The organism is Aeromonas sp. HMWF017 (assembly GCF_003061465.1).
Lineage (GTDB): Bacteria > Pseudomonadota > Gammaproteobacteria > Enterobacterales > Aeromonadaceae > Aeromonas > Aeromonas veronii.
The window spans coordinates 57,964-107,376 of the sequence record NZ_QAJD01000039.1; the positions used below are offsets into that span (position 1 = coordinate 57,964).

At 57.7% G+C, this 49,413-nt stretch carries 47 protein-coding genes and 2 tRNA genes; 21 read left to right on the forward strand and 28 right to left on the reverse strand.

The window, feature by feature from the left end:
* Positions 1-48 precede the first annotated feature (48 nt).
* Positions 49-1,527: a carboxypeptidase M32 gene (locus DBR30_RS03295; RefSeq protein WP_108542200.1), complete on the forward strand. Its 1,479-nt coding sequence runs from the start codon at positions 49-51 to the stop codon at positions 1,525-1,527.
* A gap of 135 nt (positions 1,528-1,662) precedes the next feature.
* Here DBR30_RS03295 and DBR30_RS03300 read toward each other — a convergent pair whose 3' ends face one another.
* The 6 genes from DBR30_RS03300 to DBR30_RS03325 form a co-directional block, all read right to left on the reverse strand.
* Positions 1,663-2,064, reverse strand: a complete 402-nt coding sequence (locus DBR30_RS03300) for a VOC family protein (RefSeq protein WP_108542201.1) — start codon at positions 2,062-2,064, stop codon at positions 1,663-1,665.
* A 94-nt stretch (positions 2,065-2,158) separates the two neighbouring features.
* The gene (locus DBR30_RS03305) at positions 2,159-3,778 is read right to left on the reverse strand and encodes a DUF7305 domain-containing protein (RefSeq protein WP_108542202.1); all 1,620 of its coding nucleotides are present in this window, start codon (positions 3,776-3,778) and stop codon (positions 2,159-2,161) included.
* Positions 3,775-4,335: a PilW family protein gene (locus DBR30_RS03310; protein ID WP_064337178.1), complete on the reverse strand. Its 561-nt coding sequence runs from the start codon at positions 4,333-4,335 to the stop codon at positions 3,775-3,777. Before DBR30_RS03310 ends, DBR30_RS03305 begins: the two co-directional genes overlap by 4 nt.
* Entirely contained in the window at positions 4,329-4,721 is a 393-nt protein-coding gene (locus DBR30_RS03315) for a type IV pilus modification PilV family protein (protein WP_108542203.1), read from the reverse strand. Before DBR30_RS03315 ends, DBR30_RS03310 begins: the two co-directional genes overlap by 7 nt.
* Positions 4,718-5,137, reverse strand: coding sequence for a GspH/FimT family pseudopilin (locus DBR30_RS03320; protein ID WP_005349592.1), 420 nt, complete (start codon positions 5,135-5,137; stop codon positions 4,718-4,720). Before DBR30_RS03320 ends, DBR30_RS03315 begins: the two co-directional genes overlap by 4 nt.
* A gap of 1 nt (position 5,138) precedes the next feature.
* Positions 5,139-5,528, reverse strand: coding sequence for a type IV pilin protein (locus tag DBR30_RS03325; protein ID WP_108542204.1), 390 nt, complete (start codon positions 5,526-5,528; stop codon positions 5,139-5,141).
* 401 nt (positions 5,529-5,929) lie between these two features.
* Between DBR30_RS03325 and DBR30_RS03330 the strand changes: the two genes are divergently transcribed.
* Both DBR30_RS03330 and DBR30_RS03335 read left to right on the forward strand, forming a co-directional pair.
* Complete coding sequence (locus DBR30_RS03330; protein WP_108542215.1) at positions 5,930-7,474, forward strand: AlkA N-terminal domain-containing protein; 1,545 nt, start codon at positions 5,930-5,932, stop codon at positions 7,472-7,474.
* Positions 7,471-7,944 carry a methylated-DNA--[protein]-cysteine S-methyltransferase gene (locus tag DBR30_RS03335; protein ID WP_108542205.1) on the forward strand — a complete coding sequence of 158 codons (474 nt, stop codon included), beginning with the start codon at positions 7,471-7,473 and terminating at the stop codon, positions 7,942-7,944. Before DBR30_RS03330 ends, DBR30_RS03335 begins: the two co-directional genes overlap by 4 nt.
* A gap of 66 nt (positions 7,945-8,010) precedes the next feature.
* Here DBR30_RS03335 and DBR30_RS03340 read toward each other — a convergent pair whose 3' ends face one another.
* From DBR30_RS03340 to DBR30_RS03350, 3 genes are all read right to left on the reverse strand, one after another.
* Positions 8,011-9,870 (reverse strand): peptidase U32 family protein, encoded by a 1,860-nt coding sequence (locus DBR30_RS03340; protein ID WP_108588182.1) that lies wholly within the window; start codon positions 9,868-9,870, stop codon positions 8,011-8,013.
* Positions 9,871-9,967: 97 nt separating this feature from the next.
* Entirely contained in the window at positions 9,968-10,576 is a 609-nt protein-coding gene (locus DBR30_RS03345; protein WP_108542206.1) for a LysE family translocator, read from the reverse strand.
* Between the two features lie 126 nt (positions 10,577-10,702).
* Positions 10,703-11,644 carry a LysR family transcriptional regulator gene (locus DBR30_RS03350; protein WP_108588183.1) on the reverse strand — a complete coding sequence of 314 codons (942 nt, stop codon included), beginning with the start codon at positions 11,642-11,644 and terminating at the stop codon, positions 10,703-10,705.
* A gap of 226 nt (positions 11,645-11,870) precedes the next feature.
* Here DBR30_RS03350 and DBR30_RS03355 point away from each other — a divergent pair, with 226 nt between their 5' ends.
* The 11 genes from DBR30_RS03355 (at position 11,871) to DBR30_RS03405 (ending at position 24,105) form a co-directional block, all read left to right on the forward strand.
* Positions 11,871-12,959 (forward strand): ketoacyl-ACP synthase III, encoded by a 1,089-nt coding sequence (locus DBR30_RS03355; protein WP_021230362.1) that lies wholly within the window; start codon positions 11,871-11,873, stop codon positions 12,957-12,959.
* Between the two features lie 253 nt (positions 12,960-13,212).
* Positions 13,213-14,427, forward strand: a complete 1,215-nt coding sequence (locus DBR30_RS22795) for a methyl-accepting chemotaxis protein (RefSeq protein WP_021230363.1) — start codon at positions 13,213-13,215, stop codon at positions 14,425-14,427.
* Positions 14,428-14,436: 9 nt separating this feature from the next.
* Positions 14,437-14,805: a response regulator gene (locus DBR30_RS03365; RefSeq protein ID WP_005338778.1), complete on the forward strand. Its 369-nt coding sequence runs from the start codon at positions 14,437-14,439 to the stop codon at positions 14,803-14,805.
* A 13-nt stretch (positions 14,806-14,818) separates the two neighbouring features.
* On the forward strand, positions 14,819-15,145 hold the full coding sequence (locus DBR30_RS03370) for an STAS domain-containing protein (RefSeq protein ID WP_005358513.1): 327 nt from the start codon (positions 14,819-14,821) through the stop codon (positions 15,143-15,145).
* A gap of 22 nt (positions 15,146-15,167) precedes the next feature.
* A complete protein-coding gene (locus tag DBR30_RS03375; protein WP_108542207.1) occupies positions 15,168-17,378 on the forward strand; it encodes a chemotaxis protein CheA in 2,211 nt (736 codons plus the stop codon).
* Between the two features lie 10 nt (positions 17,379-17,388).
* Positions 17,389-19,314: a HAMP domain-containing methyl-accepting chemotaxis protein gene (locus tag DBR30_RS03380; RefSeq protein ID WP_108542208.1), complete on the forward strand. Its 1,926-nt coding sequence runs from the start codon at positions 17,389-17,391 to the stop codon at positions 19,312-19,314.
* A gap of 12 nt (positions 19,315-19,326) precedes the next feature.
* Positions 19,327-19,896, forward strand: a complete 570-nt coding sequence (locus DBR30_RS03385) for a chemotaxis protein CheW (protein WP_042080654.1) — start codon at positions 19,327-19,329, stop codon at positions 19,894-19,896.
* 43 nt (positions 19,897-19,939) lie between these two features.
* A complete protein-coding gene (locus DBR30_RS03390) occupies positions 19,940-21,694 on the forward strand; it encodes a methyl-accepting chemotaxis protein (protein ID WP_108542209.1) in 1,755 nt (584 codons plus the stop codon).
* 57 nt (positions 21,695-21,751) lie between these two features.
* Positions 21,752-22,555, forward strand: a complete 804-nt coding sequence (locus tag DBR30_RS03395) for a CheR family methyltransferase (RefSeq protein WP_040068586.1) — start codon at positions 21,752-21,754, stop codon at positions 22,553-22,555.
* 3 nt (positions 22,556-22,558) lie between these two features.
* Positions 22,559-23,050, forward strand: coding sequence for a chemoreceptor glutamine deamidase CheD (cheD, locus tag DBR30_RS03400; protein ID WP_005349556.1), 492 nt, complete (start codon positions 22,559-22,561; stop codon positions 23,048-23,050).
* Positions 23,047-24,105, forward strand: coding sequence for a protein-glutamate methylesterase/protein-glutamine glutaminase (locus DBR30_RS03405; protein WP_005338795.1), 1,059 nt, complete (start codon positions 23,047-23,049; stop codon positions 24,103-24,105). Before cheD ends, DBR30_RS03405 begins: the two co-directional genes overlap by 4 nt.
* A gap of 98 nt (positions 24,106-24,203) precedes the next feature.
* Here DBR30_RS03405 and pnp read toward each other — a convergent pair whose 3' ends face one another.
* From pnp to rlmE, 15 genes are all read right to left on the reverse strand, one after another.
* Complete coding sequence (pnp, locus tag DBR30_RS03410; RefSeq protein WP_108542210.1) at positions 24,204-26,351, reverse strand: polyribonucleotide nucleotidyltransferase; 2,148 nt, start codon at positions 26,349-26,351, stop codon at positions 24,204-24,206.
* Positions 26,352-26,518: 167 nt separating this feature from the next.
* Positions 26,519-26,788, reverse strand: coding sequence for a 30S ribosomal protein S15 (gene rpsO, locus DBR30_RS03415; protein WP_005338797.1), 270 nt, complete (start codon positions 26,786-26,788; stop codon positions 26,519-26,521).
* A 144-nt stretch (positions 26,789-26,932) separates the two neighbouring features.
* Complete coding sequence (gene truB, locus DBR30_RS03420) at positions 26,933-27,883, reverse strand: tRNA pseudouridine(55) synthase TruB (protein ID WP_005338798.1); 951 nt, start codon at positions 27,881-27,883, stop codon at positions 26,933-26,935.
* A 1-nt stretch (position 27,884) separates the two neighbouring features.
* The gene (gene rbfA, locus DBR30_RS03425) at positions 27,885-28,322 is read right to left on the reverse strand and encodes a 30S ribosome-binding factor RbfA (protein WP_042060105.1); all 438 of its coding nucleotides are present in this window, start codon (positions 28,320-28,322) and stop codon (positions 27,885-27,887) included.
* Between the two features lie 55 nt (positions 28,323-28,377).
* Entirely contained in the window at positions 28,378-31,071 is a 2,694-nt protein-coding gene (gene infB, locus DBR30_RS03430; RefSeq protein WP_005338806.1) for a translation initiation factor IF-2, read from the reverse strand.
* Between the two features lie 20 nt (positions 31,072-31,091).
* Positions 31,092-32,594: a transcription termination factor NusA gene (gene nusA / locus DBR30_RS03435; protein WP_005338808.1), complete on the reverse strand. Its 1,503-nt coding sequence runs from the start codon at positions 32,592-32,594 to the stop codon at positions 31,092-31,094.
* A 14-nt stretch (positions 32,595-32,608) separates the two neighbouring features.
* Entirely contained in the window at positions 32,609-33,067 is a 459-nt protein-coding gene (gene rimP / locus DBR30_RS03440) for a ribosome maturation factor RimP (protein WP_005338809.1), read from the reverse strand.
* A 166-nt stretch (positions 33,068-33,233) separates the two neighbouring features.
* Positions 33,234-33,310 (reverse strand) — tRNA-Met (locus DBR30_RS03445).
* A 92-nt stretch (positions 33,311-33,402) separates the two neighbouring features.
* A tRNA-Leu gene (locus DBR30_RS03450) sits at positions 33,403-33,487 on the reverse strand.
* Positions 33,488-33,494: 7 nt separating this feature from the next.
* Positions 33,495-33,821: a preprotein translocase subunit SecG gene (gene secG, locus DBR30_RS03455; RefSeq protein ID WP_108542211.1), complete on the reverse strand. Its 327-nt coding sequence runs from the start codon at positions 33,819-33,821 to the stop codon at positions 33,495-33,497.
* Positions 33,822-34,586, reverse strand: a complete 765-nt coding sequence (tpiA, locus tag DBR30_RS03460; RefSeq protein ID WP_108542212.1) for a triose-phosphate isomerase — start codon at positions 34,584-34,586, stop codon at positions 33,822-33,824. It lies immediately after the preceding gene.
* Positions 34,587-34,717: 131 nt separating this feature from the next.
* Entirely contained in the window at positions 34,718-36,052 is a 1,335-nt protein-coding gene (gene glmM / locus DBR30_RS03465) for a phosphoglucosamine mutase (protein ID WP_005338823.1), read from the reverse strand.
* A gap of 15 nt (positions 36,053-36,067) precedes the next feature.
* Positions 36,068-36,913 carry a dihydropteroate synthase gene (folP, locus tag DBR30_RS03470; RefSeq protein ID WP_103250972.1) on the reverse strand — a complete coding sequence of 282 codons (846 nt, stop codon included), beginning with the start codon at positions 36,911-36,913 and terminating at the stop codon, positions 36,068-36,070.
* 59 nt (positions 36,914-36,972) lie between these two features.
* The gene (gene ftsH / locus DBR30_RS03475) at positions 36,973-38,919 is read right to left on the reverse strand and encodes an ATP-dependent zinc metalloprotease FtsH (protein ID WP_005343537.1); all 1,947 of its coding nucleotides are present in this window, start codon (positions 38,917-38,919) and stop codon (positions 36,973-36,975) included.
* Between the two features lie 45 nt (positions 38,920-38,964).
* Entirely contained in the window at positions 38,965-39,594 is a 630-nt protein-coding gene (gene rlmE / locus DBR30_RS03480) for a 23S rRNA (uridine(2552)-2'-O)-methyltransferase RlmE (protein ID WP_005338828.1), read from the reverse strand.
* A 97-nt stretch (positions 39,595-39,691) separates the two neighbouring features.
* Here rlmE and yhbY point away from each other — a divergent pair, with 97 nt between their 5' ends.
* Positions 39,692-39,988 (forward strand): ribosome assembly RNA-binding protein YhbY, encoded by a 297-nt coding sequence (gene yhbY, locus DBR30_RS03485; RefSeq protein WP_005338829.1) that lies wholly within the window; start codon positions 39,692-39,694, stop codon positions 39,986-39,988.
* 103 nt (positions 39,989-40,091) lie between these two features.
* Positions 40,092-40,673, forward strand: coding sequence for a hypothetical protein (locus DBR30_RS03490; RefSeq protein WP_005338831.1), 582 nt, complete (start codon positions 40,092-40,094; stop codon positions 40,671-40,673).
* A 76-nt stretch (positions 40,674-40,749) separates the two neighbouring features.
* Here the strand turns inward: DBR30_RS03490 and greA are convergent, their stop codons facing one another.
* From greA to pomA, 3 genes are all read right to left on the reverse strand, one after another.
* Positions 40,750-41,226, reverse strand: coding sequence for a transcription elongation factor GreA (greA, locus tag DBR30_RS03495; RefSeq protein WP_005338833.1), 477 nt, complete (start codon positions 41,224-41,226; stop codon positions 40,750-40,752).
* Between the two features lie 156 nt (positions 41,227-41,382).
* Positions 41,383-42,276, reverse strand: coding sequence for a flagellar motor protein MotB (locus tag DBR30_RS03500; protein WP_108542213.1), 894 nt, complete (start codon positions 42,274-42,276; stop codon positions 41,383-41,385).
* A 9-nt stretch (positions 42,277-42,285) separates the two neighbouring features.
* A complete protein-coding gene (pomA, locus tag DBR30_RS03505; RefSeq protein ID WP_108542214.1) occupies positions 42,286-43,044 on the reverse strand; it encodes a flagellar motor protein PomA in 759 nt (252 codons plus the stop codon).
* 211 nt (positions 43,045-43,255) lie between these two features.
* On the opposite strand from pomA, the gene xseB reads away from it, so the two are divergent.
* From xseB to dxs, 3 genes are read left to right on the forward strand one after another with little or no spacing between them, the layout of a single operon-like run.
* Entirely contained in the window at positions 43,256-43,507 is a 252-nt protein-coding gene (xseB, locus tag DBR30_RS03510) for an exodeoxyribonuclease VII small subunit (RefSeq protein WP_005338838.1), read from the forward strand.
* Complete coding sequence (ispA, locus tag DBR30_RS03515) at positions 43,508-44,398, forward strand: (2E,6E)-farnesyl diphosphate synthase (RefSeq protein WP_108588184.1); 891 nt, start codon at positions 43,508-43,510, stop codon at positions 44,396-44,398. It abuts the gene before it with no gap.
* A gap of 21 nt (positions 44,399-44,419) precedes the next feature.
* A complete protein-coding gene (gene dxs, locus DBR30_RS03520) occupies positions 44,420-46,288 on the forward strand; it encodes a 1-deoxy-D-xylulose-5-phosphate synthase (protein ID WP_108542610.1) in 1,869 nt (622 codons plus the stop codon).
* Between the two features lie 133 nt (positions 46,289-46,421).
* Here dxs and ushA read toward each other — a convergent pair whose 3' ends face one another.
* Complete coding sequence (gene ushA / locus DBR30_RS03525; RefSeq protein ID WP_108542609.1) at positions 46,422-48,146, reverse strand: bifunctional UDP-sugar hydrolase/5'-nucleotidase UshA; 1,725 nt, start codon at positions 48,144-48,146, stop codon at positions 46,422-46,424.
* 268 nt (positions 48,147-48,414) lie between these two features.
* Here ushA and DBR30_RS03530 point away from each other — a divergent pair, with 268 nt between their 5' ends.
* Together DBR30_RS03530 and DBR30_RS03535 are read left to right on the forward strand one after the other, a co-directional pair.
* Positions 48,415-48,759 carry a DUF2956 domain-containing protein gene (locus DBR30_RS03530; RefSeq protein ID WP_108542608.1) on the forward strand — a complete coding sequence of 115 codons (345 nt, stop codon included), beginning with the start codon at positions 48,415-48,417 and terminating at the stop codon, positions 48,757-48,759.
* A 143-nt stretch (positions 48,760-48,902) separates the two neighbouring features.
* On the forward strand, positions 48,903-49,238 hold the full coding sequence (locus DBR30_RS03535) for a hypothetical protein (RefSeq protein WP_108542607.1): 336 nt from the start codon (positions 48,903-48,905) through the stop codon (positions 49,236-49,238).
* Positions 49,239-49,413 lie beyond the last annotated feature (175 nt).

Genomic DNA, 49,413 nt, shown 5'->3' on the forward strand with positions numbered 1-49,413 from the left:
CCAGGTACGGGGCGGCATACCATCAGGGACGATAACAAGGACAATCCCATGTCATATCAAAAGCTTGAACAACATCAGCAACAGATCCACCGCTTTAGCCACCTCGCCGCCATCTGTGGCTGGGATCAGGCGGCCATGATGCCGGAAGGGGGCAACGATGCCCGCGCCGAAGCGATGGCCGAACTCGGTCTGCTGATCCACCAGAAGCGCACAGCTCCCGAGCTGGGCGACTGGATTGCCAAGGCCGAGAGCGAACCGCTCGATGAAGTACAACGGGCCAACCTCGGCGAGATCAAGCGCCAGTGGCAAGATGCCAGCCTGCTGCCCGGTGAGCTGGTCGAAGCACTGTCGCTCGCTGGCAGCAAGTGCGAGCACGCCTGGCGCAGCCAGCGCAAGAACAACGACTGGGCCGGTTTTGCCCCCAATCTCGAGGAGGTGGTGAAACTCTCCCGTGAAGTAGCGCAGCTGCGGGCCGATGCGCTTGGCGTGCGCCCCTACGACGCCATGCTGGCGCTCTATGAGCCGGGCATGACCAGCGCACGGCTCGATCAAATCTTCGGCGATCTCGCCAGCTGGCTGCCGGCTCTTATCCAGACCGTGAGTGAACAGCAGAAGGGCGATGCCCTGCTGCTGCCGCAAGGCCCCTTCCCCATCCAGACCCAACAGGCACTCGGCCAGGAGGTAATGGGGCTGCTCGGCTTTGATTTCACACACGGCCGCCTCGATGTGAGCAGTCACCCCTTCTGTGGCGGCGTGCCGACCGACGTGCGGATCACCACCCGCTATAACGAGCAGGAGTTTGTCTCCAGCCTGATGGGCATAGTGCACGAGACAGGTCACGCCCGTTACGAGCAGGGGCTGCCGCGCCATCTGCTGGGTCAGCCGGTGGCCGAGGCCCGCTCCATGGCGATCCACGAGAGTCAGAGCCTGTTTTGCGAGATGCAGCTGGGGCATCATCCGGCCTTCCTCGCGCTGCTGGCACCACGCATTCGTCACCACTTCGGCGAACAGGCGGCGTTTGCGCCGGACAATCTGGCCAAGCTCTACAGCCGGGTCGAGCCGGGCTTTATCCGGGTCGATGCGGACGAGGTGACCTATCCGGCCCACGTTATTCTGCGCTACGAGCTGGAGCGCGATCTGGTGGAAGGGAAGATCGAGGTGGCCGACATCCCCGAGCTGTGGGATGCCAAGATGCAGCAGTGGCTGGGGCTCTCCACCAAGGGCAACTACCGCAATGGCTGCATGCAGGATATTCACTGGACAGACGGCTCGTTTGGCTACTTCCCGAGCTACACCCTGGGCGCCATGTATGCCGCCCAGCTGCGCTTTGCCCTCGAAAAAGAGCTGGGCAGCATGGGGGAGGTGATCGCGGCGGGCCGCCTGCCGGAGATCTTCGGTTGGCTCGGACGCCACATCTGGTCACAGGGGAGCTTGCACAGCACCGACGAGCTGGTGCGCCGCGCCACCGGTGAAGCGCTCAACCCACACTGGCTGCGCCAACATCTGGAACAGCGCTACCTGAAGTAATGAGCGCAGTAAGCTAACAGCAGAACGGGGCCCTTTTTAGTTGACCACTACAGGGCCCCGTTTTTATGGCGGTTCATTTTTATGGCGGTGCATGGCACAGCACGCCGTCACGACAATGCTGTAAAAAGAGAGAGTTCAGAGGGGATCCGGGGTACCCAGCAACTCGCGCAGCTGCAGGATATTGCCCTCAGGGTCGAAGGCGTTGCGCACCACAAAGCCGGGCCCCGTCCACTGCTGTGGCAGCAGGCCGCCGCCGAGATCCGCCGCCTTCGCTTCCGCCCAGGCGAGGCTGGAGACGGTGAAGAACAGCTTGATGGCCCCCTCTTCCCGCAGTGCTGGCGGGCGGTTGATAACGACTTGCCCGGCATAAGGCTCGGGAATGGCATGGATCAGCAGCTGGATATCGCTGTTTTCCAGCACTACCAGCTGCTCATCCTGATTGCAGACCACCATCTGCAGCAGGGTACGGTAAAAGTGGGTCAACAAGCCCGGATCCTTGGCATAGATCAGGGCACCGGCGCGAGCGGGGCCTGGCATGGAGCACTCCTCAACAGTGAACGGCTAGGTGGACAGATCTCCACCTTCTCACAGTTGCTCGCCCCATTCGATCCTTTTTAGCGGCTCACCAGCCTCATTGCACAAAGTGCCACTGCCGCAGTGCCAGTGTCGGAGGCGGCCCCTGATCATCCCCCAAATCTGCCATGCCCAGCGCCTCGTCGTAGTGCACCCCGCCTGCACCGCTCTCGGTCAAGTGTTTTGCCCGCACCGCCCCGTACAGACCGCCACTTCCGCTGATCTTCATCTCGGTCAGCGGGGCATAGAGGGCGGCATAGAGCGGGGTATTCCCCGACAGCGTGATCCCATCCTTGCCGCTATACGCGGAATAGATGGAGATAGCGGGCGTACCGCCAGCAGTCAGCCCCTGCTTGGCTGCCGTCACCTCGGCACCGGCCCCGAGATCAACCTTGCCGCTGACGATCAGGGTCAGACTGCTCCCCTCGCTCACCGTCAACTGGTTGCTGCCAGTCATGGTGAAATCATTGTCGATCAGCAGCACCACATCCCCCTTGATGGTGAGACTGGCATCGGCCCCCATATTGAGACTGTCGAGCTGATAAATGGTCTGATCCTTGCCAAACAGCTCCCCCTTGCCGGGGAGCGGCAGCCCGGGCTTGTGCTGGTTGCTGCTGGTAACCGAGCCGGTGGAGGGATCCGTGGTCAGCACCATCTGCTGGGTGGCCCCAAGCGTCAGGGGGCCATTGATGGGCAGCGTTGCAGGGGGGAACGATTTGGGCAGCGCGGCCACATTGAGCGGGTCACACACCTGCCCGGCCACAGGCGGTAGCTTGGGATGAGTTCGGTATTGGGGATCCAGATACTTCTGGTTCGCCTGATCGTTAAAACTGCCCGCACCGCCATAACTGAGTTTGCCGCTGTCGATGCTGGTACCCCAATCCATGGAGACATTGCCATTGACCGCCACCTGACCACCGATGCGCCCCCCTTTCAGGGTCAAACTACCGCCACCTTTCACATTGCCGGAGACCCGGACAATCTTGTCAGAAGAGGGGGAGATAATGACGTCGCTCCCGGCATTCACGTTGCCGGAGATGGGAGAAGATCCGTTCAGGGTCACGGAGCCGGTCGCCCGTACATCGCCCCAAATTGGCGAATTGCCGTCGAGCACTACATTGGCCTTGTCACTGACGGTCGCCACCTTGGCATTCTGGTTAATGTTGGTGCCGCCATATTTGCCCTTGCGCGAGTCGTAGCTGTCGATAAAACCGCTACCGGAAAGGCTCAACCCTTCACACGCCACCACCGAATCCTGAAAGATGAGATTGCCGGGCTCGCGCTTAAGGGCAAACAGCGCGTTGAGGCTGGCATTGCCCTCCAAATAGCGGCCATGGCTCTGCAACGCCAGCTTGCTGCCGGCGGAGGCATCCAGCTGATCGATGCTGAAGCGGCTGCCCGCCATAGCCCCTTCTCCCTTGCCAGGCACCTTCTGCACCAGTTGCTCCCACTCTATCCGCGGTTCGGCGCCAAGTGCCTGATGCAGGGCACGATAACTCTCGTTCATCCCCTGCTCGGCACTGAGCTGCGCATTGATCTTCTTGTGAAAATTGCCGCTCAGGCGAGTCTGCAACTGGTTCTCCTGAATGCTGGTAAACACCAGCAGACTCGACAGCAGGCTCACCACCAGCACCACCAGCAGTACGGCTCCCCGCTGCCCGCTCAATCCCTTGTTCATCCCGCTCCCCCTGCTGTGGCGTTGGCACCGGATGTGGCTAACGCTGCCGCCCAGACCGCCTTGCGGCGGGCCACCTGCACCTCTACTCCCGGTGCCAGATAGCTGGGCAGCCCTTCGGGCAAGATGCGGATATTGACCAGTGCACCCTGCTGGCCGAATTCAAGATCCTGAAGATGGGCCAGCAACAGGCGCGGGCCATCTCCGTCATCGCAACTGAGTACCGGCGGCGTGAAGCGGTACTGCTCGGTAAAATCGGCGGTTTTCTGATTGCCAAGGCAGGAGAGCACCTGATTGCCCCCCTCTACCTTGAAGGCCAGCGTCAGGCGATCAGGGGTCACGGCTATCAGCTGATCCGCCTGCTTGATGCTGTTGGTAAAGGTGAGAGTGGCAAAGCGCAGCACTTCGTTCGCCTGCTCCAGCGCCTTGCTCTGCTCGACCGTGCTCTTGATCGGGGCGTAACCGGCAAAAATCGCCAGCATCAGCATCAGACCGAGCACCATGGAGATCATCAGCTCGACGAGACTGACGCCTCGTTGCCGTGAGGGGACGCTCAGCATAAGGGCGGGAATCCTGCGTTCAACTCCACCCGCTTGGCGCCGGAGACCCGCTCATCCTGCCACTCGATAGCAACCACAAAGTTGTCGCTATAACGGTTCGGCAGCACCAGCCGGTGGCCATCCTGCAGGGTGAAACGGGCAAGAAAATCGGCCTGGGTGAACCGCTCGGGCTTGCGCTGCACTTCACACAGCGAGCTCCAGATCTGCTCCACGCTGTTGCTCGCCTCGATCGTGGCCAGCGTGCTCTGCAAGCTGTAATGCGCCTGCTGCAACGAGACTACCTGCCCCTTGGCGAGACCGAGAAACACCATCACCGCCAACACCATGGAGACCATGATCTCCACCAGATTGAAGCCCTGCTGGCGGGCAAGTGTGGCGTGTCTCATGAGCAGCTCCCTTGCAGCAGCTGGCCGCTCGGGGCCACGCAGAGCACCCGCTGCTCACCGAGGCGATTGGCCAGAATGATCTCGGCGTGGCTGCTGCTGCCGGTTGGCGCGATCTGGATGGGGTCAAACGGCTTGATCACCACGCCGCCACCGGGAGCTGATGCCTGACGCAACCGCTGGCTGTCGGCCATCACCTCCCAGCCACCGTTCTCGGTGCCCTGCAGAACCACCGGCAGGGTCAGCTTGACCGCTTCGCTGCGGGCAAAGCGGTAGGCTGAAGCGAGTTCGGTCGCACTGCGATCGAGCCGTTCGGCCGCGAGGCGCTGACTCATGGAGGGCAACCCGACCAATAGCAAGATGGCGGCGATGCCGACCGTGATCATCAACTCAATCAGAGTAAATCCGCGCACATTCATCTTATGATCCCCAGCAGTCATGGCGATTGGCCGCGCGATAACCGGTCTGATCGAGGGTCAGTGTGCCGCACTCATCCTGTTGACGCGTCGTTGGAATGGCTTTGAGCAGGTAATCGCCAGCATCTTGCTGGCTATAGCTGAACTGGTAGAAATCCGTGTTGGAAGGGGTGGCAAACGTGTCGGGATAACGGCCCTGTTGGGTATAGATACGTTCGAGGGCGAGCGCCTGCTCCAGCAATTGCTGTTGCGCTTCGTAACGACGTCCCTGTTGCAGATAACCCTGATACGCTGGCAACACGATGGCCGCGAGAATGCTGACAACCGTCATGGCGATCAACAACTCGATCAGACTAAACCCCCGGCAATGGGGCCATGCCTTACAGTCGTTCACTTATCATCCTTGGCAAGTGTTGTTGTTATTGGTCGGCCCTGGGCCGCAAATGCGATGACTTAATAATCATAAAAAATTAACTGACTCGATTGAACAACACTAAATCGCCACACTCAATGTAAAAAAGATAATTATGTGATCTATTATTAATTTTTAAGCAGTTTTCACCGCCACTAATCTCGCTAAGCAAATAAAGCTAGGCCAATCGACATCCGTTATGCCCCCTTCTGTCGAGCCGCGATACATGGACAACAACGGAGCGAAGAGTGAAACCCAACCGTGCAACGAAAGAGTAAAAAAACCTTTCGCCAATTTTTGCTATCCCTGTCCGTTTCTGGCTAGTCATGGCCCCCGAGCCCCCTTACTCTCTTGCCATCTATTCCAGCAAAGCCGCCAACACCATGAATGCAAAGCCAAGCCCTGAGTCGTCACCGGATGAGGTAATCAACACCCTCAGCCGCGAACAGTGTCACGCCGCACGGCTCGCCCGCGACGCGCGCTTCGATGGCCGCTTCTATACTGGCGTGCTCTCGACCGGCATCTACTGCAGGCCAGTCTGTCCGGCACGTCCGCCGCACGAGCACAATGTGCGTTACTTCCCAAGCGCCGCTGCCGCCGAGCAGTATGGGCTGCGACCCTGCCTGCGCTGCCGCCCTGAGCTGGCCCCCGCCGCCCGTGGCGATCTGCCGGTTGAACTGGCTCGTCTGCTGGCACGTATCGATCGCGGCGAGCTGGCAGACAGCACGCTCGCCGAACTGGCGGCGGAGAGCGGTATCAGTGAGCGCACGCTACGCCGCCAGTTCGAGGCATACCTTGGCGCCTCACCAAAGCAGGTGGAGCAAACACGCCGCCTGCTGCTCGCGAAACGACTGCTGACTGAAACCGGGCTGCCCATCACCGACATCGCTTTTGCCGCCGGCTTTGCCAGCATCCGTCGCTTCAACGACGCCTGGCTCAACGCCTATGGACTAACCCCGCGTACCCTGCGTCAACAGGAAGGCTGCAACGATATGGCCGACCACTGTACTTCAGGCCGGCGTGGGGCTACGTTGACGCTGCAACTGCCCTACCGCCCTCCGTATGACGTGGCGGCCATGCTGGCGTTCTATCGGCTACGGGCGATCCCCGGGCTGGAGCGGGTGGATGGCGAAGTGTATGAGCGACGCTATCTGGTTGGCGATCAGGTTGCACTGGTGCGCATCGCACAGGGCAAGGGGCACAACCTGCAGCTCACCGTCCATGATCTGCCGCTCGCCGCGCTGCCGGATCTGCTCTATCGGGTGCGCCGGATGTGGGATCTCGATGCCGACATGCAGCGGATCGGTAATCTCCTCGGTCAGGATCCGCTACTGGCCCGTTTGCAGACACGCTGGCCCGGCGTGCGCCTGCCGGGGGGCTGGGACGAATACGAGGTGATGCTGCGCGCCATCGTCGGCCAGCAGGTCTCGGTCAAGGGGGCCATCACCATACTCGGGCGACTGGTGGCACGCACCGAGGCCCAATTCGGGGTGGCGCAACTACCGACCCCCGCCCAGCTGTGTGAACTCGATCTCGACGGCATCGGCATGCCCGGCAGCCGCATTCGCACCCTGCGGGGCGTGGCGCAGGCACTGGCCAGCGGCGAGCTGACCCTCACTACAGCCAGTGATGAGCAGTTGCTGGCGCTGCCGGGCATAGGTCCTTGGACGGTCGCTTACTGGCGGCTGCGCTGCGGGCTCGATACAGATGCCTTCCCCGCTTCCGATCTGGTGCTGCAAAAGGCACTCGGAGGCGGCACCAAACTACCGGTGAAAGAGGTGTTAACCCAAAGTGCAACGTGGCAGCCGTGGCGCAGCTATGCCGCAAGCTGGCTGTGGCATGCCATGAGCGAAGCGCCCGATTTGCTGCTCCGTGCCACTGGCAACGAAAACCAGCCGGATAACCAACAACAGGAGATAACCCCATGATCCGCTACGATATCCTGCCGACCCGCTGCGGCGATCTGCTGGTTGCCATCAACGAGCATGGTCTGGTGCATGTGGACTTTGTCGCGGGCCTGCGGGCGCTGCCCGATATGAGCAGCTGGCAGCAAGACGCCGCAGCGCTGGCACCCTTCCTCGCCGAGTTTGACGCCTATTTTGCTGGTCGCTTGCAGCGTTTCTCCCTGCCCCTTGCGGCTCGTGGCACCGCCTTCCAGCAGGCGGTGTGGCAAGCGCTGTGCGACATCCCCTATGGCGAGACCCGCAGCTACAGCGATATTGCCCGTGCCATCGGCAAACCCGAGGCGGTTCGGGCTGTGGGCGCAGCAAATGGCCGCAATCCGCTCTCGATCATCGTCCCCTGCCATCGGGTGATCGGCCAAAACGGCAGCCTGACCGGCTATGCGGGGGGATTGGAGATTAAAAAAACGCTGCTGGCGCTGGAGAGGGGCAATTAAAGGAGGGTAGGCAGAGAACCTGCGATAAAAATTGCCCCTTTCCAGATGTAGAAAGGGGCTCATTGATCAGCGTTTCAGGCTGCCCATCACATGCATCTCACATCGGTTGCAGTCAAAACGCAGGCGGAAGGTGTCTTTACCCATCTTGAGTTCCAGCGGCTCGGCCTTGAGACCGGGCACCTCGTTCGGGCAGAGGTTCTGGCTATAGCGGATGCAATGCTTGGTGATCATCAGCACCACTTCCCGCTCCTCCTTGTTCGCCTCATAGGCGGGGGCAATGCGCTCCACCCCGTGCTCATGGAAGAACTTTTCAGCCGCGCTGTTCAGCACATTGCCAAGGTAGGAGAGACGGTGCTGGGGATAGTGGATATCCCGCAGGGCGATGCGTCGCTCGGGGCGCTGATAACTGGCCACGCGTGCGGCCTCCAGCGCAGCGATGCCATCCCGGCGCAAGCCGTTGAGCTGTGATGCGGCGATAAATAGCGGGTGAGTGAATGCCAACTCAATCTTGCGCGCCACAAAAAGGGTATTGCCAAGTTTGCCAAGTTGATCCCGCGCCTGCTGCAGCGCCCGCTCCGGATTGTCGGCAGGCTGTTTGTCACAGGGAAGCGTCACCGCGGCGCTGATGCCTTGCTCGTCGGTGAGCGTGAGGATCACGCCCTCATCGCACTCTGCCAGCACCATATCGACCCGGATGCGGCGATCTGCGCTGGCCTTCTCCAGCATCTTGCTGAAAGCCTGATCGTGGTTGCGGTAGATTTCGGTCCCCACCTTTAGCCCCGGCATGCGTTCTGACAGGAGTAACTGCTTACCTTCGACCTTGTTGAGACGCATCCCCACCAGCTCGTTGTTCGGCTTGAAGAAGCCCAAACCGTCGCCGTTGTTGAGGGTGACCTGTTTGCCGTCAATCTCGATACCGTCACGGGTCACCTTGGTGACACGCCCCAGCGGTTCGCCCACATATTTCGGGCTTTTGGTGGAGTCGATCCCCTGCTGGCGACCATGGAGGAAATAGTCGGTGCAGCCGCGGTTGAAGCTCTTCTTGGGGTCAGGCGTGAAGCTGTAGCTGCAACGACCCGCCGAGGCTGCGACCAGATCGGAGCGGCTATCCAGAATGGCGTCCAGCTTCTGGCGATACCAGGCGGTAACGTTCTTGACGTAGTCGAGCCCCTTGAGGCGCCCTTCAATCTTGAAGGAGCGGATCCCCGCCTCGATCAAAGCCTCCAGGTTGTCAGTCTGATCCATATCCTTGAGTGACAGCAGGTGGCTGTCGGCCACCAGCACTTCACCGTCCGGCTTTTGCAGCGAGCAGGGCAAGCGACAGAGCTGGGCACACTCACCGCGATTGGCACTGCGGCCGGTACGGGCATGGCTGATGTTGCACTGGCCGCTGTAGGAGACACAGAGCGCGCCGTGGATAAAGAACTCCAGTTGCACATTGGTCGCCGCGCTGATCTCGCGGATCTGCGCAAGGGACAGTTCGCGCGCCAGCACCACCTGAGAGAAACCCACATCCTGCAGAAACTTCACCTTCTCCGGCGTGCGGTTGTCGGTCTGGGTACTGGCATGGAGCGCGATGGGTGGCAGATCCAGCGCCAGCAGTCCCATATCCTGCACGATGAGCGCATCGGCACCGGCTTCGTAAATTTGGTGGGTCAGGCGCCAGGCCTGCTCCAGCTCGTGATCGTGCAGCAGGGTGTTGAAGGCGACAAAGACCTGGGCGCCGAAACGGTGGGCGTGACGTGCCAGCGCTTCGATATCCTCGATGGAGTTGCCCGCCGCACTGCGGGCGCCAAAGGCCGGCCCCCCCATGTAGACGGCATCGGCACCATGGTTGATGGCTTCGATGCCGTAGGCGAGGTTCTTGGCCGGAGCCAGCAGCTCCAACCGGTTGTTGTGGCTTAACGGATGCTTGTTCTGGTGCATGGTCTCGGGATCAGGGCGGACAGCAAATGGGCGCTACTCTAGCCCATTCACCACCCGCGTGCCTTGATCCCGCTTAAGGTATCCGCAAAATGCAGGATTAGATAACCACCTTGAGTGCCAGTCCCAGCAGCACCAAGCCGCTCACCTTATCGATCACAATGGATTTGGCTTTAAGCCAAGCCAGCACCGGCCCGCGTGAGAGCACCAGCGCCACCAGCACGTACCAGACTGCATCGATCCCGCCAGCGGTGAGCATCATGATGCCCCCTTCGCTCCAGCCGGTATCGGCCCGCACAAACTGGCTGAACAGGGCGATGAAGAAGACCGCCAGCTGGGGATTGAGGAAGGCCACCATAAAACCTTCAAAGGCTCCCTGCCGACCACGCAGCTGGTGCACCTCTTCACTCGCTTCACCACTGGCTGGTTTTGCCAGCAGGGCTTTCACCCCAAGCCAGGCAAGAAACGCAGCACCGCCGTAGCGGATCAGATCAAACAGGATTGGGGTCTGGGTGATCAAAATGGAGAGGCCGAGCGCGGTGACCAGCGCATAGATACCAACCCCGAGGCCGTGGCCGAGCGCAGTGGCGACACCATGCCCCTGCCCGCCCTGCACCGTGTTGCGGATGATCAGTGCCAGACTCGGCCCCGGGCTGATGGCCCCCATCACGCAGATTGCGGCCAGTGCCAGCCAACTCGTCAGTTCCATGCTTTTCCTCTTTTGTGCTCGATATGATGACCTGTACTCAGGGTACGGGCTGACTCATTATGCCAGTAGTGAAAGTTATGAATAGATTCCATAACCCATGGCTATAACGCCACACAACTGACTGGGCTAACCGCCGAGATCGAGCAGCTTGTGACTCTCGCCAACGGTGCGTTGCAGATGATCCCGCAGGAATGGGTAGGCCAGCTCGCGAAACCAGCGGTGGGCCGGATCCTGATGGTGGCGCTGATGCCACAGCAGATGATACTGCTGGTCGCTGGTAGCAAAGGGCAGGTCGACAAAGGTGAGCTCATGGCCGCAGGAGAGCTGCCAGGCGATATGAGCCGGGGTGGTCATCAGGCAATCGGTGCGCAGCAACACCTCCACTGCCGCCTGAAAGAAGGGAACTCTGGCAAACCAGCGCCGACTCAGTCCCTGCGGCGCCAACACCTGCTCAACCGGACTGTCCTTGTCGCCACCGCCACTCACCTGCAGGTGAGGCCAGGCGAGATAGTCATCGAGATTAAGCGCCTTGCCCGCCAGCGGATGGTGACGTCCCATCAGCACCGCTAGCCGATCTTCCCCCTGATGCAGACCTCGGATCTGCTCCGGTACCTGCTCGGTGATGGTAGAGACCAGATCCAGCTCGGACTGCCACAGCTGCGGCAGCTGACGTTTGTCCCACAGGCTGTACTCCAGCGCCGCCAACGGCGCCTCTTTGGCGAGCGCGGCACAGATATCGGGCAGGATATGCTGGGCCACATAATCGGAGGAGGCGAGCCGAAATACCCGCTCGCAGCGGCTCGGGTCAAACCCGGGGGCCTCGTAGAGCCGCTCCAGCGCACCGAGAGAATCCGCCAGCTGGGCGGCCAGCGCTTCGGCTCGCGGTGTCAGCAGCCAGCGTTGCCCCTCCCGCACCAGCAACTCGTCATCAAACTCGCTGCGCAACTGGGCAAGCTGCTTGCTGATGGAGGGCTGACTCAGGTGCAACAGCTCGGCGGCGCGGCTGATATTGCGGGTCTCCAGCAGCACCTTGAGGGTCGGCAACAAGTTGAGATTGGCTCTGAGCAAGGAGATACCCTCATCGGTGGCGAAATGCCTATCTTAGGGCAGAGGAGTCCCGCGCTTTAAGCAAAATTTCCTGCCATGTTCAGCGCGTTGCAGCCCTTTGCGACCAGATGGCACAGCTGCTCCCCCCGCACATAACCATGACCACAAGATGACAGTGGTTGTCTCGTACGGCATAATTGCACGATTTTCCGCCCGCGGGCGATCCACTTTGAGAAGCGGTAACAAGATGAAATACGCCAATATCACCGGCTGGGGCAAATGCCTGCCTCCCTCCGTGCTGACCAACGATGACCTCAGCACCATCATGGATACGTCAGACGAGTGGATCTATCCGCGCACCGGCATCAAGGCCCGCCGGATCTCCCATGTCAGCACCTCGGATCTCGCCACCCTGGCCGGTCGCCGCGCGCTGGCTTGTGCCGGTCTGGAAGCCAGCGATCTCGATGGCATCATCCTGGCCACCGCCACCCCGGACAACCTGCTGCCAAGCGCCGCCTCTGCGGTGCAGAAGAAGCTCGGGGCCGTCAACGCCGCCGTGTTTGACCTCAATGCGGCCTGCACCGGTTTCGTCTACTCCCTCTCCGTCGCCACCTCGCTGGTGCAGACCGGCATGATGAAGAAGGTGCTGGTGATCGGCGCCGAGCGCCTCACCTACCTGCTGGACTGGGCGCGCCGCGATACCGCGGTACTGTTTGGCGATGGTGCCGGTGCCGTGGTGATAGAGGCGAGCGAGCAGGAGTGTGGCCTAATCGCCAACAAGCTGGGCTGTGACAGCGAAGCGCGCGAGATCCTGCACGTACCGAACTTCGGTACCGATCGGGTGCGTTTTGCCGATATCGATGGGCTGTTCACCTTCAACTTCGAAGGGCCGGAGATCTTCAAACGCGCCGTTCGCGGCATGGGTGAAGCCACCAGCACTGTGCTGGCGCAGGCCGGTATTGCACCGGAGCAGGTCGACCTGATCGTGCCGCACCAGGCCAATATCCGCATCATCGAGACCCTCGCCAAACGGATGAATGCGCCGATGGAGAAGGTGATGGTCAACATCGAAAACTACGGCAACACCTCCGCAGCTACTGTGCCCATCGCCCTGTGCGAAGCGCTGGAGCAGGGCCGCGTCAAGCCGAACTCCTATCTGCTGACCGCAGCTTTCGGTGCCGGCCTGACCTGGGGGGCAGCCATCATCAAGTGGGGCGATCGCGTCACCCCTATCAAGGCGTGCGATGCCGAACTCCCCCCATGTGACAAGAGCGCGCTGGAACTGATTGCCCACGCCGTGGAAGGTTGCCAGAAGGCTCACGCCAACGAGGCTTGATCCTCATCAGGAGCCTGAATCCTCAGGCTCCTTCTCTCCTTTTCATCCCCACCTGGCTCTTCCCCCCACTTCGCAAGCCACTTGATACGGCAATCGCTGATACAAACAACTCCGATTTGCAGCCAATTAATTTTTTTCCGCTAACCTTATTGTGCCAACTATAAATAAAGAAAAGAGCGTCAAGGGGCACCATGACTGTTTCGGTCCTGCGCCTTTACCTCTTACCAAATAATTGCACAGGGATAAGCTACGTATGGCACAACACAAAAGTGGCGTGAACACACCGCTTTGGGAACCGGTTTGCTGGATTTGCTGCATCGGGCTTGCTCTGCTGAGCTGCCTGTTGCTGCAGCTCGCCGATGCGCTGTCACCTCTCTACCTGCTGCTCAATGTGCTGGTTGGTATTGCCGCCGCGCTCTGGACATCGAGTCACTTCCACCAGCACACACTCCGACATCGTGCCGGAGAGGAACAAACCGTCGCGACCGATCCTCTCGCCCACTCCATCATCGGGCTCGAACAGGTGTGTGAGAAGGCTCTACCTATCTGGTCCCAGCAAATTGAAAGCTCTCGTCAACAAACCGAAGCCGCGATGATTGACCTGACTCAACGCTTCAGCGGCTTGGCCAACAAGCTGGAAGAAGCTGTCAATGCTTCTCATCTGGCAGCGGGAGAACTGGGTGATGCCAATTCCCGTGGCATGGCTGGAGTCTTGAGCGAAAGCCAGCAGCAACTCAATGAGGTAGTGGCCATCCTGCACTCCGCCCAAGCCAATCGGGACGCCATGCTGGGTGAGATAAAAAGCCTGACCACCTACACCATAGAGCTCAACACCATGGCCATGGATGTGGCCAAAATAGCCTCCCAGACCAACCTGCTAGCCCTCAACGCCGCCATTGAAGCGGCTCGGGCAGGGGAAGCAGGCCGTGGCTTTGCTGTGGTCGCGGATGAAGTGCGCAACCTCTCCCGCCTCTCTAGCGAAACCGCCCAGAAGATGACCGACAAGGTAGACACCATCAATACTGCTATCGGCCGCGCATTCCAGATTGCCGAAAATGCTGCCGCACGGGATCACGCCTCAGCGCTCAATTCGGAGCAGACAATCGAACAGGTGCTGGCCCGTTTTCGCCATGCCACTGACAGCCTGGCGGAATCCGCCTCCCTGCTGCAAAACGAGAGCACCGATATCCATCGCGAAATTTCCAGCGTCATTGTCTCGCTGCAATTTCAAGACAGGGTCAGCCAGATCCTCAGCCACGTCAGACAAAACATGGAGAGCCTCTCCAGCCATCTGGTTGCTTCGGAGCAGAGCAGCAATGCGACAGGGCCAATCCAGATCGATGCCAATCGCTGGCTGGCAGAGATGGAACTCTCATACGCCACCGACGAACAGCGCAATATTCACCATGGTCGCACCACCCGTTCTGTCAACGCGCAACCAAGCAGCGCCGACATCACATTTTTCTAGGAGAGAGATATGGGCAAAACGATCCTGATCGTGGATGACTCGGCAACTATTCGCCAAGTCGTGGGCATGACCCTCAAGGGCGCCGGTTATGAGGTCATGGAAGCCTCTGACGGCAAAGATGCGCTCAACAAACTAGATGGCAAGAAGATCAACCTGATCATCAGTGACGTCAACATGCCGAACATGGATGGCATCACCTTCGTCAAAGAGGCCAAAAAGCTGGCCAACTACAAATTCACCCCCGTCATCATGCTGACCACCGAGTCTCAGGACAGCAAGAAGCAGGAGGGACAAGCCGCGGGAGCCAAAGCCTGGGTGGTCAAACCCTTCCAGCCCGAACAGATGCTGGCCGCAGTCGCCAAGCTCATCATGCCGTGATCCGGAGCGCATCATGCAACTACAGAGTGAGCTACTCGACAACAAGGTAGTGGTGACCATGCCGGACGAGATAACCATTTATACAGTCAGCGAGCTGAAAGATGCCCTCTCGCCCTTATTGCATCAGGGGAACGAACTGGAGCTGAATCTGGCGGCGGTATCCGAGATAGACAGCGCTGGGCTGCAATTGCTGCTGGCCGCGAAGAAAACCGCTCTGCAGCAAGGCTCCTCCCTGGCGCTGGTCTGGCACAGCCATGTTGTGCTTGAACTGCTGGAGCTCTGCCAGCTCTCGGCCTTTTTTGGCGACCCCACCCTCATCACCCATGGCGAACGGCCCTGAGCCACCATGACAAGGAGTCACCGTGAGCATCGATCTTGATCAGGCTTTACAAACCTATATCGCCGAGGCACGCGAGTTGCTTGAAGAGATGGAGTCAGCCCTTCTATCACTGGAATCTGACCCTGACAATAGCGAGCTGATTGGAGCCATCTTCCGTGCTGCTCATACCATCAAGGGGTCGGCTGGCCTGTTTGGTCTGCAACCAATCGTCGGGTTTACCCATATCGTCGAGGATCTATTAGACCAGATCCGCAATCAGCAGCTCACCGTCACCTCTCCTCTAATCAAGGATCTGCTGGAGAGCTGTGACCACATCCAGACGCTCATCAGTGTCGTTGCAGAACAGGGTCGCACCTTAAGCGATGGCGATGCCAACCAGGATGAACGGCTGAGGCTCACCCTCACCCGTCATCAGTGCGTCCCCCATGCCACGCTGCCAGATACTGTACATACGCCGGAACCCAAGATCGAAAAAGAGGGAGGGATTACCAGCTCCGCCTCCCTGTGGCATATCTCCCTGCGTTTTGGCCCCGATGTGCTGCGCAATGGCATGGATCCGGCCGCATTTCTGCGCTATCTCGGCACCCTCGGAACCATATGTTCAGTGGAGACCATCCATCAGGCACTACCGGATTGGGAACAGTTCGATCCGGAGAATTGCTACCTCGGCTACGAGATAGACTTCGACTCGCAGGCAGACAAGACGGCCATCAGCGATGTCTTTGAATTTGTCAGAGATGACTGTCAGATCACCATCTTGCCGCCCCACAGCAAGATCGCCGAGTTCATCAACCTGATCGAGTCGCTGCCGGAAGATAGCACCATGCTGGGGCAGTTGCTGGTCAACACCGGCGCCCTGACTGCAGAGGAGTTAGCAAGCGGTCTGCAGGCACAACAAGCGACCCCGGCAGAACAAGCGCCCAAACTCGGGGAGATCCTAATTGCGCAGGGTGCCGTCAACGAAGCCGTCGTCGATGCCGCCCTGAAAAAACAGAACCAGACCAAGGAGAGCAAGAGCAAAGAGGGCCGTTACGTCAGGGTGCATGCCGACAAGCTGGACGATCTAATCAATCTGGTCGGGGAGCTGGTAGTCGCCAGTTCAGGAGCCAATCTGCTGGCCCAACGTACCCGCGAAAGCCAACTGCAAGAAGCCACCTCGGTCATTGCCATGCTGGTGGAAGAGATCCGCGACAGTGCACTGCGCCTGCGAATGGTGCCTATCGGCGATACCTTCAACCGCTTCCAGCGGGTAGTGCGCGATGTCAGTCAGGAACTGAACAAGGATATCACTCTGGTGATCTCCGGAGCCGAGACTGAACTGGACAAGTCGGTGGTAGAGAAGATCGGCGATCCGCTGATGCATCTGGTCAGAAACTCGATGGATCACGGCATCGAATCGGCAGAGCAACGGCTACTGGCAGGCAAACCCCCTCGTGGCACCCTGAATCTCAATGCCTATCACGACTCCAACAGTATCGTCATCGAAATTCGGGATGACGGCGCTGGTCTCAACAAAGCCAAGATCCAGCAAAAAGCCATCGAGCGCGGTCTGATCAGCCCAACCACCACGCTGACAGATCAGGAGATATACAACCTGATCTTCGAGCCGGGATTCTCTACCGCCGAGGCGATAACCAACCTCTCTGGTCGCGGGGTGGGCATGGATGTCGTCAAACGCAACATAACTGCCCTGCGCGGCACAGTCGATCTGGACAGCATCCCGGGAAAAGGAACCCGTGTGCAGATCCGCCTGCCGCTCACCCTTGCCATCATCGACGGCTTCCTGGTGCGAGTCTGCGACACCCACTACGTCATTCCCCTCGATATGGTGATCGAGTGCGTTGAATTGACCCAGAGTGCACTGTCCGACACCCAGGGTCGCAATTACATCAATTTGCGTGGCGAGGTGCTGCCCTTTATCCGCCTGCAACACTACTTCGATACCAATGGCAGCAAGGGGCGGCGCGAGAACATTGTCGTGGTCAGCCATGCAGGCAAAAAATCCGGACTGGTAGTGGATGAACTGCTGGGAGAATTCCAGACCGTCATCAAACCGTTGGGGAAATTGTTCCAGCGCCTGCAGGGCATTAGTGGTTCAACCATTCTGGGGGGGGGAGAGGTCGCCCTGATTCTCGACATTCCTTCACTGATCCAACACGCAATCACTCAGGAATCCTGTCAGCTCAACAGGTTGACAGTGTCGCGCAACCTGCCTCAATCCAGCATCAACTGAGGGGACCATCATGTTAAAAAATTCCACCATCAAATTGCGTCTTATCGTACTGCTCTGCATGCTCTGCCTGCTGCTGCTGGCCGTTGGCAGCCTCGGGTTATACAACATGCAGAGCAGCAATACCGGGTTGCAGCGCGTTTACAACGACAGGGTGGTTCCCCTCAAGCAGCTGAAGACTATCTCCGACAGCTATGCCGTCTCGATCATCGACAACCTCAACAAGGCCAATGCGGGGCTGATCCCGGCAGAAGAGGCTTTGAAGCAGATACAACAGGCCCAGCAGACCATCAAAAACGAGTGGCATCACTACCAGTCCACCACCCTCACACCGGAAGAACAGCGCTTGTCTGCAGAGGCTAACACCCTGTTCAACGCGGCTGATACCGATATTGGCAAGCTGGAGAAATACCTCGCCACCCAGCACGGCATGATTACTGGCATGCTGAACACTTTTGACGGTGCCCTCTATGGCTCCATCGACCCGATAGGCAACAAAATCACCGAGCTGGTCAACCTGCAGCTCAATGTGGCCAAGTCGGAATATACCGCAGCACAATCCTGGTATGACGTGATGCTGATAACCATGGCGGTGGTTATCGCAGTCGGCATCGCACTCGCAGCCTGGTTTGGCACCATGCTGATCAAAAGCATCATCACCCCTATCGAACAGGCTCTGCGCGTGGCCAATAGTCTGGCCGATGGCAATCTGGATGTATCGATCCAGATAGAGTCCAACGATGAAGCGGGTCAGCTCTTGATGGCGATGGATAACATGGTCAAGAAACTGGGGGCCTTGATCACGGATATCGAGACCTTGGTCACTGCCGCAGTCGAACAGGGCGACTTCAGCCACAAGATTGCGCTGGAGGATCGTCAAGGCTATATCAAGCGGGTATCCGAGCTGCTGAATCGCCTCTCCCATGTGACAGATACCAGCCTGGAAGATGTGATGCGCATTGCCACCGCGCTCTCCAAGGGTGACCTGACCCAACGGATCGATGAGCCCTATCCAGGAATTTTTGGCCAGACCAAAGACGGCCTAAACCGGACCATCACTGCGCTGACCAATATCATCGAAGAGGTACGCAACGCCGCCGACAACCTGACCAATGCCTCCAATCAGGTGAGCAACACGGCGCAGGCATTGAGCCAGGCCACCAGCGAGCAAGCAGCCAGCGTTGAAGAGACCAGCGCCTCTATCGAGCAGATGAGCGCCAGCATCAATCAGAACACCGAGAACGCCAAGATCACCGACAGCATGGCCAGCAACTCGGTACTGGAGGCCACCGAAGGGGGCCAATCCGTTCAACAGACGGTGACCGCCATGCAGCAAATCGCCAAGAAAGTCAGCATCATCGACGACATTGCCTACCAAACCAACCTGCTTGCCCTCAACGCCGCCATTGAGGCGGCTCGCGCCGGAGAGCATGGCAAAGGCTTCGCGGTGGTTGCTGCCGAGGTGAGAAAGCTGGCAGAGCGCAGCCAGATCGCTGCGCAGGAGATTGGCGAGCTCTCCTCCGACAGCGTCAGCAAGGCAGAGCGGGCTGGCAACCTGCTGGAGAGGATCGTCCCCTCCATTCGCAAGACCTCTGACCTGGTACAAGAGATCAATGCCGCCTCAGGCGAACAGGCCAGTGCAGCCAACCAGATCAGTCTGGCCATGAACCAGCTTAATCAGGTGACACAGCAGAATGCAGCCAGCAGCGAGGAGCTGGCTGCCACGGCCGAAGAGATGAGTTCACAAGCCAGCGAACTGCAGAAAACCATGGCCTTTTTTGCTCTGGAGAAAAGTGCGCAGCTCAACACCAGGCCCCATGAAACCGGCCACAAGGGCATGCCTCCCAGAGGCAGTTTCATCGCCCCCCCACAACGGGCCAGCCAGCCCAATCAACCATCATCCCATTCTATTGATGACGCGGATTTTGTCCGCTTTTAACCGGAGGCGACCATGCATACATCCACCGACATCACGGTGCCATCAGCGGCCGCTGACGAGAGCAGTGGCGATGCCCAGTACCTGACATTTCTGATCAACAACGAGATGTTCGCCATCAATATTCTGGGGGTCAAAGAGATCATCGAATACGGCAATATCACTCCGGTTCCGATGATGCCGGGTTTTATTCGCGGCGTAATCAACCTCAGAGGAGCGGTAGTGTCGGTCGTAGACTTGAATGCCCGCTTTGGCAATGCACCTTCGGTCATTACTCGCCGCAGTTGCATCGTCATTATTGAGGGGGTGGCCCCGCAGGGCGATGAACCTGTAGGTCAGGATATTGGCGTTGTGGTGGATTCCGTATCGGAAGTACTGGGTATCCCACAAGCAGATATCGAGCCCCCACCCAGTTTTGGTGCCCGCATCCGGGCCGATTTCATCAGCGGCATGGGCAAGGTCAACGGCAAATTCGTCATCCTCATCGATACCGGGAAAGTGTTGTCACTCGATGAGATGGCTCAACTCAACGAACTGGCCCAGCCACAGGCAAGGTTGCCACAAGGCAACCTGCAACCCTCCTGAAAAGGCCTCCATACTCCACGACATGCAGCATAAGGAAACGCTCATGACCCAATCACTCTTAGGAAAACTCTTCGGAGACAATACCACCGAAGTGAGGCAGCGAACCCAGTTACTCGACGCAATCGGCCAGCTGCAACACGCAGTCCTGGCAGAGCAGGTTCCAGCACCACTCGATCTTTCCGGTATGGACAGTCCCTTTCGTGAAGTAGGACATGCCATCAACGAGGTGGTCACCTTGCTCAGTGACAAGCTGGAACAGAGCCGCAACGACATTAAAAAGAACCAGATGTTGCTCCATGAGAACCAGCTGGTTCGCAAAGCCCTCGATTGCGCCAGCACCAACGTGATGATTGCCGATACCAACCTCGACATTATCTATATGAACGAGGCTGTGACCGGCATGCTCAATCAGGCTGAGACCGACATCAAGAAAGAGCTATACAGCTTCAACGCCAATCAGCTGATGGGCGCCAACATCGACAGCTTTCATAAAAATCCCGGCCATCAGCGCGCCATGCTGGCCAAACTCAACAGCACCTACCGCACCCAGATACAGCTGGGGGGGCGCACCTTCTCCCTGATCGCCAATCCGGTCTTCAACGATACCGGAGAACGGTTGGGATCCGTGGTCGAATGGGCCGACAGAACCAAGGAGGTAATGATAGAGAAAGAGATGTCCGACATTGTGCAGGCCGTGATCAATGGCGAGCTGCACCGCAGGATGGAACTTGCTGGCAAGAGCGGCTTCTTTCAGGCGATGGGAGAAGGGATCAACCAGATTGCCGAAGTGATCGACAGCACCCTCAACGACGTCATCCGGGTCGTTCAATGTCTGGCAAAGGGTGACCTGACCCAACAGATCGAGGCGGACTACCCCGGCGTGTTTGGCACCACCAAGGATGCGCTCAACAAGACCATCGCTTCGCTCACCAACATCGTCACCGAAGTGCGCGGCGCCTCTGACAACCTCTCCAGTGCCGCCGAGCAGGTAAGCGCGACCGCCCAGTCGATCAGCCAATCCAGCAGTGAACAGGCCTCCAGCATGGAGGAGACCAGCGCTTCCATCGAGCAGATGAGCGCCAGCATCAACCAGAATACCGACAATGCCCAGGTCACCGATGGCATGGCCAGCAAGGCAGCCAAAGAGGCCGTAGAGGGAGGAGAAGCAGTCAAACTGACTGTGGATGCCATGAAGCAGATCGCCAGACGGATTGGCATCATCGATGACATCGCCTACCAGACCAATCTATTGGCTCTCAACGCAGCTATCGAAGCGGCGCGGGCAGGCGATCACGGCAAAGGCTTTGCCGTAGTGGCGGCGGAGGTGCGCAAACTGGCCGAACGCAGCCAGGTTGCAGCACAGGAGATTGGCGAGCTGGCCTCCAGCAGTGTCGAGATGGCGGAAAAAGCAGGTCGTTTGTTGGATCAGATGGTTCCTTCAATCAACAAGACCTCGGATCTGGTGCAGGAGATCAGTGCCGCTTCGGTTGAGCAATCCACCGGTGTCAGCCAGATCAACCAGGCCATGAACCAGCTGAGTCAGGTTACCCAGCAAAATGCCTCTTGCAGCGAAGAGCTGGCTGCCACAGCAGAAGAGATGAGCAGCCAGGCTGAACAGCTGCAACTGGCCATGGAGTTCTTTACCCTGGAGGCCCACGCCAAAGAAGGTAAAGCAGCCACCTCGCATCTTCACCCCAATACCCGAGGTCGCTTTATGAACGAGAGCACTGCCAACAGTCGGGAACGAGCCGCCACCGTCCAACGCCCCATCGGCGATGGCGATTTTGTCCGGTTCTAGCCACGGGAGAGGCGTTGCCTCTCCCATCTCCGACAACACAGGTAGAGGGACAGTTTTTTGTATCAAACCCAGCTGCATGATGATGAGTTCTCCCGTTTCCAGCGCTGGCTTCATCAAACGGCGGGGATAGAGCTGTCTCCTGCCAAGAAGGCGCTGGTGGCCAGCCGCCTGGCGAAACGCCTCTGCCACTATGAGCTGGATAGTTATGACGATTATTTCCAGCTCATCATGAACGATCGCAGCAGCGAACTGCAGCTGGCGCTTGATCTCCTTACCACCAACGAAACCTACTTTTTCAGGGAGCCCAAACACTTCGAGTTTCTGACGCGGGAGATAGTCTCAGCGCTCCCGCCCGAGCAACCATTGCGGGTCTGGAGCGCTGCCAGCTCATCCGGCGAGGAGCCCTACAGTCTGGCCATGACCCTTGCGGAAAAACGCAGTACCTTCAACTGGGAGATCCTGGCCTCCGATATCTCGTCCCGGGTGCTGGAACAGGCGATGAGCGGTCGCTACCCCATCGAGCGGGCGCAAAATATTCCACTGCCCTTTTTGATGAAATATTGCCTCAAGGGTGTGGGCCTGCAGGAGGGCATCTTCATCATCGATCGCAAATTGCGGGACAAGGTGCAGTTCATGCAGATCAACCTCAATCAGGATCTGCCGGACATCGGCATGTTTGACGTCATCTTCATCAGAAACGTGATGATCTACTTCAACAAGGAGACCAAAGGGCAAGTATTGCAGCGGCTGGTACCCAGACTCAAACCCGGTGGCTACCTGCTGGTGAGCCACGCCGAGAGCCTGCATGGCCTGCACCACGGCCTGCAGCTTGTCTCGCCTTCCATCTATCAGAAGAGATAAGTCATGACTCGGGAGGTGATCCTGCAACCGGGAGAGCTCTTTTTTGGCAAGGAGGATGTGGTGGTCAGAACCGTACTGGGCTCCTGTATTGCCATCACCTTGTGGCATCCGGAGCAGAAACAGGGAGGAATGTGTCACTACATGCTGCCAAGTCGGCGCAATCCCTCTACCAAGCTGGATGGGCGCTATGCCGATGAGGCCCTCGCCTTGCTGCTGCAAGCGGCCAGTCACTATCCCGCCCCTATCCATGAATATGAGGCCAAGTTGTTCGGGGGTGGCAACATGTTTACCGAGCCTCAATACGCACAGAGCGACAACAATGTCGCCGCCAAAAATATTCAGGCAGCCTGGCAGCTGACCCGACACCTTGGCCTTGATATCAAGGCTCATCATCTTGGCCATAGCGGCCACCGAAGCTTGCTCTTTGAGCTCAGCAACGGCAGTGTCTGGCTCCGCCATCATCGTCTGCCACATCAACGGGAGTCGCGAGAATGAAGCAGATCCGGGTCATGCTGGTGGATGATTCCGCCGTGGTCAGACAGGTATTGCAAGCGGTGCTGGAGCAGGAGCCTGATATCCGGGTGATAGCCACGGCATCGGATCCCCTGTTTGCCCAGGAAAAACTGAAGAAAGAGTGGCCTGACGTCATCGTGCTCGATGTGGAGATGCCCCGTATGGATGGCATCACCTTTCTCACCAAGATCATGGCAGAGCATCCAACCCCGGTGGTGATCTGCTCCTCCCTCACCGAAAAGGGGGCCGAGACCACCTTGCAGGCAATGGCTGCCGGTGCGGTGGACATCATCACCAAACCGACCATGGGGATAAAAAGCTTTCTGCAAGAATCTGCCCACGACCTGGCCATGGCGGTACGTGCCGCGGCCCAAGCCAACCTCAAGCGCGTGGGCAAGCCCTCCTCTGTACCAGTCAGCACCAAGCTCAACGCGGATGCCATGCTGGCGCCCAACCAACACGCCATGGCACAAACCACCGAGCGCCTCATCGCCATCGGCACCTCGACTGGCGGCACCCAGGCGCTGGAAGCCGTGCTGACTGCTTTGCCCCGGGTCAGCCCCGGCATTGTCATCGTGCAGCACATGCCGGAAAAATTTACCGCCATGTTTGCCGAGCGGTTGAACGGGGTCTGCCAGATAGAAGTGCGGGAGGCGAGGAACAATGACAGGGTGATCCCGGGGCTGGCACTGATTGCCCCCGGAGGCAAGCATATGCTGCTCAAACGCAGCGGTGCCTACTATCATGTCGAGGTAGTCGACGGGCCGCTTATCAACCGCCATCGCCCCTCGGTGGATGTGCTGTTTCGCTCCGTCGCCAAATATGCAGGCAAGAATGCCACCGGCATCATCATGACCGGCATGGGGGATGATGGTGCCCGGGGATTGCGCGAGATGCTGGATGCGGGTGCCAACACCTATGCCCAGGATGAGGCCTCCTGCGTGGTCTTCGGCATGCCCAAAGAGGCGATCAAGCTGGGAGCAGCCCGCCATGTGCTCCCCTTGCAAGAGATGCAGTACGCCATCCTCGGCAAATAACCCCTTATCGCGCGTTTTGATCATAAAAAAGTCCGGCTCCCATTGGGGAGCCGGACTTTTTACATCAACCGGAACCAATCCGGTATCAGGCGAGCAGATTACTCTGCAGCAGGCGCTTCTTCAGTGGCCGGAGCGGCGTCAGCAGCAGGTGCAGCTGCTTCGGTCGGGGCGTTCGCTTCCTTGATGGAGAGACGTACGCGGCCCTGACGGTCCACTTCCAGTACCTTCACCTTGACTACGTCACCGATGGTCAGGTGGTCAGCCACGTTCTGCACGCGAGCGTCGGTGATCTGGGAGATGTGTACCAGACCATCTTTGCCCGGCAGAATGTTGACGAATGCACCGAAATCGGCCAGACGGACAACTTTACCTTCATAGATGCGGTTCACTTCGATCTCGGCGGTGATGGCCTCGATGCGACGGATCGCTTCCATGGCGGCTTCGTTGGCCACGGCGGAGATACGTACAGTACCGTCATCGTCCAGCTCGATGTTGGTGCCGGTCTCTTCGGTCAGCGCACGGATCACGGAACCACCCTTACCGATCACGTCTTTGATCTTCTCAGGATTGATCTTGATGGTGTGGATACGCGGTGCGAAATCGGAGATCTGGGCACGCGGAGCCTGGATAGCTTCATCCATCACTTTCAGGATGTGCAGACGAGCGCCACGAGCTTGCTTCAGCGCAATCTCCATGATCTCTTTGGTGATGCCTTCGATCTTGATGTCCATCTGCAGCGCGGTCACACCTTCGGTGGTACCGGCTACTTTGAAGTCCATGTCGCCCAGGTGATCTTCGTCACCCAAGATGTCGGACAGCACGACGAAACCTTCTTCTTCCTTCACCAGACCCATGGCGATACCGGCAACGGAGGCCTTGATCGGCACACCGGCATCCATCAGCGCCAGAGAGGAACCACAGACAGAGGCCATGGAGGAGGAACCGTTGGATTCGGTAATTTCAGACACCACGCGCACCACGTACGGGAACTCGGCGGCGCTCGGCATCACGGCAGCAACGCCGCGTTTGGCCAGACGGCCGTGACCGATTTCACGACGCTTCGGGCTACCCATCATGCCGGTCTCACCGACACAGTATGGCGGGAAGTTGTAGTGCAGCATGAAGCGATCGGCACGGTTGCCGGTCAGCTCGTCGATGTTCTGGGCGTCACGCTCGGTACCCAGAGTGGCGACCACGATAGCCTGAGTTTCACCACGGGTGAACAGGGCAGAGCCGTGGGCACGGGGCAGAATACCGGTACCTACGCTCAGGGCGCGGATCATTTCCGGATCGCGACCATCGATACGCGGCTCACCACGTACTACGCGACCACGAACGATGCGGCTTTCCAGGCTGTGGAACTCTTCGCCGATCTTCTTGGCATCTTCTTCCACACCGGAAGCGATAACTTGCTCAACCACACGACCCTTGATGGCTGCGATGGTTTCGTAACGGACAGCCTTCTCGGTGATGCGGTAGGCTTCACCCAGTTCGGCGCTCGCCAGCTCGGCAACCTTGGCTTTCAGCGCTTCGTTGACGGCAGGCGGAGTCCAGTCCCACGGCTTGGTGCCGACGGCAGCGGCAAACTCGTTGATCGCATTGATCACGGTCTGCATCTGCTCGTGACCGTATACCACGGCGCCCAGCATCACTTCTTCGGAAAGGATGGCCGCTTCGGACTCAACCATCAGCACGGCATTGGCAGTACCGGCAACTACCAGATCCAGATCGCTCTGCGGCAGTTCGGTGGTGGTCGGGTTCAGCACATACTGACCGTTCATGTAACCCACGCGAGCAGCACCGATCGGGCCGCCAAACGGGATACCGGAGATGGCCAGTGCAGCAGAGGCACCGATCATGGCAACGATGTCGGGGGATACGGCCGGATTCACGGACATTACGGTCGCAACGACCTGAACCTCATTGAGGAAGCCTTCCGGGAACAGCGGACGAATAGGACGGTCGATCAGACGGGAGATGAGGGTCTCGCCTTCGCTCGGACGGCCTTCACGACGGAAGAAACCACCCGGGATACGACCAGCAGCATAGGTACGCTCCTGATAGTTGACGGTCAGCGGGAAGAAATCACGGCCGTGATCGGCCTCTTTCTTGCCGACTACGGTCACAAATACGCAGGTATCGTCCATGCTGACCATAACGGCCGCAGTGGCTTGACGGGCCATCACACCGGTTTCCAGAGTGACGGTGTGTTGACCGTACTGGAATGACTTTACAATAGGATTCACGTGAATTTCCTTTTTACAATTTGGCTCTTTAAATTCGCGCACAAGTATACTTGATTCGATGCAAAAGGTAAGCGGCGACGCGAATTCTGTGAGGCAGGCAACGGCTTGAAGAGCAATAAAAAAGGGGAACCTGACGGTTCCCCTTTTTCGCGAAATCTGATGGTCGATTAACGACGCAGACCCAGCTTGGCGATCAGAGCAGCATAACGCTCGGAATCTTTACGCTTCAGGTAGTCCAGCAGCTTACGACGCTGGGAAACCATGCGCAGCAGACCGCGACGACCGTGGTGGTCCTTGGAGTGCTCTTTGAAGTGACCTTGCAGATGGTTGATCTGGGCAGTCAGCAGGGCAACTTGCACTTCGGGGGAACCGGTGTCGTTGGCGCAACGAGCGTTGTCAGCAACGATTTGAGCTTTGATCTCAGCATTTAGAGACATGGTAATACTCCAGTAGAGTGTTTAAAGGTTCACAGCCAATCTCTAATTCAGCCGTGAAATGAGGGCGGTATCATAATCGTCCCCGCCCCTTTTCGCAACGATAAAGAGGCGAAACGGGAAAGACGCCCTGATACCGCCTGAGGATCACTCCTCGTCGTGATAACGCACCAGTCGCTTGGGAGCGACGCGGCCATCATCATCAATCTCGCCAACCCCGATGAACTCGCGCTCTGGGCCGACCGTCATGCGAACCTGACCGCTTTGCGGCGCACCTGCCACCTGCACGGCCTGGCCCTGATTCACATAGGCAGCCACAACAGCCAGCATGTTCACCTCGGGCAAGCTTGCTACGGCGGTGTCCATCGGCAGCAACAGCGGATCCAGCTGCTCGCGCGGCGGGATACTCTCGGCCTTGGCCTGCTCGAAGATGCACTCGAGCTGCTCCAGAGTCAGCATCCGCTCGTACGGATAGCTGGCCACTTGGGTACGGCGCAACTGGGTCACGTGGGCGCCACAGCCCAGCACTTCACCCAGATCATCCACCAGAGAGCGGATGTAGGTGCCTTTGCTGCAGTGCACTTCAAGGCGCACTTCATCACCTTCAAAGCTCAGCAGTTTGAGCTCGAATACGGTGATGGGACGGGCTTCACGCTCGATCTCGATGCCTTCGCGGGCATATTCGTAGAGCGGACGGCCGTTGTGCTTGAGCGCGGAGTACATGGACGGCACCTGCATGATGGGGCCGCGGAACTGGTCCAGCGCCTCGATCAGGGTACCGACAGCCACGTTCACCGGACGGGTGGAGACCACCTCACCATCGGAGTCGCTGGTGTTGGTGCGCTCGCCCAGTTTGGCGGTCACCTCATAGCGTTTGTCCGCTTCCAGCAGATACTGGGAGAACTTGGTGGCCTCACCGAGGCAGATCGGCAGCATGCCGGTCGCCAGCGGATCCAGTGCGCCGGTGTGACCGGCCTTGGCAGCGTTGTAGATGCGCTTGACCTTCTGCAACACATCGTTGGAGGTCAGGCCGGTCGGCTTGTCCAGCAGCAGAATGCCGTGCACATCACGGCCCTTGAAACGACGTCTTCGGGTCATCTCAGGCTTTATCCTCAGTCGTATCATCCGGTGCGGATTCAGCTTCTTCGTCACGACCGGATTCGGCCATGCGACGCTTGTCTTCACGCACAGTGTTGGTCACCAGGTTGGAGAGACGCATCCCCTCGACCAGGGTCTGGTCGTAGTAGAAACGCAGCTCGGGCACCACGCGCAGACGCATGGCACTGCCCAGCAGACTACGGATATATCCGGCTGCTTCGGTCAGACCCAGCAAGCCTTCCTTGATGCGCTCGGCATCATTTTCCAGCTGCAAGAAGGTGACGTAAATCTTGGCATAGTTGAGGTCACGGGACACTTCCACATCGGAAACGGTCACCATGCCGATGCGCGGGTCTTTCACCTCGCGCTGCAGGATCAGCGCGATTTCACGCTGGATCTGCTGTCCGACCCGACGGGTCCGGCTGAATTCTCTGGCCATATTCTATCCTGCGATAAAAGGGGGCCGCGGCCCCCTATTTTGTCTAACTCTCGGCTTACAGAGTCCGTTGGATTTCAACAGTCTCGTAAACTTCGATCTGGTCGCCTTCGCGCACGTCGTTGTAGTTCTTGACCGCGATACCACACTCGTAGCCGTTGCGAACTTCGTTGACGTCATCCTTGAAGCGGCGCAGGGATTCCAGCTCGCCTTCATAGATAACCACGTTGTCACGCAGAACACGGATACGGTTGGAACGCTTGACCACACCTTCGGTAACCATACAGCCGGCAACGGCGCCGAACTTCGGAGACTTGAAGACGCTACGCACTTCAGCCAGACCGATGATCTCCTGACGATACTCAGGGGCCAGCTTGCCGCTCATGGCCTGCTTCACTTCGTCGATCAGGTCATAGATGACGGAGTAGTAACGCAGATCCAGGCTCTCGGATTCGATGACCTTGCGCGCAGAAGCGTCGGCACGGACGTTGAAGCCAACCAGAATGGCGCTGGAGGCAGCTGCCAGGGTCGCGTCGGTTTCGGTGATACCACCTACGCCGGAACCCACGATCTTCACCTTCACTTCGTCGGTGGAGAGTTTGACCAGCGCATCGCAGATCGCTTCCACAGAACCTTGTACGTCGGCCTTGATCACCACGTTCACTTCGGACACTTCGCCCTCGGTCATGTTGGCGAACATGTTTTCCAGCTTGGCCTTCTGCTGGCGAGCCAGCTTGACTTCGCGGAACTTGCCCTGACGATAGAGCGCCACTTCACGGGCTTTCTTCTCGTCACGGACAACGGTGGCTTCGTCACCGGCAGAGGGAACGCCGGACAGACCCAGGATTTCCACCGGCAGGGACGGACCCGCTTCCTTGATCTCGCGACCCAGTTCGTCACGCATGGCGCGAACACGGCCGTACTCGAGACCACACAGAACGATGTCGCCCTGACGCAGAGTACCTTCTTGTACCAGTACGGTAGCAACCGGACCACGACCTTTATCCAGGAAGGATTCGATCACGACGCCGTTGGCCATGCCATCAACCACCGCTTTCAGCTCCAGTACTTCGGCCTGGATCAGGATGGCTTCCAGCAGGTCGTCGATGCCTTCGCCGGACTTGGCGGACACGTGCACGAACTGGCAGTCTCCACCCCAATCTTCGGACATGACGTTGTAACGGGCCAGTTCGGTCTTGACGCGATCCGGATCCGCTTCCGGCTTGTCGATCTTGTTGACCGCCACAACCAGCGGCACACCGGCAGCCTTGGCGTGCTGGATAGCTTCGATGGTTTGCGGCATCACGCCGTCGTCAGCTGCAACAACCAGAACAACGATATCGGTCGCCTTGGCACCACGAGCACGCATGGAGGTAAACGCCGCGTGACCCGGGGTATCCAGGAAGGTGATCATGCCACTGTCAGTCTGGACGTGGTAAGCACCGATATGCTGGGTAATACCACCGGCTTCGCCAGCAGCAACCTTGGCTTTACGAATGTAGTCGAGCAGCGAGGTCTTACCATGGTCAACGTGACCCATGATGGTAACGACCGGTGCGCGCGGCTTGGCTTCGGAGGTCTCGTCACGATCGGACAGTACCGCCTCTTCCAGCTCGTTCTCACGACGCAACACAACCTTGTGACCCATCTCCTCGGCGACCAGCTGAGCGGTCTCCTGATCGATCACCTGGTTGATGGTGGCCATGGCACCCATCTTCATCATCACCTTGATGACTTCAACGCCCTTGACGGCCATCTTGTTGGCCAGCTCGGCCACAGTGATGGTCTCGCCGATGACGACGTCGCGGTTCACCACGGCAGCCGGCTTGTTGAAGCCGTGCTTCATGGCGTTCGGCATGGCGACCTTGCCGCGCTTGCCTTTGCGGGCACGCGGGTTGCGAGAGTCGCGATCATCTTCACGACGACCGGCTTTCTTCGGTGCCTTGGCAGCTGCGGCAGTGCGGCGGCTGGTCTCTTCTTTCCGATCCAACTCGTCTTCTGCGGCTTGCGCATGCTTGTTGGTGGTCAGATGGTAGTCGCTGCTCTCTTTGGCGCGAGCGGCCTCTTCTTCAGCCCAGCGGGCTGCGTTCTGTTCCGCCATGAGACGAGCCTCTTCGGCTTTCTTCGCGGCGAGTTCTTCAGCTTTTTTCAAAGCTGTTTGTTCCTGTTGGCGCTTCAGTTCTTCTGCTTCGCGCTTGGCCATCTTTTCTGCCTCTTGCTGAGCTGTGCTACTGGCTGCTTTGGCGGGCTGTGAAGCCTGTCGAGCCTTTGATTGTGCCTCGATCCGCGCCTTTTCCTCAGCTTCACGACGAGCCTGCTCAGCCTCACGGCGAGCCTTCTCTTCAGCTTCGAGGCGAGCCTTCTCTTCGGCCTCGCGACGAGCTTTTTCTTCTGCTTCCAAACGCGCTGTTTCCTCGGCTTCCGCCTGACGCTGTTCATCTTCCAGCGCCGAGCGTCTTACATAGGTGCGAGACTTGCGCACTTCTACCTGCACTTCCTTGTTCTTGCCGCCAGTCCCCTGAACACTGATGGTGCTCTTGGTCTTGCGCTGCAAGGTCATGCGGGCAGGAGCGGCGACCTCGTCACCTCCATGCTGTTTCTTCAGGTGTGCCAGCAGAGCCTGTTTCTCAGACTCGCTGACCATGTCGTCGGCCTTGCTCTTGCTGATACCGGCATCGACAAACTGCTGGAGAAGACGATCAACCGGTGTGTCGATGTCAGTGGCAAGTTGTTTGACTGATACTTCTGCCATTCATTTTCCTCCGTTTGATCTTACTCGGACTGCTCTTCTCCGAACCAACAGATATTGCGAGCAGCCATAATGAGCTCACCTGCCTTCTCGGCAGTCAGCCCTTCAATATCAGCAAGGTCATCGATACCTTGCTCAGCCAAATCTTCCAGGGTGCCAACGCCACGGCCCGCCAGAGCGTAAGCCAGTTCGCGGCTCAGACCGTTCAGATTGAGCAGCTCTTCGGACGGCTCAACGCCATCGAAAGACTCTTCTTTGGCCAGTGCCTTGGTAGTCAGGGCATCTTTGGCGCGCTTGCGCAGCTCTTCGACCATGTCTTCATCCAGACCGTCGATAGCCAGCAGCTCGTTGACCGGTACAAAGGCGATCTCTTCCAGGGTAGAGAAGCCCTCTTCCATCAGCAGACCGGCGAAATCGTCGTCGATGTCCAGGGTGCTGGTGAACAGGTTCATGATGCGGTCGTTTTCGGCCTGGTGCTTGGCACGCATGTCCTCAACGGTCATCACGTTCAGCTCCCAACCGGTCAGCTGGGAGGCCAGACGCACGTTCTGACCATTGCGACCGATGGCCTGAGCCAGGTTGGCAGCTTCCACGGCGATATCCATGGTGTGGTTGTCTTCATCAACGATGATGGAGGCCACATCGGCAGGTGCCATGGCATTGATCACGTACTGGGCCGGGTTGTCATCGTACAGCACGATGTCAGCGCGCTCACCGCTCAGCTCGGCGGAGACAGCTTGCACACGGGCGCCACGCATACCGATACAGGCACCGATCGGGTCGATACGACGATCGTTGGTCTTCACCGCGATCTTGGCGCGGGAACCCGGATCACGGGCAGCGCCCATGATTTCGATCATCTCTTCACCGATCTCCGGTACTTCGATACGGAACAGCTCTTTCAGGAAGTCCGGGCTGGAACGGCTGACAAACAGCTGGGAACCACGGGCTTCCGGACGCACTGCATACAGCAGGCCACGGACACGGTCACCCGGGCGGAAGGTTTCACGCGGCAGCATGTCATCACGGAAGATCACGGCTTCAGCATTGCTGCCCAGATCCAAGATGACGTTGTCGCGGTTACTCTTCTTGACCACACCACTGATGATGGTGCCTTCTTTATCTTTAAACTGATCAACTACTTGTGAACGCTCGGCTTCGCGCACTTTCTGCACGATAACCTGCTTGGCGGTCTGGGTAGTGATACGGTCGAAGGTCACAGAGTCGATCTGGTCTTCAACATACTCACCGATCTGGATCTCCGGCTGATCAATCTGCGCCGCTTCCAGGGTGATTTCAGCATAGGGGTTCTCCATCGCGGCTTGATCCGCAATAACTACCCAGCGGCGATAAGTGTCGTAGTCACCGGTCTTGCGATCGATTTCGACCCGAACTTCAATCTCGCCTTCATATTTCTTCTTGGTCGCAGTCGCCAGCGCGGTTTCCAGAGCCTGGAAGATCTTCTCGCGGGGTACCGCTTTCTCGTTGGATACTGCGTCAACGACCAGCAAAATCTCTTTATTCATATCCGATAGCCTCGTTAACCAAAGTTCGGCACTATGTTCGCTTTTTGGATATTGGTGAAAGCCAACACGTCGTCCTTACCATCTACTGTCAGGGTGATCATGTCGCCTTGCACAGCTTTGATTACGCCTTTGAACTTGCGGCGGTTGTTTGTTGCCATCCGAAGCGTTACCGCCGCCTCTTGGCCAACGTATTTTTCGAAATGGGCAACCTTGAACAGGGGACGATCCAGGCCTGGGGAGGATACCTCGAGGTAGTACTCCTCGGTGATGGGATCTTCGACGTCCATGATGGCGCCAACCTGATGGCTGACCTCAGCACAGTTCTCGACAGTCACACCCTGCTCGCCGTCGATATAGACACGCAAGGTGGAGTGTTTACCCGCACGGATAAACTCAATACCCCAAAGTTCAAAACCCAAGGCAACGACCGGAGCCTCAAGCAGATCGGTCAAACGTTGTTCCAACGTAGCCAAAGTCACCCTCCGAAAAACAAAAAAAGGGCATAAAGCCCAGATAGATATCGATTCAGAGTAAATTGCACATAACAAAAAGCCCCGATGTCAAATCGGGGCTTGGCGCTTTACCCTGATTGTCGCCTCGCAGCGACCGCCTTCCTGAGCGTAGGAAATGCGTGAAATTTGGTTGCGGGGGCCGGATTTGAACCGACGACCTTCGGGTTATGAGCCCGACGAGCTACCATGCTGCTCCACCCCGCGTCCGAAATCGTGCGAGATTATAGCCACTTCACTCTCTTGATACAAGACTGACTGGCTATAATACACTCGGTTTCCCGAGCTCACTGCTTAATTGGTGCCGTGGGCGGGACTCGAACCCGCACACCCTAGAGCACTACCCCCTCAAGATAGCGTGTCTACCAATTCCACCACCACGGCAAAACTCTTACTCGGGAACGTCAGTATCTTTCTTCACTGGCGCTTTGGTCTGCTCAACCTGTTGGGTTTGTTGCAGATTTTCCCACTCACTACCCTGATTGACCTTGTTGCTGGACATAGATCCGAGCACCAAGCTGATAACGAAAAACAGAGTAGCCAAAATTGCTGTTGTTCGGGTCAGGAAACTGCCTGAACCACCGGAGCCGAATACTGTGTTCGATGCCCCTGCGCCGAAGGAGGCGCCCATATCAGCCCCTTTACCTTGCTGAATCATCACCAGACCAATCAGAGCCAGTGAAACCAGCAGATAAACGACTAAAAGAATCTCGTACATTTAACTTGCACCCTTTGCCGCTTCAACAATTCCTAAAAACGCATCGCTATCGAGGCTTGCTCCGCCAATCAGTCCGCCATCAATGTCGGGCTGTGCAAACAAATCTCTCGCGTTGCTCGGCGTTACGCTCCCACCATAGATGATTCTAACTTTCTCACCTATTACCGGAGTATCCTCCGCCAAGCGACCACGTATAAAGGAATGAACCTCTTGTGCCTGCTCGGGTGTGGCGCATTTACCTGTACCTACAGCCCAAATCGGCTCGTAGGCGATGATAGCATTATCGAAAGCCATCGCGCCATTTTTCTCTATGACGATATCCAGCTCTTCAGCGAGCACCTCGAAGGCTCTTCTCGCCTGCCTTGCCGCCCCTGATTCACCTAAACAGAGGATGGGAATCAAGCCTGCCGCTCTGGCTGCCGCAAACTTCTCTGCGACGATAAAACTGGTCTCACCAAAGAGACGCCTGCGCTCGGAGTGCCCTACCAATACGTAACGACACCCTGCCTCAACCAGCATCTGACACGAGATTTCTCCAGTGTAAGCGCCAGTAGCGTGCTGACTCACATTCTGAGCCCCCAACTTTATTACCTTCTGCTCATTGAGTAGTGAAGCACTAAAGTCGAGATGCACATGGGAAGGACAGAGAACCACATCTACTTTTCCGTCAACACCGTTTAGGCACTGACTCGTAAACCGCTCTAACTGCGACCTACTACCGTGCAACTTCCAGTTGGCTGCTACAAACGGCTTGCGATGTCCCATCGGCAACTCCCTTGCGAAAGCGGGGCTGATAATATCCAGAGGATGCTCAGCTGACAAGTGCTATTTTTAAATTTTTGAATCGTTTGAACAAGATACAACCAGGGCGGCTAAAAAGCCGCCCTGGTTGTTCATTAAAACGCCGATTCAACCTGCTTGGCGATGCGCTGAGCCATGTCACGCACCTGCTGTTCATGCTCCCCTTCGACCATGACCCGGATCAGCGGTTCGGTACCTGATTTACGCAATAGTACGCGACCACGACCAGCCAGCTCCTGTTCCACCTTGGCAACCTCAGCCATGACAGCATCAGCGGCCAGCGGATCCTTGCCTTCGGCAAAACGAACATTAACCAGCACCTGCGGGAACTTGCTCATGCCGGAGCGCAGCTTGGCCAGCGGCATCTCGGCACTGCGCATGGCGGTAAGCACCTGCAAGGCGGCTACGATGCCATCACCCGTAGTGGTCTGATCCAGACAGATAATGTGGCCGGAGTTCTCGCCACCGATGCGCCAGCCCTTCTCTTCCATCATCTCCAGCACATAGCGGTCACCCACCTTGGCACGGGCAAACGGAATGCCCAGGGTTTGCAGCGCCAGTTCCAGACCCATGTTGGCCATCAGGGTGCCGACTACGCCCCCCTTGAGGCGACCATTGCGCAGAGCATCGCGTGCGATGATATAGAGCACTTCATCACCGTCGATGAGGTAGCCGGTGTGGTCGACCATGATCAGACGGTCACCATCACCATCAAAGGCAACCCCCAGATCAGCCTTGCACTCCAGAACCTTGGCAACCAACGCGTCAGGCGCAGTCGAACCGACACCATCGTTGATGTTGAGACCATCCGGGGCACAGCCCATGGTGATCACTTCAGCACCCAGCTCGCGGAAAACCGACGGCGCAATGTGGTAAGTGGCACCGTGGCCACAGTCGACCACCATTTTCACCCCATCCAGATTCATGTGGGAGGGGAAGGTGCTCTTGCAAAATTCGATATAGCGACCGGCAGCATCATCAATGCGCACCGCTTTGCCAAGCTCAGCAGACTCAACACACTTGAGCTCGTGATCCAGCTCGGCTTCGATAGCCAGCTCGACATCATCGGGCAGCTTGGTGCCATCGGCGGAGAAGAACTTGATGCCGTTGTCGTAGAAGGGGTTGTGGGAAGCGCTGATGACGATGCCAGCTTCGGCACGGAAAGTGCGAGTCAGGTAGGCAACCGCCGGCGTGGGCATGGGCCCCATCAGAATGGCCTTGAGGCCTGCCGCAGAGAGCCCCGCTTCCAGCGCGGATTCCAGCATGTAACCGGAGATGCGGGTATCTTTTCCAATCAGCACCTTTTTGGTGCCCTTCTTGGAGAGCACCTTGCCGGCAGCCCAACCCAATTTCATTACAAAATCAGGAGTGATCGGGTATTCGCCAACCTTGCCACGCACACCATCGGTACCGAAATACTTTCTTGCCATTGTCTGTTCTCTTTATTATCTGGAAATAAAATCTTGTCCCGTCATTGCCAGCCAACCGACGCGCAATGCGTCCATGGTCTCCCGTACATCGTGTACCCTGATGATGCGGGCCCCATGCTGCATGCCGATAAGGGCGCATGCCAGACTGCCCGCCAGACGCTCATCCACCGGACGGCCCAGCAGGTTGCCTATCATAGACTTTCGCGACATCCCCACCAATAGCGGCAAGCCATAATCAAGCAGTTCCTTTTGAGCCGCCAACAGCTGATAGTTGTGTGCAAGGGTTTTGCCAAAGCCATATCCCGGATCCAGCAACAGCTCTTCACGACGGATCCCGACCGCCAGACAAGCCGCAATACGCTCATCAAAGAAGGCGCGAACCTCCCCGATCAGGTCCTCATAGTGCGGCTCGACCTGCATGGTTCTCGGCTGCCCCTGCATATGCATCAGACAGACCGGAACCCGAGCTTCGGCCGCGGCTTGCAGTGCTCCAGGTGCTTGCAGTGCCCGCACATCGTTGATCAGATGGGCTCCCGCCTTGCAACCCTCCCGCATCACCGCCGCTTTGGAGGTATCGAGGGAGATCATCACATCCAGCTCACGGACCATCTGTTCCACGACAGGAATGACCCTGTCCAGCTCCTCCTGCTCGCTCACATCGGGCGCACCAGGGCGGGTTGACTCGCCACCGATGTCGATGAGGGTCGCACCGTCAGAGACCATCTGGCGCGCATGGGCCATTGCCCGTTCAAACTGGTTGAAATTACCGCCATCAGAGAAGGAGTCGGGCGTTACATTGAGGATCCCCATCACATGGGGACGATCGAGGGAAAGGCTGAGCCCCTTGCTGGTTAACTGCATTTTCATGTCCATCTGATAAAGAAAAACCCCGGGCAAGCCCGGGGTTTGGAGATTCACGATTATTTGGCCGGAGCGTCGTTGGCTTTGTCGATAGTGACATCCGCCACCGGTGCAGCCTCATCGGCAGGCTTGGCCTCGGCAGCCACGGTGGAACCGCCTTGCGGGGTATCACCGTGCTCGTCATGCCAGTTGCTCGGAGCACGTACCTCGCGACGCGCCATCAGATCATCGATCTGTTTGGCGTCGATGGTCTCGTACTTCATCAGCGCATCTTTCATGCTGTGCAACACGTCCATGTTATCCAGCAGGATCTGCTTGGAACGGGCGTAGTTGCGGTCGATGACCTGCTTGACCTCGGCATCGATGACGCGAGCGGTATCGTCGGACATGTGCTTGGCCTTGGCCATGCTGCGACCGAGGAACACTTCACCATCTTCTTCCGCGTAGAGCATTGGGCCGAGACGCTCGGACATACCCCACTGGGTCACCATCTTGCGTGCAATGTCGGTCGCTCGCTCGATGTCGTTGGAAGCGCCAGTAGAAACCTTCTCGGCACCATAGATCAGCTCTTCTGCCAGGCGACCGCCATACAGGCTGGAGATCATTGACTCCAGATGCTGCTTGGAGTGGCTCCAGCGATCCTGCTCCGGCAGATACATGGTCACACCCAGCGCACGACCGCGCGGAATGATAGAGACCTTGTAAACCGGGTCATGGTCAGGCACGAGACGACCAATGATGGCGTGACCGGCTTCATGATACGCAGTCATCTCTTTTTCGGACTCTTTCATCACCATGGAGCGGCGTTCCGCACCCATCATGATCTTGTCCTTGGCCTTCTCGAACTCGGCCATAGAGACCACACGGCGACTTTCGCGAGCTGAGAAGAGCGCAGCTTCGTTTACCAGGTTGGCAAGGTCAGCACCGGAGAAACCGGGGGTACCACGGGCAATCAGTGCCGGATTGACGTCATCCGCCAGCGGAACTTTGCGCATGTGCACTTTCAGGATCTGCTCGCGACCACGGACATCCGGCAGACCGACCACAACCTGACGGTCGAAACGGCCCGGACGCAGCAGTGCCGGATCCAGTACGTCAGGACGGTTGGTGGCAGCAATGACGATGATGCCTTCATTGCCTTCAAAGCCATCCATCTCGACCAGCATCTGGTTAAGAGTCTGCTCACGTTCATCATGACCACCACCCAGACCGGCGCCACGCTGGCGACCGACCGCATCAATTTCATCGATGAAGATGATGCAGGGGGAGGATTTCTTGGCCTGTTCGAACATGTCACGTACCCGGGAGGCACCGACACCGACGAACATCTCCACGAAATCGGAACCTGAGATGGTGAAGAACGGCACCTTGGCCTCGCCCGCAATGGCCTTGGCCAGCAGGGTCTTACCGGTACCGGGAGGACCCACCAGAAGCACACCGGTCGGGATCTTGCCACCCAGTTTCTGAAATTTGCTCGGGTCGCGCAGATAGTCGACCAGCTCCTTCACCTCTTCCTTGGCTTCATCGCAACCTGCAACATCAGCAAAGGTAGTCTTGATCTGATCTTCGCTCATCAGGCGAGCCTTGCTCTTGCCGAACGACATGGCACCTTTGCCACCGCCGCCCTGCATCTGACGCATGAAGAATACCCAGACACCGATCAGCAGCAGCATCGGGAACCAGGAGATGAAGATAGAGGTCAACAGAGACGGCTCTTCCGGCTTCTCGCCCATCACTTTGACATTGTGATTGAGCATGTCGTTGAGCAGCTGGGGATCCGGCGCCGGGATGATGGTGGTGAATCGTTCACCAGTACGCTTGACGCCATTAATGACCTTACCGTCCATCCGCACTTCACGGATCTGCTCTTGGGTCACCTCTTTAACGAAGCTGGAATAGTCCAGCTGGCGACTGGTGGTATCGCTGGGGCTGAAGCTATTGAACACCGACATCAAAACGACGGCGATGACCAGCCACAGGATTAAGTTTTTCGCCATGTCACTCAAATCAGTAACCTCGCAGACTGACAGTTAACGATGAAGGTTAGGGTACTACAGTTTAAAACCGGTAGCCACAATGTAGACTTCCCGTGATCTGGCGCGGGATGAGTCTGGTTTACGAATTTTGACAGCGGAGAAAAGTTTACGAATTTCATTGAGATAGGCATCAAAGCCCTCTCCCTGAAACACCTTCACTACGAAACTGCCGTCACTACGCAATACCTGATTGCACATGTCCAGCGCCAGCTCGACCAGATACATAGCGCGAGCCTGATCCACCTGCTGGGTACCGCTCATGTTGGGCGCCATATCAGACATCACGACATCGACCTTGTCGGGACCCACTCGCTCCAGCAAAGCGCCGAGTACAGTTTCCTCCCGAAAGTCCCCTTGCAGGAAATCGACACCAGCAATGGGATCCATCGGCAAAATGTCACATGCGATGACGCGACCCGAATCACCAACCTGTTCAACCGCGAACTGGGACCAACCACCGGGGGCGGCACCCAAATCCACTACGGTCATGCCATGTTTCAGCAAGCGATCCTTGCCCTGGATCTCGTCAATCTTGAAAACAGCACGAGAACGCAGACCCATTTTCTGGGCTTTTTTGACGTATTGATCGTCGAAATGTTCTTTTAACCAGCGTGTTGAACTGGGGGAACGTTTTTTCTGGGTCATGATAATCGACTTTAAAAAACCACAAGGGTTATTAGTATTAAGGGCTAAGTGGGGGTAGAATACGCCCCTTTCAACCCTGACTTATGAAGAAATTGCGATGATTCTCAACAATAAACAGAAACAGTACCTCAAGGGCCTTGCCCATAGCCTCAAGCCTGTCGTCCTGCTGGGTCAGCATGGTCTGACCGAAGGTGTACTGGCCGAGATCGATCTGGCACTGAACCATCACGAGCTGATCAAGGTTAAGGTTGCCTCTGAAGATCGCGAAATGAAACAACTGGTTATGGATGCTATCGTCCGTGAAACCGGTTCAATCAAGGTGCAAAGCATGGGTCATGTGCTGACCATTTATCGTCAAGCCAACGAACCCAAAATCCAGCTGCCCCGCAAGTAAAAGGAAAGAGCATCGCTCTTTCCTTATTCCACTTCTTCCCGAGTCGCTTGCCAAAGTAGTCGCAAAGCCCTTAACCTGCGATGAATACTTCCGGACACGCATTATGGCTCACCATCCTATTCTGACCGACGATGAGCTGGCCATGCTGCGGGACTTGGGGAGCAATCAGGACACCCATGTTCTGAGTGGTCACCTCGATGCCCCCATGCTTGGCTTGCTGCAAAAAGCCGAACACCTTGTACTCGAAGCCCGCTTCGCAGGCCATCAGCTGCGTTTTCCCCTGAGCTTTACCCAAGGGGAAGATGGCTTCGTCGAGCCCCGGTTATCTGCACCGGTCATCAGGGAGTTGGGATTTGCGCAACCGCGCGCCTGGCGTCTCACCCAAAAAGCCAAGCTATGCAGCGAGCTGGGCCTATTTCAGGTACTCAGCCTCTCCCTCAACGGCCTCATCGTAGAAAATTTGCCAATCGACATGGTGGCCGATACCCCCATCAACGGCGAGCTCTGCATCGAGCAAGAGGCCCCTCTTCCACTGCAGGGACGACTGGTTAGGCGCATTAAAGCCAATGCCGACCATGCCACCTGGGCGCTGAGCTTTCAAATGAGCGAGAGCAACATCGAACGGCTGCGCCACTGGTTGTTTCAGCGTCATCAGGACGCCTTTACCGAGGCGTATCTGTCCTGATTTTTATCAATAATCATATAGATAAATACAAACAGGGGAGCGCCAGCCCCCCTGTTTCATCGTCTATAGCATTCGCTTAGATATAAGCGACTTCCAGCACTTCGTATTCCACATCACCGCCCGGCGTCTTGACGATTGCAACATCGTCCACTTCCTTGCCAATCAGGGCGCGGGCAATGGGGGAGTTGACAGAGATGAGGTTCTGTTTGATATCAGCCTCATCGTCACCCACGATGCGGTAAACCACCTCTTCCTCTGTCTCGCTCTTGAGCAGAGTCACAGTCGCGCCAAAAATCACGCGGCCGTTGTTGGTCATCTTGGTGACATCGATCACCTGCGCATTGGAGAGCTTGGCTTCAATCTCCTGAATGCGGCCTTCACAGAACCCCTGCTGCTCGCGAGCGGCATGGTATTCGGCGTTTTCCTTCAGATCGCCGTGCTCACGGGCATCGGCAATCGCTTCGATAATCTGGGGACGAAGCTCGGTCTTGAGATAATCGAGCTCTTCGCGCAGCTTCTCAGCGCCGCGAACAGTCATCGGAGTATGATTCATAGTCGAAACCTGGGTTGCTTGAAAATAGAAACTGCGGCCATCTGCAAGGAGGCCGCAGCAATCGGTTCGGATGAGGCATCTTAATATGAAGCCAACACAAAATCCACGTCAGCCCCCTGATGCAGATCCCACTTGCGTCATCGGCATTCCCTTCGCTTACTTCCCTTCCGGTACGGAAATGGGGGCCGAAACGGTCGGTTTGCCCTGCATGATGGCGATCTCCACCCGCCGGTTCATCCGACGATTTTCCGGGGTCGTATTGGGCACCAATGGTTGGGAATCCGCCATCCCCTGCACCACAAGTCGTCCCTGATCAAAACCGGGGACCTTCAGCATCTGGTGCGCCACCGCCACCGCCCGTTGCGACGACAACTCCCAGTTGGACTGGAACAGCTCATCTTCGGTCGCCACGTTGTCGGTGTGACCGGAGATGGTGATTTCACCCGGCACATCCTTGAGCAGGGTCGCTACCTTGCGAATGACCGGCCAGAACTGTGGCTGCAGAAATGCCGAACCGGCCGGGAAAGACGCTTTTTCCCTGATCCGGATGATGATCTGCTGGCCCAGCGCCTCAATTTCGATGGCGCCATCCTGGATCTGATCTTTCATCTGCTCGGCGAGGGCTTTGGCCAGGGTATTGGACTGTTCTTGCGCCTTCTTTGCATCCTGCGCGGTATCGCCCCCCGTCTGCTTGCCATCACTCTTGTCCTGACCACCTGCCTGATCCGCCTCGCCGGGCAGAAACTCCAGTTCGGTCTGGGTCAAATCGATGGTCTGCTGCATCACGGTATCAATCGGCGTGGGTTCCGGGCGACCGGGCCTGAACTCCTGGGCAATCACCGAGGTTCCCTTGGGAATATCTTTCACTTCGAGGATGTTCTGTACCCCGAATGCCTTCTCCATAGAGCCGGCGATTTGCTTGAACTTCTGCACATCCATCTCGGCAAAGGAGAGCAACAGCACGAAGAAACACATCAGCAGCGACATGAGGTCGGCAAAGGTCCCCATGTACGCGGGTAAGCCAGGCGGTGGGCATTTGCAATCAGACATGTTGCCCCCTTACTCGGCGCCGTTATTGCGTTTGGACTGGTTCAGATAGTTTTGCAGCATGGACTGGATCACCCGCGGGTTCTGGCCATCCTGAATCCCCATGATGGCATCGAGGATCAGGGTACGACTGAGCTTCTCCTCCCCGCTGCGCAGCTCCAGCTTGTCGGCAATCGGGATCGCAATCATGTTGGCAAGCACTGCGCCATAAAGAGTGGTAAGCAAGGCCACCGCCATCGCAGGCCCGATCGACTTGGGGTCACTCATGTTGGCCAGCATGGCCACCAGACCCACCAACGTACCTATCATCCCCATGGCGGGCCCTAAATCAGCCAAAGAACGAAATACCTTGATCGCGATAGCATGACGTTCGGCCGTCAAATCGATGTCTTTCTCCAACACGGTGCGCACCACGCTCGCATCGTGACCATCGACCAGCATATCGATCCCTTTTTTCATAAATGCATTGGGGATCTCTGCGGCCTCCAGTGCCAGAAAACCCCCTTTGCGGGCGGCATCTGCCAGCTCGACGGCTTTGGTAATCAGATCATCGAGCTTGTCGCCCTTGTACATAAAGGCTTTACCACCGACCTTGATAGCCAAAAAAAACTGGCCAAGGTTAAATTTCATCATGGCAATGAAGATGGAACCAAAGATGGTGATGTAGACCGATGGCATATCCACATACATGCTCATGGGCCCACCCAGCAGCATGCCGTACACCACCACCCCGAAACCCAGCACTATCCCTATCAGACTGCCTAGATCCACGTCCCTACTCCTGTCACCGGTTCTTATGCCTAATTATAGTTTGTTGAATTTTCTGCTATTGCGACCCTAGCGGCAAGCATGCATCCACTGAGAATGATGGCTCATTATCGGCCAGTTTAGCGAGAGTTTGAGGGGGCGATGCTTTTCTGCCTCCCCCCTGTGGACGGTCGATGTTAATATAAGCCGTTTTTTTCAATCCCCGAGGATGGACATGGCCAGTAAAAAAATCGACCGTCTGAGTTTTGATGCCACTCTGGAAGAGCTGGAAACCATCGTTCATCAGCTGGAACAAGGTTCCCTACCCCTGGAAGAGGCGCTCAAGCAGTTCGAGCAAGGCGTTCATCTGGTACGGGCCGGTCAGCAGAAGCTGGAACTGGCCGAACAGAAGATCCAGATCCTGCTCAGTCAAGCCGATGGCAGTGACCAGCTCGCCCCCTTCCAGCCAGAACAAGGAGAGGAGTGAGTGGCGCTGGACCATTTTTCCCGTCTGCATCGTCAGCGTATTGACGACTGTCTGTCAGCACAACTTGAATCCTTGCCCGCCATGGCGCCGCGTCTGCGCGATGCTATGAGTTACGGCCTGCTGCTGGGCGGCAAGCGGGTTCGCCCGTTTCTGGTCTACGCGGTCGGCGAGATGCTGGGCGTCAAGAGCGAACTACTGGATGGCCCCGCGGCTGCCGTGGAGTGCATCCACGCCTACTCCCTGCTGCATGATGACCTGCCCGCCATGGATAACGACGACCTGCGTCGCGGTCAGCCAACCGTTCACAAGGCGTTTGACGAAGGAACCGCCATTCTGGCCGGTGATGCGCTGCAGACCCTGGCGTTCTCCATTCTGGCCGATCACCCCATGCCCGACTCCTTGATGGCCAACCGGGTGCGGATGCTGAGTACCCTCGCCCGCGCCTCCGGCTATTTGGGTATGTGTGGCGGTCAGGCGCTGGATCTGCAGGCCGAAGGGCGCCAGATCTCGCTCGCCGAGCTGGAGCAGGTACACCGCCACAAGACCGGTGCACTGATTGAATGTGCCGTGGCGCTCGGCGCCCTGTGCAAAGCCGATGTCGATGACGCCACGCTGGCTGCCCTGCAAACCTATGCCGCCGCAATTGGCCTCGCCTTTCAGGTGCAGGATGACATCCTTGACATCACAGGTGATACCGCCACCTTGGGCAAGCCACAAGGTTCTGACCTGGCGCTGGAGAAAAGTACCTATCCGGCCCTGCTCGGACTCGAAAATGCCCGTGAGCTGGCTCGCGAACTGCATGGGAAAGCCTTAACAGCCCTGCAATCCTTGCCCTACAATACCGACATTCTGGAAGCGTTTGCCGATTACATCATCGAGCGAACCAACTAAACGCTGGATAACAGTAACAATATGAGCGTTGATATTAGCAATTTCCCCAACCTGGCCCTCGCGGACACTCCGGTCGAGCTGCGTTCCTTGCCCAAAGATCGGCTGCCGGTGCTGTGCAACGAGCTGCGCGAATATCTGCTGCGCTCTGTCAGCCGCTCCAGCGGACACTTTGCCTCCGGTCTCGGCACGGTCGAACTGACCGTGGCCCTGCACTACGTCTACAACACCCCGTTCGATCGGCTGATCTGGGATGTGGGCCATCAGGCCTATCCCCACAAGATCCTGACCGGGCGCCGTGATCAGATCCACACCATCCGGCAGAAGGATGGTCTGCACCCCTTCCCCTGGCGTGGCGAGAGTGAATACGACGTGCTCTCCGTCGGCCACTCCAGCACTTCCATCGGTGCGGCGCTCGGTATGGCGGTCGCCGCCGAGAGTGAAGGGCTGGGTCGCAAGGTCGTTGCAGTGATCGGTGATGGTGCCATTACCGCAGGGATGGCCTTTGAAGCGCTCAACCACGCCGGCGATGTCCACAAGGACATGCTGGTGATCCTCAACGACAACGAGATGTCCATCTCAGAGAATGTCGGGGCGCTCAACAACCATCTGGCCCGGGTCATGTCAGGCAAGCTCTACACCACCATCCGCGAAGGCGGCAAGAAGGTGTTAGCAGGTCTGCCACCGGTCAAGGAGCTGGCCAAGCGGGCTGAAGAGCACCTCAAGGGGATGGTGGTACCCGGCACCCTGTTCGAGGAGTTCGGCTTCAACTATATCGGCCCCATCGACGGTCACGATATCGAGGCACTGGTCGAGACCCTGCGCAATATGCGCAACCTCAAGGGCCCGCAGTTGCTGCACGTCAAAACCAAGAAGGGCAAGGGTTACGAGCCAGCGGAGAAAGACCCCATCGGTTATCACGCTGTGCCCAAGTTCAATCCTGACGAGTGTTCCCTGCCGAAAGCGAGCTCCGCCAAACCCACCTTCTCCGCCATCTTTGGCCAATGGCTGTGCGACATGGCCGCCAAAGACGAGAAGCTGGTCGGTATCACCCCCGCCATGCGTGAAGGCTCGGGGCTGGTGAAATTCAGCCAGCAATATCCGGATCGTTACTTCGACGTGGCGATTGCCGAGCAACATGCGGTCACGTTCGCCGCAGGTCTCGCCATCGCCGACAAGAAGCCGGTGGTGGCTATCTATTCGAGCTTCCTGCAGCGCGCCTACGATCAGGTGATCCACGATGTGGCACTGCAAGATCTGCCGGTGCTGTTCGCCATCGACCGGGCCGGTCTGGTGGGCGCCGATGGCCCGACCCATCAGGGAGCGTTCGACATCAGCTTCCTGCGCACCGTGCCCAACATGGTGGTGATGACGCCATCTGACGAGAACGAGTGCCGCCAGATGCTCTATACCGGCTATCTCCATCAAGGCCCTGCCGCCGTGCGTTACCCCCGCGGCAGCAGTATGAGCGATGCCCCCATCTCGTCAGAAATGCAGGCACTGGCGCTTGGCAAGGGACGAATCCTGCGAGAGGGCAAGGGCACCGCTATTCTGGCCTTTGGTACCCTGCTGCACCACGCGAAAGCGGCCGCAGAGGCACTGGATGCCACTCTGGTGGACATGCGCTTCGTCAAACCGATGGATGAGGCGCTGGTGCTGTCGCTGGCAGCCAGCCACGATCAGTTCGTCACTCTGGAAGACAACGCCATCATGGGCGGCGCCGGTTCGGCGGTGAACGAGTTGCTGATGCGCAGCAAGCAGTGCAAGCCGGTGCTCAACCTTGGCTTGCCGGATCGCTTCGTCGAACAGGGCACCCAGCAGGAGATCTATGCCCTGCTCGGTCTGGACGATGCAGGCATCCAGCGCAGCATCGAAAGCTGGCTGCAAGCCTGACGAGACACGATGTGATGCAATAGACAGGAAAATTCAGTAACGGTTCGAAAAAATCCCCAGGTAATGCCTGGGGATTTTTTTAAGAAGACAGCAGAGTGTGACTACTGTTGTGACGATACCGAATCGACAGAGCTTAGTTACACCCTTCGGTAGAGGCTGAGTTCAGGTAGCTCACCTCATTGCCTGGCTGATAATCGGCCACGTTGATGGTCTTCTTGATCTCGATGTACTCCTTCAGCACGGCAGCATCCACCAACCCGGCGTTGATGGTATCGATCTTCGGATAGCCATCACCACCGGAGGCGCTGAAGCTCGGGATCGCGAAGCTGTAGGTTGCTGCCGGATCAAACGCCTTGCCACCGATACTGGTGATATTGACGCTCTTGGCCTGGCAATCCACCGCCATGTTGATACCGCCAAACTGGGCATAACCACCGGTATTGCGGGTCTTGCTCGCCACCTGGCCCAGATAGGTCGCCAGCTCGCTTCCCTTCATGACAGCCTTGTTGACCGTGTTGCCAAACGGGTGCACCAGCAGCACGCTGCGGTAAGTGATATCACCGGCCGGGATGCTGTCGCGCACACCGCCTGAGTTGACGATACCAAAGTCGACACCCAGCTTGCTGCTGGTCGCCGTGGTGATGAGGCGACCCAGGTTGGTCTGCTTGTTGCGAACCGAGTTGCGATCACCAACCAGTAAGCCATCTGCCGAGCCAATGACGACATTCAGCTCTTGCTGACCTTTCTCCTGGTAACCCAGCAGGGTGTTATACAGCTCGGGATCCTTGGTGATCTCATCCTGTACGAACTGCATCTTGGCCGGGTCCTTGGTTACGGCGCCGTTGGCATCGATCGCTTCGCCCTTGGCGTTGCGCTTGATCAGGTTGACCGGGATCAGGTCATAGCTGGTCAGGGTCAATTTGCCATTCTGGTACTCAAACTGGGCACGGCCCACATACTTGCCCCACTCGTGGGCCTGCATGATCCAGGTGCCATTTTGCTGATCCGGCTGGCAGTTATCACCCGGCTTGAAATTGGCGTACTTGTTGGTGGTACCCGGTTCCATACAGACCGGATTCTGGGAGTGGCCACCAATGATGGCATCCAGAGTCCCTGCCGGCAGAGCACGAGCCATCTCTACATCGCCCGGCGCATTGCTGCCGTGCTGACCATTCTCGTAATGGCCCATGTGTGTGATGGCGAAGACCAGATTGGCCTCCTTGTTGCTGCGGATCTGCTGGCCCAGTTTGGCCGCCTCGCTGGTCGGATCGCGGAACTCCAGGGTCTGCACGTTGTTGGGATCAACCAGCTGGGCGGTATCCTCGGTAGTCAGACCCAGTACGGCGACCTTGAGACCGCTCTCCAGCTTGAACACCTTGTAGGGATCAAAGTAGTGTTTGCCGCTCGCCTTGTCATAGATGTTGGCCGAAAGCATGGGGAACTGGGCCCACTTGCGCTGCTTCTCCAGCACGCTGAGAGGGTTGTCGAATTCATGGTTGCCCACTGCCATGGCATCGTAGCGAATGTTGTTCATCGCCATGAAGTCAGGCTCGGCGTCCTGCAGATCGGACTCCGGCACGCCGGTATTCACATCACCACCGGAAAGAACCAGTACGTCACTGCCAGCAGCCTTGGCATCGGCACGCAGCTGTTCGACCAGAGTCTTCTGGGCAGCCATACCGTACTCATTTTCAGCATTGTGCCAGAAACGGCCGTGGGTATCGTTGGTGTGCAGGATAGTCAGTTTGCAGACATTTTCGGTGCAGGGTGCAACGGTGTCATTGCTCGAGGTATTACAGCCAGTCAGTGCAGCAAGCACGGCCAGTGCCACGCCGCCTTTGATAAAGTTATTATTCATTTCCATATCACCTTGATTGTTTTGTTATTTATCAACCCTGTCCAGCGGGTCGGGCGTCAATATAACAAACAACAGATGACCGTTTTTCATCGATGACTCACAAATTCTGCTAATTGTGATCTTCGGCCCAACATCCGGCTTCCTGCTGATTTATCAGGTTTTTTGTTGAGTGGTCACTCACTTGCCCCTCTCCGGCACCAAGGAGGCGCCACGTATACGCCCCTTTATGGCATACTCCCCAGCCAGCCATGCCCGAGGAGATGATTTGATGGCCAAGTACGACAAGATTTCCCCCGAGACTCAGCAGGAGGCGATGAAAATTGCCCGTGCCAACCAGAAGCCGGGGCAGACCAAAGAGCAGACCCAGCTTATCGCGCAAGGGATCCAGAAAGGCATCGATGAATACAAGAAGCAGATGAAGGCTCGGGCCCGCGAAGCGAGCCGCCAGAAAAAAATGCAGGCCAAAACCAGGCAACCACAGGGTGCGCCACAACCCGAAGAGCAAGACGATCAGCTTGAAGTGGTTGAAGTAAGCCATCAGCATCCCCTGCCCTGGATCTTGCTGGTGCTGAGCTGGCTGGGATTTGCTGCAGCCTGGTTCTGGTTGCACTAAGACGCGCTAGCAAACCTTTATCCGGGATCCTCTTCACAGCCCGGGCCCGGGCTGCTGGTGATTACCAGCGAAGAGTGATTAAATCCTGCGCCTCTTGCACCGGACTCCCTGTTTTTTGACGATCAGTTTTCAGGAAAGATGTTATGAACCCCGCTCCGCTCTATCTGCTGGCCCCTTTTGTTCTGTTCCTTGTGACCATGCTGCTCTATCGCATTTCGCCGCTGCGGGCGGTCGCCGCCGGTGGGGTACGCTGGTTTATCCTCCCCGCCTTCACCCTGTTTATTTTGCTGATCATCATCAATGGAGCCGCCGATCCCACCCTGCGCGATCCGGCATTCCACTGGTTGATGCCGGGCCTTGGCTTTGCCATGAGCCTGTTTCCGGCCCTGCCCAAGGCGCTGGTGCCAAGGCTCGCCATCAAGGAGGGGGCCTTTGCCGCCCTCGGTCTGATGCTGATGAGCCTGGCCATGGTCTACTGACCAACCGGCCACAGCAGTTAGCATGATGCAAGGGGCGCTCTGTGACGGGCACCCCTTGTACAAACAATGGCCTGCAGGCATCTTGGTGACAGGATAACCAGCAAGGAGGCCAAATGGACAATCCGCCCGATTTCATGGCGCTGTGGGATTATCAGGATCCCGCCGCCAGCGCACT

Excerpts from the sequence above, each read along its gene's own strand:
- DBR30_RS03295 (WP_108542200.1), top strand. The coding sequence starts at position 49 with ATGTCATATCAAAAGCTTGAACAACATCAGCAACAGATCCACCGCTTT.
- DBR30_RS03300 (WP_108542201.1), bottom strand. The coding sequence starts at position 2,064 with ATGCCAGGCCCCGCTCGCGCCGGTGCCCTGATCTATGCCAAGGATCCG.
- DBR30_RS03305 (WP_108542202.1), bottom strand. The coding sequence starts at position 3,778 with ATGAACAAGGGATTGAGCGGGCAGCGGGGAGCCGTACTGCTGGTGGTG.
- DBR30_RS03310 (WP_064337178.1), bottom strand. The coding sequence starts at position 4,335 with ATGCTGAGCGTCCCCTCACGGCAACGAGGCGTCAGTCTCGTCGAGCTG.
- DBR30_RS03315 (WP_108542203.1), bottom strand. The coding sequence starts at position 4,721 with ATGAGACACGCCACACTTGCCCGCCAGCAGGGCTTCAATCTGGTGGAG.
- DBR30_RS03320 (WP_005349592.1), bottom strand. The coding sequence starts at position 5,137 with ATGAATGTGCGCGGATTTACTCTGATTGAGTTGATGATCACGGTCGGC.
- DBR30_RS03330 (WP_108542215.1), top strand. The coding sequence starts at position 5,930 with ATGAATGCAAAGCCAAGCCCTGAGTCGTCACCGGATGAGGTAATCAAC.
- DBR30_RS03335 (WP_108542205.1), top strand. The coding sequence starts at position 7,471 with ATGATCCGCTACGATATCCTGCCGACCCGCTGCGGCGATCTGCTGGTT.
- DBR30_RS03340 (WP_108588182.1), bottom strand. The coding sequence starts at position 9,870 with ATGCACCAGAACAAGCATCCGTTAAGCCACAACAACCGGTTGGAGCTG.
- DBR30_RS03345 (WP_108542206.1), bottom strand. The coding sequence starts at position 10,576 with ATGGAACTGACGAGTTGGCTGGCACTGGCCGCAATCTGCGTGATGGGG.
- DBR30_RS03355 (WP_021230362.1), top strand. The coding sequence starts at position 11,871 with ATGAAATACGCCAATATCACCGGCTGGGGCAAATGCCTGCCTCCCTCC.
- DBR30_RS22795 (WP_021230363.1), top strand. The coding sequence starts at position 13,213 with ATGGCACAACACAAAAGTGGCGTGAACACACCGCTTTGGGAACCGGTT.
- DBR30_RS03365 (WP_005338778.1), top strand. The coding sequence starts at position 14,437 with ATGGGCAAAACGATCCTGATCGTGGATGACTCGGCAACTATTCGCCAA.
- DBR30_RS03370 (WP_005358513.1), top strand. The coding sequence starts at position 14,819 with ATGCAACTACAGAGTGAGCTACTCGACAACAAGGTAGTGGTGACCATG.
- DBR30_RS03380 (WP_108542208.1), top strand. The coding sequence starts at position 17,389 with ATGTTAAAAAATTCCACCATCAAATTGCGTCTTATCGTACTGCTCTGC.
- DBR30_RS03385 (WP_042080654.1), top strand. The coding sequence starts at position 19,327 with ATGCATACATCCACCGACATCACGGTGCCATCAGCGGCCGCTGACGAG.
- DBR30_RS03390 (WP_108542209.1), top strand. The coding sequence starts at position 19,940 with ATGACCCAATCACTCTTAGGAAAACTCTTCGGAGACAATACCACCGAA.
- cheD (WP_005349556.1), top strand. The coding sequence starts at position 22,559 with ATGACTCGGGAGGTGATCCTGCAACCGGGAGAGCTCTTTTTTGGCAAG.
- DBR30_RS03405 (WP_005338795.1), top strand. The coding sequence starts at position 23,047 with ATGAAGCAGATCCGGGTCATGCTGGTGGATGATTCCGCCGTGGTCAGA.
- rpsO (WP_005338797.1), bottom strand. The coding sequence starts at position 26,788 with ATGTCTCTAAATGCTGAGATCAAAGCTCAAATCGTTGCTGACAACGCT.
- truB (WP_005338798.1), bottom strand. The coding sequence starts at position 27,883 with ATGACCCGAAGACGTCGTTTCAAGGGCCGTGATGTGCACGGCATTCTG.
- rbfA (WP_042060105.1), bottom strand. The coding sequence starts at position 28,322 with ATGGCCAGAGAATTCAGCCGGACCCGTCGGGTCGGACAGCAGATCCAG.
- infB (WP_005338806.1), bottom strand. The coding sequence starts at position 31,071 with ATGGCAGAAGTATCAGTCAAACAACTTGCCACTGACATCGACACACCG.
- nusA (WP_005338808.1), bottom strand. The coding sequence starts at position 32,594 with ATGAATAAAGAGATTTTGCTGGTCGTTGACGCAGTATCCAACGAGAAA.
- secG (WP_108542211.1), bottom strand. The coding sequence starts at position 33,821 with ATGTACGAGATTCTTTTAGTCGTTTATCTGCTGGTTTCACTGGCTCTG.
- tpiA (WP_108542212.1), bottom strand. The coding sequence starts at position 34,586 with ATGGGACATCGCAAGCCGTTTGTAGCAGCCAACTGGAAGTTGCACGGT.
- glmM (WP_005338823.1), bottom strand. The coding sequence starts at position 36,052 with ATGGCAAGAAAGTATTTCGGTACCGATGGTGTGCGTGGCAAGGTTGGC.
- folP (WP_103250972.1), bottom strand. The coding sequence starts at position 36,913 with ATGCAGTTAACCAGCAAGGGGCTCAGCCTTTCCCTCGATCGTCCCCAT.
- rlmE (WP_005338828.1), bottom strand. The coding sequence starts at position 39,594 with ATGACCCAGAAAAAACGTTCCCCCAGTTCAACACGCTGGTTAAAAGAA.
- yhbY (WP_005338829.1), top strand. The coding sequence starts at position 39,692 with ATGATTCTCAACAATAAACAGAAACAGTACCTCAAGGGCCTTGCCCAT.
- DBR30_RS03490 (WP_005338831.1), top strand. The coding sequence starts at position 40,092 with ATGGCTCACCATCCTATTCTGACCGACGATGAGCTGGCCATGCTGCGG.
- greA (WP_005338833.1), bottom strand. The coding sequence starts at position 41,226 with ATGAATCATACTCCGATGACTGTTCGCGGCGCTGAGAAGCTGCGCGAA.
- DBR30_RS03500 (WP_108542213.1), bottom strand. The coding sequence starts at position 42,276 with ATGTCTGATTGCAAATGCCCACCGCCTGGCTTACCCGCGTACATGGGG.
- xseB (WP_005338838.1), top strand. The coding sequence starts at position 43,256 with ATGGCCAGTAAAAAAATCGACCGTCTGAGTTTTGATGCCACTCTGGAA.
- dxs (WP_108542610.1), top strand. The coding sequence starts at position 44,420 with ATGAGCGTTGATATTAGCAATTTCCCCAACCTGGCCCTCGCGGACACT.
- ushA (WP_108542609.1), bottom strand. The coding sequence starts at position 48,146 with ATGAATAATAACTTTATCAAAGGCGGCGTGGCACTGGCCGTGCTTGCT.
- DBR30_RS03530 (WP_108542608.1), top strand. The coding sequence starts at position 48,415 with ATGGCCAAGTACGACAAGATTTCCCCCGAGACTCAGCAGGAGGCGATG.
- DBR30_RS03535 (WP_108542607.1), top strand. The coding sequence starts at position 48,903 with ATGAACCCCGCTCCGCTCTATCTGCTGGCCCCTTTTGTTCTGTTCCTT.